The organism is Cyclobacterium sp. SOCE241 (genome assembly GCF_056867545.1).
In genome coordinates this window covers 5,017,409-5,075,079 of sequence record NZ_CP149779.1, presented here as the reverse complement: position 1 = coordinate 5,075,079, position 57,671 = coordinate 5,017,409, and the positions used below count along the sequence as shown (strand labels likewise).

The window sequence follows — 57,671 nt, the reverse complement described above, 5'->3', positions numbered from 1 at the left end:
ATTACCTTCCGGCCATTGATAATGGCGTGGAGCAAGGAAAAGGAATTGCAAACCTTATCAATCAGAAAATAAAAACCAGGATAGAGTAATTCAAAAAAAGACAGAATGGTGATTTTCTACTGCCTAAAGAAACTGTAGCAGAAAATCACTGTTCTTTCCCCCTTAAAAAAGGCTACCATCATCAAGCCTCTCCTCTTAAAAATTGTAAAATCAAGCGATCAACGATTGCCGAAAGTTTTGAGAGAGAAAATTCATGCAAGGAATTTGAGATAAATCCGCAAATGTAGGCCACAACTTTTAACTAGATGAAGAATTTTTTGTCTCGAATATAATCCATCACATGAGGATGCAATAAGTACCTTACCGAACCTCCTTTATGAATCATTTTCCGGATAAAAGTCGCAGAGATATCAAGGAGTGGGGCATCTACAAATTGAATATTTTCGTGGGTCACCTTTTTATTTTTCCCGGGACGAGGATATACATAAAGCTTGTATTGTTTTAATAATTCTTCACTATTTTTCCATTTATGAAAATGGTTAAGATTGTCACTTCCTAGGATTAAGGAAAACTCATAGGAAGGATATTGGGCTGTAAGGTAAGTAAGGGTATCAATGGTGTAACTGGGTCTTGGCATATGAAACTCAACATCCTTTACTTTAAAACTAAAATGGTCTGCTGTGGCCAGTTCCACCATTTTGAGAGTCATCAAATTCATGTAATAAAGATTTACTTGACTTCATTGGGTTCTGTGGGGAAACGATAAACCAGACCTCATCCAACTCCGTTTGATCTTGCATGGTATCGGCAATAATTAAGTGCCCCACATGAATAGGGTTAAATGACCCAAAATAAAGCCCTACTTTCAAATCAATTATTTTTTAATAAAGTCTGCAACCAATTTCTCTGCTTCCTTGAAAGAACGATCTAAATCTTCGTTGACCAAAACCACGTCAAATTCTTTCTCAAAGCCCATTTCAAACTTAGCCTTGTAGATTCTTCTCGACAGGCTTTCTTCTGTCTCTGTACCTCTATCTCTTAGCCTTTGGGCCAAATCCTCCATTGAAGGTACTTTTACAAAAATGGAAAGGGCCTTGTCACCAAAATATTCTTTTAGGTTAATGCCTCCTTTTACATCTACGTCAAATATAACATGCCTTCCTTGATCCCAAATTCTTTTGATTTCTTCCTTAAGGGTACCATAAAAGTTGCCGGCATAAACTTCCTCCCATTCAATAAAAGCATCTTGATTTATTTTTTCCCGAAACTCCTCAGGAGTCAAAAAATAATAATCTTTTCCGTTTTCTTCTTCTCTACCCCTCTTGTCTCTGGTGCATGCAGAAATAGAAAAGCCTAATAAAGGCTCGTGTGCTAGTAGGTGTTTAACAATAGTGGTTTTACCAGATCCGGAAGGAGCTGAAAAAATAATTACTTTTCCTTGAGACATAATCCTTACTTTAAATCTTGGATTTTTTGCCTAATGGTGGCAGCTAATTCGGATGGCACCATGTGCTTGGTACATTTGTTTTGCAAGATCTCTTTGATTACTTTTTCCAAATGATAATGCTCAAAACAAGGCTGACACTTAGCAATTTTTTCATTTAAGATCTCCTTTGAATCAGCCGTGCCTTCTCCATCCAAAATGCTTTCCAAAAGTTCAAAGCATTTATTTTCATCACTACAGTTTTCCTTTCGTTTGTTGGATGTATTTTGATTCTTGTCCATTTTAAGTATTTTCGATGCTATTATTATTCTTCTTCAGTATCATACCCCATGTTTCCAGCATAGGAACGAAGTTTATCCTTTAAAAGGTTCCTTGCACGATGAAGTCTTGACCTGACAGTACCTATAGGGATATCCAAAATCTTTGCCATTTCCTCATAAGTAAAACCTTCTAAGTCACAAAGAATAATCACGGTCCTGAAGTCCACAGCAAGGCTATTCAATGCATTTGAAATCTCATCACCCAACATATCTTTGACCGCATCTACTCTCAAATCTGAGGTCATACTATAATCAACATTTTCAGAGTTATAATAAGTTTCAACCTCTTGATAATCTACCTTGGCGGGTTGTTTGCTTTTCTTTCGGTATTCATTGATAAAACTGTTTTTTAATATCCTGAATAACCAAGCTTTGGCATTGGTTCCTTTCTCAAATGAATTAATAAATCTGTAGGCCTTGAGATAAGTATCCTGCACCAAGTCTTTGGCATCATCCTCATCGAAAGTCAACCTGTACGCAAAATTGTACATTGAATCTATATGAGGCATAAATTCATGATCAAAAATGTTATTTTTATCTTTATCTGAATATTTTTTTCTTTGAGCTTCGGACATAGACCATAAAATTACTAATTGGGTTTATTTATAACTAATTTTCCTCAAGAAAGTCACTATTATTTCATTATTTTGACCCCGGATGATTTCTTATTAAACCTCGCAGAAAGTAATATGCTCTTATTTCGGCTGTTTTCCAAACTACCACTGAAAGTCTTGTTTATTTTTTCGGACCTCTTTTATCTCCTCGCCTATTATGTCATTGGGTATAGAAAAAATAGTCTTGAGTAATATCAAACATGCCTTTCCTGAAAAAAGTGATGCTGAAGTTAAAGGCATAGCCAAGGATTTTTATAGAAACTTTACTGACTCAATGGCAGAAACAATCAAACTGCTGACTATGAGCAAAAAAGAACTACAACGGAGATTTGTTACCAAAAATTCAAACTTGGTCAACGACGCAGTTGACAATGGGGAAATCGTAATTGGGATGTGTGGTCATTTTTTTAATTGGGAGGGGCATCTGGTAACTGTTTCGTCAAAGGTTGGAGACAAGTGCGAAACAGTATATACCAAATTAAGTGCTCCATTTTTTGAAAAGCTGATGAAATCCATTCGCTGTCGTTACGGTGCTATTCTTACGGAAAGAAAATCCTTTCAACGCACCTTTTTAAGAAACCGCAATAATCCCAGACTAATTGTTTTGGCAGCCGATCAACGCCCCAACTTGTCTGACATCAGGTATTGGACTCCATTTATGAATAGGGAAACTGCTTTTTTTGAAGGAGGTGAAAAGCTTGCAAAAAATTCAACACCAGAGTTATTTATGCACATACCACAAAGCCTAAGAGAGGGCATTATGTTTTTGAATACCAAGTATTAAGTGCACCGCCCTACCAAAACCATGAACCTCATTCCATTACTGATCAATTTATCAAACTACTGGAAAATAACATAAGAGTCGAACCATCTCTTTATTTATGGTCTCACAATAGGTGGAAACAAAAAAACCATAATTTAATCATAGCTAGTCCCAAACCTTTGAAACCGATCTTTAACCTTAAATAAAAGGCTTAAAAAAAGATAATAGGGCTATTTAAATCCCCTTTACAATTTTTAAAATCACCGACAATTAAATTGTATCCGGGAATAAGCAAAAAGAATTGATAACTTTGAACCGGCTACAATCACTTAGCTGACAAAAGTAAATTGAATAGTATATGGAATATTTAGCCACCCTTAATCCTCCTCAACTTGAAGCTGTTAAAAAAACAGAGGGTCCGGTAATGATTATTGCAGGGGCAGGTTCAGGAAAAACCAGAGTGCTTACTTATAGGATTGCCCATTTAATTCACGAAAAAAGGTAGATGCTTTTCAAATCCTTTCACTAACCTTTACCAATAAGGCCGCTAGTGAAATGAAGCAGCGCATAGAAAAACTAATTGGTTTAGAAGCAAGGAATACTTGGATGGGTACTTTTCACTCTGTTTTTGCTAAAATCCTGCGAGTAGAGGCACAGAAATTAGGTTACCCAAGCAATTTCACGATCTATGACAGTGATGATAGCAAATCGCTTATCAGGTCCATCGTAAAAGAGATGAAATTGGATGATAAAGTTTATAAGGCCAATACAGTACTTTCTAGAATTTCCGGAGCTAAAAACAGGCTGATCGGCTGGCAAGCTTACCTTAATGATCCCTATATTACTGCAGATGATGAGGCTGCCATGAAGCCTAAGATGGGAGAAATCTATAAAGCCTATCAAAGCAGACTATTTAGGTCTTCTGCCATGGATTTTGATGACTTGCTTTTCAATACCAATATTCTGTTTCGGGACCATCCCGATGTGCTTAACAAGTACCAGCAAAGGTTTAGATATGTGATGGTGGATGAGTTTCAAGACACCAATCTTTCCCAATACCTGATTACTAAAAAGCTTGCAGCTGTTCACCAAAATATATGTGTAGTGGGGGATGACGCGCAAAGTATTTATGCTTTTAGGGGTGCAGATATCCAAAACATTCTGAATTTTGAAAAAGATTATCCTGATCTATTGGTTGTTAAGCTGGAACAAAACTACAGATCTACCAAGAATATTGTAGAAACCGCCAATTCTATCATCGCCAAAAACAAATCACAGCTCAAAAAAATGTATGGACTCAAAATGATTCCGGAGATTTAATTGAATTGATGAAAGCCTCATCAGACAATGAAGAAGGCAGAATGGTAGCAGCGACTATATTTGAAGAGAAAAACAACAAGCAGCTAAGCAATAGTGATTTCGCCATTTTGTACCGGACAAACTCTCAGTCCAGATCAATGGAGGAGGCCTTAAGGAAATCAGGAATCGCTTACCGGATTATCGGAGGCCTCTCGTTTTATCAAAGAAAAGAAATCAAAGACCTGATGGGGTACTTTAGGTTTGTAGTTAATCATGAAGATGAGGAAGCTTTCAAAAGAATTATAAATTACCCAAAGAGAGGAATAGGAAATACCAGTGTGGAAAAACTCATGGTAGGAGCCTATGAGCATGATATTTCATTGTGGAAAGTGCTCAACAATAGCCAGAGTTTTATATCCGGAAGAGGGGCAAATGCAGTAACGGATTTTTGCACCATGATCAATAGCTTCAAGATGGAGGTGGAAAGAAAAGACGCTTTTGAAGCAGCCACCTTTATCGCCAAACAATCCGGACTATTAAGGGATCTGTATGAAGACAAAACTATTGAAGGACTCAATCGGTATGAAAACGTTCAGGAATTGCTCAACGCCATCAAAGAGTATGTGGACAACCCGGAAAATGAAGACAAATCCTTGGGTGCTTTTCTTCAGGAAATCGCCTTGCTGACCGATGAAGACCAAAACAAAAACAACCAGGATACCGTTACTATGATGACCATTCACTCCTCCAAGGGGCTTGAATTTAAGTATGTGTTTGTGGTAGGAATGGAAGAAGATCTTTTCCCTTCTCAGATGATGATGCAAAGCAGAGAAGATCTGGAAGAGGAAAGGCGATTGTTTTATGTGGCAACAACCAGGGCCATGGAGAAATTGTACTTTAGCTATGCCCTGACAAGGTACCGTTACGGAAGGTTGCTAAATTGTGAGCCCAGTAGGTTTCTAGAAGAAATTGACCCGACTTTTATAAAAGTCAATAAAAAATTAAGCAGTAAGCTCTCCAGTAGTTTTAGGGAAAGCGAAGGAAAACAAGGCTTTGTAGGGCTTAAGAAAAAACCGGCAATTAGAAATACTACTACAAAATTACATGACCCGGGGCCAAACTTTAAACCTTCCAACACCAATAATTTGAAAGAAGGGATGAAGGTGGAACATCCCAAGTTTGGTTTTGGTAAAGTTCATGGAATTGAGACGGAAGGCACCAATAGAAAAGCACATATTCATTTCGACCATTTTGGAGATAAAACATTATTACTTAGCTTTGCAAAGCTTCGCATAGTAGAATAACAAAAGATCATAGATACCGGAAGCACCTGAAACTTAACTAATGCGTATTTTTTTAGTATATTGAAAAAGTTCAGGAAACTTAAAAGCAGGTGTCATGGTAAATAGTGAAAAGCCTAAAAACAAAGTTATTTTGAAAGAATACGGAAAAAACATCCAAAAATTAGTGGATTATGTAAAAACTGTTCCAGATCAAGAAAAGCGAACAGAATATGCATATGCCTTGGTGGAGTTGATGAAGCAACTCAATCCATTATTAAAAACCGAAAGTGATCAAAAGCTTTGGGACGACATGTACATAATGTCTGATTTCTCACTCGAGGTGGATTCACCTTTTCCAATGCCGGAAAAGGAACTACTGGGTAAAAAACCGCTACCGATCGGTTATCCAGAAGGGGAAGTTCGATACAAGCATTATGGAAGAAACATTGAAAAGTTAATCGCCAAAGCTATAGAAATAGAAGACGATAAGGAGCAAGAAACAGCTTTGATTTATATCGGACAATTGATGCGAAGCTTTCACTCTACTTGGAACCGTGAAAACTTTGATGATGCCATCATTATTGATGACATTAAATCCCTCTCCAAAGGAAAACTTCACATTGACCTAGAAAAAGTCAAAGAAAACGGACTTTTTGAAACCAGTATGAGAAGGGATTTCAAAAGCAATGTCCCAAGTAATTCCGGCAATAATTCAAACGGTGGAAGAAGAAATTACTCAGGTGGCAAAAGAAGAAATAACGGTTCTAATAGCAAAAAAAGAAGGAATTAATGGCATCATTTCGGGTAAATGGAGGGACGAAACTTAAAGGTGAAATCACTCCCCAAGGCGCTAAAAATGAAGCCTTGCAAATCCTCTGTGCCGTATTACTTACATCTGAGGAAGTTATCATCAACAAGATCCCTAACATCAGGGATGTTAATAAACTAATAGAGCTCCTCTCAGACATGGGAGTGGTCGTGAAAAAACAAGGACCGGAAAGCTATTCCTTTACAGCCAAAAACATCAAGCTTGACTACCTGGAAACAGAAGCCTACCTTGAAAAAGCCTCAAGCCTTAGGGGGTCCGTCATGCTTCTTGGTCCTTTGCTTTCCAGATTTGGTGGCGGTAAAATTTCCAAACCGGGGAGAGACAAAATTGGCAGAAGACGAATGGACACCCATTTTACTGGTTTCCAAAAACTAGGGGCAAAATTCCATTATGATGCCAAAAAAGAACTGTATAAAATCGATGGCAGCCAATTGAAAGGCACCTATATGCTACTTGATGAGGCTTCTGTAACCGGAACTGCCAATATTATCATGGCAGCAACCCTGGCTGAAGGAAAAACCACCATATACAATGCAGCGTGTGAACCGTATATTCAGCAGCTATGCCAAATGATAAACAGCATGGGCGGGAAAATAACAGGAGTGGGCTCAAATCTTTTAGAAATTACAGGGGTAAAAAGCCTTAAAGGTACGGAACACACCCTATTGCCTGATATGATTGAGATCGGATCTTTTATAGGTTTGGCAGCCATGACCCAATCGGAGATTACAATCAAAGATGCCAAAGTAGACAAACTAGGAATCATACCCGACACCTTTAGAAGATTAGGCATAAAGCTAGAAATCAAAGGAGATGATATTTACATACCTGCAAGAAAGCATTATGAAATCGAAACCTTTATTGACGGATCTATTTTAACCGTTTCGGATGCCATATGGCCGGGATTTACCCCGGATTTACTGAGTATTGTCTTGGTTGTGGCCACACAAGCGAAAGGAACGGTACTGGTCCATCAGAAAATGTTTGAAAGCAGGTTGTTTTTTGTAGACAAGTTGATAGATATGGGGGCTCAAATCATCCTTTGTGATCCTCATAGAGCTACGGTCATCGGTTTGGATCGAAAGTACCCGCTTAAGGGTATCAGAATGACTTCTCCTGATATTCGCGCAGGGGTTTCTCTCTTAATAGCAGCCCTCTCTGCTGAGGGCGTATCCATTATTGACAATGTCGAACAAATAGACAGAGGCTATCAGTACATTGACCAACGCCTCAATGCATTGGGAGCAGATATTGTAAGGTTTAACTAAATTACTTTTGGCTCATTAATTTGGTGATCCTTTGGTAATAGAAAACTATTATTACTAGTAAAGCCTATATCAAATTCAAGCATTTGAATTTGATATAGGCTTTACTTTTTATAGAAATCATTTCAATTTTCTATACCAACCTTCCATACATTAAATATTAAAGCAGTAGCGTATATCATTACACGATCACAACTTACTCCTTTACTCCGATTTCATCTAAGAGTGCTTCATACCATTTATCTCCGTACTTCCTGACAAGAGCCCCTTTCAAAAATCGATACAAAGGAACCCCTAGGGAACTACCCAAAGAACAAGCAGGGTCACATATTTCCCAGCGGTCGTAATTCAGTGCCTCATATTCATCATATTTGGTAATCCTAATTGGGTACAAATGACAGCTAATAGGTTTTTTAAAAGTAGTTTCACCTTGGTTATAAGCCTCTTCAATACCACATTTTAAGATCCCTTTCTCATCTGTAATGGCAAATGCACAGGCTCCATTTTCTCCAATTGTTGTGGTGCCTTTTTCATTTTCCTGATCAATCACCCAAGTTCCCTTTTCAGCAATGGCGTTTCTCCCCTCATCTGTAAGAAAAGGAGCAATTGAAGGGTAATCTTTTTCAAGGATTTTAATTTCATCATCTTGCAAAGGGGCACCTGCATCTCCCTCAACACAGCATGCTCCTTTACATTTTTCAAGGTCACAAACAAAAAATTGTTCTTTTATATCATCGCTGATAACCGCATTCTCAACTAATATCATATGCTCCTAATTTTTTACAAAGGTATTGTTTTCCTAAATAGGTTAAAAATAAATATTGACCAATGCTTTTAACATGAAATAGGCAATAAACCTTCTAACCCTTGATAAAATCACTTCAAAACCAGTCACTTAGTTTCTTTTTCCAATTTCATTCATAGTAAGGCTATGCTAAAATTTTCAAACTACCCGATATTCTTGCGATTTTACCCCTCCCTAAGAAAGCTTAGGACAAGCATATCAAAACCTCTTGCTTAACCCGGTTTAAGAAGCTTAAACCTTTTATTGGGTATTTATTAGTCAGGTACACTGACCCAATAAAAACCAGATCAAAATAAAAATCAAGATGGTACTAAAACAGCCTCCGCCTAATTTATAAGCACCATATCCGGCAATTAATCCTTTAAATAAATTTCTCATAATACTCTTAGTCAGCTAAATGATTGTGTCTCTCTTAGAAAGATAAACAATAAATTTGAAGAGGGAAATAGAATACCTAGATATGATCCTTGTAAACAATCAATTAAAAACCAATAACATTGTGAATTATGGGTTTATTTGATTTATTTTTGTGGGGTGCAGGCTGGTTTGTCGCTGTTCTTGATGTTCGCATCAGGAAAAGAGGAAAGTCCGGGCAACATAGAGTACCATACTTCCTAACGGGAAGGTGTTTTGGTAGGAATACCAAAATAACAGACAGTGCCACAGAAAATAAACCGCCCCTGCAGGTCTAACCAAATGGGGTAAGGGTGAAAAGGTAGGGTAAGAGCCTACCGGGTACCGGGCGACCGGTATTGCAGGGTAAACCTTATGGGTTGAAAGACCAAATAGGCTCCGGTCATTGGGCTACTCGTCCAAATCTTTCAAGATAGCCGGAGTGGGTAGGTCGTTGGACCTTTTCTGTGAAGAAAAGGCTAGATAAATGGCAAACACTTTGTGAGAAGTTACAGAACCCGGCTTATAAGCCTGCACTTTTTATTTTACAAAAAAAACGGATAGCTTTAAACATGCCGAAAATCTTAATAATTGATGACGAAAAAGTCATCAGGTCTACACTTAAAGAAATTCTTGAGTACGAAAAGTATGAAATATTTGAAGCCGAGGATGGTGTAAAAGGTCTAGAAATGCTAAAAAACGAGGATTTTGACTTGGTCCTTTGCGACATCAAAATGCCCAAAATGGATGGTATGGAAGTTCTTTCCAAAGCAGCTGAGCTAAGCAAGCAACCTCAGTTTATCATGATATCTGCCCATGGCTCAATAGAAACTGCTGTAGAGGCTACTAAAAAAGGTGCCTTTGACTTCATTCCCAAACCTCCGGACTTAAACCGCCTTTTGCTTACAGTGAGGAATGCCTTGGACAAAAAAGAATTGGTGCAAGAAACTAAGGTGCTTAAGAAAAAGCTTTCCAAGAAGCTAGACATGGTGGGTGAATCCAAAGCGATTTCTATAGTAAAGGAAACCATAGAAAAGGTAGCTCCTACCGATGCCCGAGTTTTGATTACAGGCCCTAATGGGACGGGAAAAGAATTGGTTTCTCATTGGATCCACCAAAAAAGTAACCGAGAAAAAGCACCATTTATTGCCGTCAACTGTGCTGCAATTCCGGCAGAGTTAATTGAAAGTGAACTGTTTGGCCATGAAAAAGGAGCCTTTACTTCTGCAAACAAACAGAGGCAAGGCAAGTTCGAACAAGCCAATGGAGGGACACTTTTCTTGGATGAAATTGGCGACATGAGTCTTTCCGCTCAGGCAAAAGTGCTTAGGGCCTTACAGGAACACAAAATCACTCGAGTGGGCGGAGACAAAGACATTAAAGTAAATGTCAGGGTGTTGGCCGCCACCAATAAAAACCTAAAGAAAGAAATATCTGAAGGCAATTTCAGAGAGGATCTTTACCATAGGATTAGCGTCATACTTATCCAAGTTCCTCCATTAAAGGACAGAAGTGATGACATACCATTGCTAGTAGACAAATTCTTAGGCGATATTGCCGCTGAATATGGAACTACTAAAAAAGAAATAGATAAAGAAGCCATTCAAAAACTACAAGAATTTCCTTGGACAGGAAATATCCGAGAGCTTAGAAACGTAATCGAAAGATTGGTAATTCTCGGCGGCAAAAGTATCTCTGCAGATGACATTAAAAAGTATGCAGATTATTAAACAACCGCTTAATCCTTAACCATTTGCTTCTACACTCCCTGTCTTCGCATATGCAGGACAGGGTTTGCTTGAAGCACATGAAGACAATACCAAAATCGCACAAGCCACCAAAATCGTCAATAAAGTTTTCATAATTTTTTAAAAGATTTAAGTCAAATATGTACAAATACTAAATAAATACAAAATTAATTGATCATTAAATTACAGCCTCTGGTTTCACTGTTGTCCATTCTCCCTAAAACAGTGAAGCTACCATCCTTATTTTTTACCCCCAAATCTTCTGTTTCAATAAAGGAACAGGAGTGGAAATTGGCTAAATCTATAACATTTATGGCACCCGTAGTACCGGAGGTATAAACAAAAGGATCGTAAACATCCCTTATCAAAACCTTCATAAATGGGGAACACCAAAATTTACCTCCTCCAGGAGAATAGGCCTGAGACATAAGCTCAGTCATTCCATATTCGGAATGGATTTGATTTACATTAAAAGCACTTCGAAGAACCTTATGTACTTCTTCTCTAATCATTTCTTTTCTTCTACCTTTCATACCCCCAGTTTCCATAACGATCAAATCACCATAATCAACATGACCATTTATCTTTTCGGCCAAATCCAGTAGAGCAAAAGTCACACCAAGCAATAAGGTTTTTCTTCCATCCTTTTTTAGCGCTTTCATTTTACCCAACAAAGCCTCATGATCGTACAAATAAAAACCGGAATGTATGGATTGGCTTTTTTCAATAAAATGCGCGGCCATGTCTACCAAAGAACTGCCCTCTCTTTCCAAATAAGACGGGAGCAAGGCCAATACATGAAAATTTTCTAATGAACCATAGACTGATTCAAAATTATTGACGCAATGTTCCAAATAAAAATCCTTAGAATAAATGTAATGGCGGCTGTTTTCCTGCCCTGTTGTCCCACTGCTGGAATACCATCCGCTAAATAAAGCTTCAGGTCCTGAAATCACTTGTGTTGTCTTGAACATCCCGATGGGTAGAAAGGGAATAGCCTTGATCTCGGTGATGTCCCGGGGAATCCCCCTAACTTCCAGATATCTTTGGTAAATTTTATTGTGGGTCGATTGAAACAAAAATGAATCCATCGCCAGGGCATCAAAATCATCAATTTTCCCTGTTTTAATTTTTTCACTAAAACTTTTAAAAGAATTCATCGTTATTTTATGGTAAAACCCAAAATTTGATCATTTTTACATTCAAAGAGGCGGAAGTGTAAAATTACGGATTACCTATGAAGTTAAAAAATCACACCATCATTACCCTACTCCTACTTTCAGTTTGGGTTGGATGCATTTCCCCACCGGAAGATTTCCCTACGGTGCCACAAATTGATTTCAATAATCTGGAATTTGTCCAGACATCCGGATCTGATTCCTTAATTGTCACGCTAGATTTTCGCGATGCAGAAGGAGATTTGGGATTAAATGCCACCGACATTTTTCCTCCGTTTAATGAACTCACCTACATTACTGATGATGCCGGTCAATTCATTACCTACAGTGAACGTCCCGACGACGCCCCGGATTTCAACAACAGAGATTGGGTAATTTTTCCTCTAATCAATAATCAAGAAATAAAAGACACCTTATGGGTCTCTGAAAACGAGGACTATTATAATATTTTAGTAAAATTTTTTATAAAAAGAGGAGGTAATTATACCGAATTCAATTGGTCGGACCCCCCTTATTTTACCACTTTCAACGGGCGCTTTCCTCGCATGCTTGAAGAAGAGCAACAAAGAGCCATTGAAGGAGAAATCAGGTATTCCATGTTATCTTTAGGCTGGAATAGTGTTTTCAGAAATGACACTTTAAAATTGGAAATTAAAGTCAAAGACAGGGCATTGAATGAAAGTAATGTTGTCACTACCCCAGATTTTACATTATCTCAAATAGAGCGTTAACAACCATTCCCTTTACAACAATTACATGTAAAAGCTTTTATTTGATATAGAATTATTACTTTCAGTAATCAAGAGCAATTACCCTTATGAGATAAAGATAATTTCACCCTATATAAGATTATTTAATAGATCTCCGGAAATTTTTTAGGATCTGCTTCATTCATAACCGAATAAACCTTTTCCACAACATCATCAACACTTGGTTTAGAGAAATAGTCTCCATCGGATGAATAAGCCGGACGATGTTCTTTTGCGGAAAGGGTAATCGGTTGAGCATCCAGATAATAGTACGCATTCTGTTTTTCCAAAACCTGTTGCATCATATATGCTGAAGCTCCTCCTGGTACATCTTCATCTGCAAAAATAACCCGATTGGTTTTCTTAATCGAGTTTAAAATCACCTCATCCAAATCGAATGGAACCAAGGTCTGAACATCGATCACCTCCACATGTATTCCGATATTAAAAAGTTGTTTGGCTGCATCCATTACAATCCTACACATGGAACCATAGGTTACTACAGTAATATCCTTTCCTTCCTGTAAAACCTCAGCCTTACCTAAAGCCACTTTAAATGTCCCAATATTCGAAGGCATCTTTTCTTTTAGCCGGTATCCATTAAGAGATTCAATCACTATGGCAGGCTGATCTGCCTCCAACAAGGTGTTGTACATTCCGGCTGCTTGGGTCATATTTCTTGGGACGCACAACAATATACCTCTAAGGCTCCCTAAAATCATACTAATAGGAGACCCGGAATGCCATACCCCTTCCAGTCTATGTCCTCTGGTCCGAATAATTAGAGGGGCTTTTTGTCCACCTTTGGTTCTATAATGTAAACAAGCCAAATCATCGGATAAAGTCATCAATGCATAGATTAGATAATCTAAATATTGAACCTCCGTGATTGGCCTTAAGCCTCGCAGGGCAGCACCGATTCCCTGACCTATAATGGTCACTTCCCGAATACCCGTATCAGTTACTCGAAGGGGCCCATGTTTGGCTTGCAAACCAGCAAATGCTTGGTTCACATCTCCAATCTGTCCTACATCTTCCCCAATTACGAAAACCCTCGGATCCCTGCTTAGGATTGCATCAAAACATGCTTTTAAAACTTCACGACCATCCAAAAGCTCAGGTTTTTCGGGGTAGCTTACCTCCACAGGAGCAATAGCCTCTACTCTGAAAGCTGACTCGCTGTATTGGTGGCTTGAATACCTATCTTCATTTAACTCCTGCTGAGTCCTGTACCAACTCTGGAGCCTAAGCTTAACCTCCAAAGGTTCATTCCTAACCAATAAAAGGGCTTTTCTAACGGTACTAATAACATCCATTCTTACTGGATTTAAGGTCCGTTTAAGCTCCCCTGCCATTCTAATTAGCTCACTACTATTTTTTATTTTTTTCGCCAAATCATTTAGCAGGACAACCGCTTCCTCCAATTCGGTACGGATAGTGGCGGTAAAGGCCTTCCATGCCTTGTCTTTACTTTCTTTGACCAGCTTCTTGGCCTCACTATCTATTTGATCCAACTCTTCCTCAGAAGCAATCTTATTTTCTAATATATACTCCTTAAACTTAACGACACAATCATGTTCCGCTTCCCAAGCTAACCTTTCCTTGCTCTTGTACCGTTCATGTGATCCTGAAGTAGAGTGACCTTGGGGTTGGGTCATTCCTTGGACATGCACCAATACAGGAATATGCTTTTCTCTTGCCAGTTTATTAGCCCTTCCGTAGGCATTCACTAACCCTTTATAATCCCAGCCATTTACGACTAAAATCTCATAACCTTTTTCTTGATTATCTCTTTTAAATCCTTCTAAAACTGCTGAAATACTTGATTTCGTTATTTGCAAATCATTGGTTACAGAAATTCCGTATTCATCGTCCCATACAGAAATCACCATAGGTACCTGCAGTACTCCTCCTGCATTAAATGTTTCGAAAAACATTCCTTCAGCAGTAGATGCATTTCCTATCGTACCCCAAGCCACTTCATTCCCCTTATTCGAAAAAGTGGTCATGTCATGAAGGGCCGTATTTTCTCTATAAAGCTTAGATGCATAAGCAAGGCCCAATAATTTAGGCATTTGGGCTGCTGTAGGTGAAATATCGGCTGTGGAATTTTTCATCTTCATCAGATTCTTCCATGACCCATCTTCATTCAATGACCTGGTGGCAAAATGAGCATTCATCAAACGACCTCCACTTGCAGGCTCAGCATTGATGTCAGTGTGTGCGTATAACTGGGCAAAATATTCTTGAATACTCAACTCTTCCATGGCAAATAGCAAGGTTTGGTCTCTGTAATACCCTGACCTGAAATCTCCCATCCTAAAAAACTTAGCCATAGCTACTTGGGCCAACTCTTTCCCATCACCATAAACCCCAAACTTGGCTTTCCCCATAAACACCTCTTTTCTTACCGTCAATGAAGCATGCCTACTAATCATGACCATTCTATAGTCATTCAAGACACTTTGCACATCCAAAATAGATGCGTTTTCTTTTGTAAGAGTTGGTAGATATTCAGTGTTCATCAATTACGCCATTTTCTTCATATGAAAATCCAAGGATTTCAAAAATACACAATTTTTGGTGTTATCCCAATTTATAAGAGGAGCTAAAATGAATTAAAAACAATAATATTTTGAATAGTATTATAAATAACGGGTTAAAAAGAATATTATTTTGATTTAGTAATAAAAATACCTTCATTTAATAGCTCATCGACTAAATTTTAATTACACAATCCTCAATCAGAGGCAATAAAGCCATTTTCAATTATTAAAATAGGAAGAAAACATTATTTAATTTATTCCATCAATCATTTCCCTTCAAGGTAATCCATGATTATATTTGATTAATTCGTTCACTTTAAAGCTACTACTATGCGCATCGCTGTTCCTAAAGAAATAAAAAACAATGAAAACAGAGTGGCACTAACTCCTGCAGGTGCTCAAGAATTCACAAAAAATGGGCATCAAGTATTTATTCAGCAATCAGCAGGGCTTGGCAGCGGATTTCCTGATCTGGCCTACCAAAACGCCGGTGCAATCATTACCCCTACCATTGAAGAAACTTATAGCAAAGGGGAAATGATCATGAAAGTCAAAGAACCCATCGAACCGGAATATTCCCTTATCAAGGAAAATCAGTTGCTCTTTACGTATTTCCATTTTGCTTCAAATAAACCACTCACCGAAGCAATGATTAAAAGCAAAGCCATTTGCTTGGCTTATGAAACAGTAGAAAAGGATGACAAAACGCTTCCCTTACTCGTTCCAATGTCTGAGGTTGCAGGAAGGATGTCGGTCCAAAAAGGTGCCAATTATCTGGAAAAACCACTAGGGGGCAGAGGGATTTTGTTGGGAGGCGTCCCCGGAACTTTACCTGCCAAAGTATTGATATTGGGAGGAGGAATTGTGGGCACTCAAGCCGCTTGGATGGCATCCGGTCTTGGAGCTGATGTGATCATATTAGACGTCTCCTTCCTAGGATGCGACACCTGTCTACGGTCATGCCAAAAAATGTAAAAACAATGATGTCCAATGAATTTAACATTAGACATCTAATCAAAAATGCTGACTTAATTATTGGTGCAGTATTGATACCAGGGGCTAAAGCACCACATTTAATCACTAGAGACATGCTCAAGGAAATGCTTCCGGGAACCGTTCTTGTTGACGTGGCTGTTGACCAAGGCGGTTGTATTGAAACTTGCAAACCCACCACCCATGAAGACCCTACTTATACAATTGATGGAGTATTGCATTACTGTGTAGCCAATATGCCAGGAGCCGTCCCCTACACCTCCACCTTGGCACTCACCAATGCCACCTTACCCTATGCCATGGAATTGGCACAGAAAGGTTGGCAAGAAGCCTGCGACAAATATCCTGAACTCCATCACGGCTTCAATATTATAAAAGGTGATATCGTCTATCAAGCTGTAGCAGATACTTTTCACCTTCCTTACGTTCCGGTGAGTTACTACCTGAATCACCATTAACAATGGCAGGAACAAAAGCTTTAGGAAAAACATGACTTTAATCAGTATTTCTACTTTTTGTCATCATGTAATCTTGACTGAAGTATGAGGAATTTTGCACCACAAATCAACTTACTGTGGCAATGACGAATCCCTCCCTTATACAAAAATACAATGTACCTGCTCCCAGATACACTTCTTATCCAACCGTTCCTCATTGGGAAAATGATGTTCACGCATCAAATTGGGCAAAATTATTTATTGATGCTTATAAAAGCTTCGGGCCCGACGAAGGCATAAGTTTATATATCCATCTTCCTTACTGTGAAAGCCTATGCACTTATTGTGGTTGCAATAAAAGAATTACAAAAAACCACAATGTAGAACTCCCTTATATTACCGCAATAATGAAAGAATGGGACATGTATGTTGACCTACTAGATGAAAAACCAAAACTGGCAGGAATTCATTTAGGTGGTGGTACTCCTACCTTCTTTTCTCCTTCTTCTCTTTGGGTTCTAATCAATCATATCATCCAAAATTCAACACTGATGAGTGAATATGAATTCAGCTTTGAAGGGCATCCTAACAATACCAGCAAAGACCATTTAGTGACTTTAGCAGGATTTGGTTTCAACAGGGTAAGCTATGGGATACAAGACTTTGACAGTAAAGTACAAATGGCCATCCACAGGTATCAACCCTATGAAAAGGTAAAACAAGTAACCGAAGAAAGCAGGAAATCCGGTTACAATTCCATAAATTTTGACCTTATTTATGGCCTCCCTTACCAGACATTAGAAACCTTAGAAGACACCTTCGAAAAAACGAAAGCACTTATGCCGGAGCGAATAGCTTTTTACAGCTATGCCCACTTACCTGCTGCCTTTCCTGCCCAAAAATCCTTTGAAAAGCACCTTCCGAAAGAAGAAAAAAAGAGCGCTATATGAGCAAGGGAAAATTTGGCTCAATGATATGGGCTATGAAGAAATTGGTATGGATCATTTTGCATTAAAAGGAGATCCGCTTCTTCAAGCCAAATCAAACCGAACTTTGCACAGAAATTTCATGGGCTACACCACGTCTCCATCCAAAATACTCTTGGGATTAGGCAGTAGCGCTATTAGCGACGTCCACTATGCCTATGGGCAAAATGAAAAAAATATAGAGGCTTACACCAAAAAATATGGGAAAATGAATTCCCCATCATAAAAGGACACATTCAAAAAGAAAGCGATTTGGATGCTAAAACTTTTATTATGAATTTGATTTGCAACCATACTGCACCTTGGAAGCTAGGTAGCAAAATCCCTGACAATTTATTACCCTTTCTAAATGAAGGTTTAATTTCTTTTGCCAATGGAAACATTAGCATCACCGAAGAAGGAAAACCATTCGTGAGGAACATCTGCATGGCATTGGATCCTTACAGTCATAAAGCAGAAAAATCGAGCCCTGTTTTCAGTAAAGCCATTTGATTGTTTATCTTCGTGTCAAACATTCAATCAATGAAGATAAGCGCTATTTGCACCGATATTGACGGCACACTTTTAGATAAGAACCGACAACTTTCAGAGAGAACCTTAAGGGCTTTCGCAGGATTACCTGCAGATTTCCCCGTTATATTGGCATCCTCGAGAATGGCCGGTGCAATGACACATTTGCTGGACGAGTTTGAAAGAGCCGACAACCCTTTGATTTGCTATAATGGGGGTTATGTCATTCGCTCCCCACATAATGGGGCCGAAATGGTTGATTCTACTTATATCAACCCGGAAATATGTCGCAAGATCATGCAAGTTGCCAAACAAACACAGGCTCACATCAGCCTGTATGCCGAAGATAATTGGTATGCTCCCTCCATGGATAAATGGACTGAAAAGGAAGAGATGGTGACCAAAGTTAAAGCAACTTTAGGTAACCAACATGGAATAATTGAAAATTGGGAAAGAGGCAAAATGGGTGCTCATAAGGTCATGTGCATGGGACATGCAGCTGAAATTCAATGGTTATACGATCAATTGTTCAATAGCCATGGTTCCTCATTACATCTTTACCGTTCTAAAGATACTTATATTGAAATCGCACCGAAGGCTATCTCCAAGGCCTCAGGTCTGCGACGGATTTTGGCTGATTACAATATTCCAATGGAGGAGGTTTTGGCCTTCGGGGATAATTACAATGACATCCCTCTTTTGGATGAAGTAGGCTATGGGGTGGCTGTTGCCAATGCGCGTGAAGAAGTAAAAGCTGTAGCAAAAGAAGTCACAAGCTCAAATATTGAAGATGGTGTAGCCAAAATCATTGAAAAACTTCTACTTTAGAGCAATAAATCCTCTTCATCTGTGGAGTTAATTGCTCGGGAGAGAAAAGAATGAAAAGGCTCCATCTTTTCATAGGCTTCTATTGCTATTGCCACAAAAGCACCTGATCGTATATCGGTATCTGCAATAGGCTGAGAAAGCACAAAACTCTTGTGTCTTAAATATTCAATATATGGGTGGTCTTTTTCAAATCCTTTGGGAGAGGTCTTAAGCTTTTCCCCCTGCATTTCGCCAAAAGTATCTTTTATTTCTCCTGCTAATAGGATTTGCGCTAATTCTTGGCCTGAATAGTCTATTTCCTGCCTGATTTTCTTTAAAATGGGAGCCGGTGGCATCCATACTCCTCCTCCTACTATAGAAGCTCCGGGTTGTATGTGAAGATAATATCCGGGACCCTCTGCTTTTTTACCTCCGATTGAAAAATAAGCAGCCATATTGGTTTTATAGGGTGCTTTATTGGCGCTAAAACGAATATCTCTATTCTGTCTAAACATACAATCTTTCGGCCGCAATTCTGCAAAGCGGGGCTCAACTTTGCTTAAAGCAGCCAAAATTTCAGCAACCAGTTCAAGAAAAGAAGCCCTCTCATGTACATACCATGTTCGGTTTTCGTCCATCCACTCTTTGCTATTATTGGCAGACAACTCAGTAAGAAAAGTCAGAAGATCTTTATTTGACATGATATTTAAGAGTAAATTGACAAATGATTTCCTATGGGTAAATTGCTTATACTTTTATCAAATTCAAAAATCAATAGACAATAATTTTCAAAAATAAAGCAACAAAGAGCTCGGCTCATTAATACATACCACTTTCATCCCTACAAGTAAGATGTAACTTTTGTTTTTGGTTTACATAAGAATAATTAGCTAATTTTAAAATGGCCTATATACCTAGTAATATTGCCTAAAGTTCGGTTCAAGTTGGTCTGGATTTATTATCACCCGCACACTTCAATCATTGATTTATGAAAATTCGCATTCACAACAACACCATCCGTCTCCGACTCTCGATGTCTGAAGTTGAGCAGTTGTCTGAGAAAAATGAAATCAAAGAGGAATTGAAATTTCCTAGCCCTTATCCTTCATTCATCTATAATTTAAAAGCCTCCGCAAAAGAAAAATTCCTAAGCATAACTTTTGAGCAGGGAGAAATCAGCATAAGCCTTCCATTATCGGAGGTTAAAGACTGGGCAAATACAGAACAAATTGGTATAGCCAAAACTCAATCACTAGAGGATGGCATTAACCTTCAGTTGTTGGTCGAAAAAGATTTTCAATGTCTACACAAAAGACCTGGGGAAAACGAAACAGACAATTTCCCTAATCCTCAAGCATAAGGCTTATTCTTTTGAAAAAGTAAATACCACTTTTATCTGGTCACTTAAAGTTTGTTCGTCTGGCTGAATGGTTGGTGCTGTCCTTTGGTTGTCAGCACTTACCATCATGGCTTCATTTCTATAAACTTTAGGCTGATATATATTCCCTCCAGAACCGTAGATTACTTCTTGAACAGTTATTGCTCCTAAATCAAGTGTATTGGCTATGGTCATGGCTTTACTTTTAGCATCCAATAAGGCCATTTGCAACAACTCATCTTGGTATTCTTTCCTTTTGCTATCTGAAAGCTGAAAACTCAATTGGAAGCCCATATCTATATTGGCATGCAAAGCTTCCATGATTTTGACCAAGTCTTCTTCTGTATTTTTTACCAATATTTTTAAATTTTGACTGGCCACATATCCACTGTCCTTAGAAGTCCCTTTTGTATAGACCCTGTTAACATGGATATAATAATTATCTGCTTTTAGCTCGTAATTTTCCACACCGCTTTTCTTAAGTGCCTTGGTCACTTCAGCAGCTTTTGATTCAGCCCTTCAGTAGCCTCCGCCGTTTTCAAAGCCTTCTCTTTTAATGATACATTGATCAAAGCTTCATCAGGCAATATTTTAAGCTCACTGTTACCCTCTACGCTAATTTTCGTGGTTTCCTGTGCATAAGAAAACATTTGAAAGCCTATCATTAAGCACACTATCGCCAATATATTTTTCATAATTTTAGCTACTCTTGATAATAATTTAAACCTCTAACTTTTCACATCCCTACACAAAACACAGGCCAAAAATTCAAAAGACAGCTTCAGACCTTTCGACAACATACAGGAGTTACTGAAAATTAAAAATGTAAGGGATTTTATAATAAAATGATTAGTCCCATAAGCTACAAAATTTAATATAGCTTCAAAAATAGGCCAATCTTCAAAACCCACTTATTAAAATCAACCCCTAAGCTTATCCAATAAGTGATTTAATTGTTCTACCTCACCCTCATCGAGATGAATCGTATCCATATTAAATTGCTTTACTTCTTTGTCAAGTAGCGCTAAAAGATCCAACCCCTTTTCAGTAATCACTACATCCACTTGCCTCCGGTCTTTGGGACATTCGGTACGCTTCACCATTTCTTTCTGCTTGAGCTTTTCCACCAGTCTTGAGGCATTACTCATTTTATTGAGCATTCTCTCTTGAATCGATGAAACAGTGATTGGTTTGGGAGACCTCCCTCTCAAAATTCTAAGGACATTGTACTGTTCTGCAGAGATATCATGAGGCTTAAAAATCCTACTTTGACGGCTCACCAAATAGCTTTGTGTGAACAATAAATTCACTACTGCTTTGGTATATCCGTCTTTAAATAGACTTTGTTTTATTTCCTCTTCAATTTTCATTTGCTTTACTTGTATCTAATGTAGAGACACAGAATTTAATCAAAAGGTTCCTTTTCCGTCTTCCCTGACTTAAATCACTCCATATTAAGTCCTTAAAATATCCATTGTCTTTGCTTTCAAAATATTCAAACTGTTTACATAACCTAAGAACACCGTGAGGGCTGTTATCAATCCAAACACCAAAACCAAGGGTTGCCACGCCAAGCTAAAAGCAATTTCAAAGACAAAATAACTTAACAAAAATGAAGCGAGGATAGACAAAATCAAACCGCCACCTGCAGCCAAACTTCCTAGAAAAAGATACTCAAGGATATTAATTTTTATCAATACTTTTCTTTCAGCACCAATGGTTCTTAACAAAATATTTTCCCTTACCCGCTGGAATTTACTGATGAGCAAGGAACTAATCAGCACTAAAATACCAGTTATAATACTAAAGAAAGCCATGAACTGAATAACAAACCCAATCTTCCCCAATAAGTCCTCCAAGGTTTCCACAATCATACTTAAATTCACAACCGATACATTGGGAAACTGTCTCACTATGGTGTTTTGGATGGCGGCGGAAGCTTTATCGTCTTTTGTTTTTGTGATCAGCACGTGAAATTTCGGAGCATTGTCTAACACTTTATCAGGAAAAACAACCAGGAAATTTGTGGAAACTCTTCTAAAGTTAACTTTTCGTATACTTCCAACATAAGTAGTCAGAGGTCTACCTTGTACATTAAAGACTATCTCATCCCCTATCTTCATGTGATTACGTTCTGCATAACCTTCTTCCATGGATACAAAGATGCTATCTGAGTTAGTTGTATAAGGGATAAGTTCCCCTCCACCAGCTCTTCAGTATTTATAAGACTATCTCTATAAGTAACTCTAAACTCCCGATTGTAAAAAGATCTTGACCTTCTATCTTCATCCTTAAGTGCTTCATTTTCTCTTTTGGTGAGCCCATTGACCTCAGATACGCCCATAGTGATGATGGGAACATGTTGCAAGATAGGTAAACCTTCGGCATCCAATACGGCTTTCATACTGTCTACTTGGTTGGTTTGAATATCAAAGAACAACATATTGGGCTGGTCCTCTTTGTCTGCAAACCTTACCTCATCCAACAGTTGATCTTGGATAAAAAACAAGGTCCCAATCATGGCCGTACCTAATCCAATGGTAGCCAAAAGGGAAACTGTTTGGTTGTTGGGTCGGTATAAATTTGACAGGGCCTGCCTCACGGGATAGTTTAAGGAAATGGGTAAAAAGTCCTTATGGCCTTCATTACGCCCATGGCCAAAAGCCATAAGGCACCAAAGGACAATACCACAAAACCGGTAAACCACAGGGTTTGATCCCATTTACCCAACAAAAAGAAACTAAACAAAAGTATAAACACCACAATACCTATCAACACAAATAATCGTAAAGGATCTTTTCCTATATTGGTTGATTGATCGTCTGGTCTTAAAGTCATCATAGGAGAAACTTTCCGAATCTTTAGCAATGGAATTAAGGCAAAAAGGATGGATATCAATACCCCGGTAACTATTCCCATACCAATGGCTCCCCAAGCCAATTGAACCGTCACTTCCACCGGTAAGAAATCACTAAAAACGATGGGTAACAGAAATTGAAGTAAGGCTCCGGCTGTTGCACCAATAATGGAACCCAGTAAACCCATAAAAAAAATCTGTACCAAATACACGATAATGATATCCAAGGCTTTTACCCCTAAGCACCTTAACACGGCTACAGAAGGAAGCTTTTCTTTTACAAAGACATTGACTGCACTTCCCACTCCCACACAACCCAACAAAACAGCGATAAAGGCAACCAATGTAAGGAAGTTGGAAAGGTTTTCGAAAGACCTTCCTGTTGACTCTTTTTGCGATTGAACGGTATCAAAGTTAACCCGATCTTCACCCCATAACTCTTTGTTCTCATCAATTAATGTTTGCAGGGCATAAGATTCCGGAAACAGGAAATAATGATTGTAATTGACCCTGCTTCCATATTGCACCAAACCTGAGGCCTCAAGCTGATCCATGGGAATATAGACAGCTGGGGCAACGGTTGCAGTAATACCGGTTTGCCCCGGCACTTTTTGTAAGGCTCCGATAATTTCAAGGTTGGCATTGCCCACCTTAATAAAATCCCCGACCACTGCATCAAACTGAGCCATTAATGTTTTTTCTACCAGAGCCTTTTTACCACCGGATCTAAAATCGCTTTCAGCGTTTTCCGGTATAGTTTCTAATGTTCCATAAAAAGGGAAATCCCCTTCCAAGGCCCTTACCTGAGTCAATCTACTGTCACCGGCTTTAGGAAAATAGACCATGGAAGCAAAGTTTATTTCCAAGGCATGCTTGCTGGCTATTTCCTCAATCTCGGGAAACTCTATGGGCTGATTTTTCTTGAGTAGTAAGTCGGCTCCCAACAGTTCCTTGGCTTGCTCATCAATGTCTTTACTTAAATTATCTCCGAAGGAAGTGACCGCTACTAATGCTGCGATACCTGTAACAATCGCTGAAACAAACAGAACTAATTTGACGCCAGTTTTTCTAAATTCTCTTCTGGCCATTTTAATAGACCAAGCCCAATCAACCATGTGTAGCCTCCTGTATTTTACCGCCTTTAATATGTAATGACTGGTGTGTTTTTGCTGCTAATTCCAAGTCGTGGGTAACCAAAATTAATGTGGTCCCTTGCTCCTCGTTTAGCTTAAAGATTAGATTTTCAACCATTTCTCCGGTTTCAGTATCTAAGTTGCCGGTAGGTTCGTCTGCAAATAATATTTTTGGCTCATTTGCAAAAGCCCTGGCAATGGAAACCCTTTGTTGTTCCCCACCGGATAATTGATTAGGGTAATGGGTTAGCCTGTCCCCAAGCCCTACTTTTACCAAAAGCTCTTTTGCCTTATCTTTGGCATCTTTTCGTTTCTTTAACTCCAAAGGAACCATTACATTTTCCAATGCTGTTAAAGTTTGTAAAAGTTGAAAATTTTGGAAAATAAAACCCACCAATTGATTCCTAATGCCGGCCCTTTGATCTTCGTTCATGTTTTCAAGTGCTTTACCATCCATGCGAACGCTTCCGGAACTGGCCACATCCAAACCGGCGCATAAGCCCAACAAGGTGGTTTTACCGCTCCCGGAAGGGCCGACTATTGAAAGGGTTTTACCTTGTTCCACTTCAAAACTTACCTGATCTAATACAGTGAGTTCCCTGTTTCCACTACGGTAGGTTTTGCTCAGATTTTCAACGCTTAGTATGTTCATATCTTTCAAAGAAAAAAACTTATCCCTTTTGAACAAAAACAATAGTGGATTAAGTTTAGTATTTTTGATAATTGATTGTAAAAATATTTCAAATGTTAAAATTGATAAAAACAATATTTCCGGTAATGCTACTTCTTGTAGCCATTTCCTTTTTACTGTCTCCTGTAATCAAAAACAGGAATCAGAGAAAAAGGTTACACCTACAGCAGATAAAAAGCCTGAGAAGCAAAAGAAAAAAATATTTTATTTTATGGCAATAGTTTGACAGCAGGATATGGTTTGGATGAGGATGAATCTTTTCCTTCCTTGATTCAAAATAAAATAGATAGTCTTAACTTAAATTATCGAGTGATAAATGGTGGTTTAAGTGGAGAAACTACTGCCAGTGGCTTGAGTAGGCTTGATTGGTTTCTGGAGGATCAACCCGAAGTTTTCATACTTGAACTCGGAGGAAACGATGGGTTGAGAGGAATCCCTTTAGCAGAAACCAGAAAAAACCTTAATGCAATCATTTCATCTGTTTCAAACAGATTTCCTGACACCAAAATCTTGTTGGCCGGAATGCAGATTCCTCCCAATATGGGGCAAGAATATTCGGAAGAGTTTAGGGAAATGTATGCTGAGATTGCAAGGAAGCAAGAGGTGGAAATGATCCCTTTTTTGCTCGAGGGAGTAGCGGGGAATCCTGATTTAAATTTGCCGGATGGTATTCACCCGACTAGTGAAGGTCAAGAGATTGTCGCCCAAACAGTTTGGAAACATTTACGACCGCTACTATAAAAAATAGCCTATTTTTAACAGTAGGGGTATCGTAGTTTAAAAATGTTTCTTTTTATTATCAGAAAATTATCTTAATTTTTCAAAGTAATTAATAAAAAACAAAGAATGAGTATTCAAATACAGACCGCCGGAGATGCTTACGACGTAATCATCGTAGGATCTGGAGCAGGTGGTGGAATGTCTTCCAAAATCTTGGCAGAGGCCGGATTGAAGGTAGCAGTAGTAGAAGCTGGGGCTGATTTCGACCCGGCTATAGAAGAACACAGGACTCAATTAAGGCCACCATGGGAATCCCCTCGAAGAGGTGCCGGTACTGTGCGTCCATTCGGAGATTTTGATGCTGCCATAGGCGGGTGGGAAATTGACGGAGAGCCATACACCCGTGGTGAAGGAAGTGAATTTGATTGGTTTAGATCTAGAATGCTTGGTGGGAGAACGAACCACTGGGGTAGAATTTCTTTGAGATTTGGTCCTTTGGATTTTAAGAGAAAGGATTTTGATGGCTTGGGTGAAAACTGGCCCATCAGTTATGATGACATTGCTCCTTATTATGACAAGGTGGACAAACTAATTGGTGTATTTGGTTCAAAAGAAGGAATCAACAATGAACCTGATGGAAATTTCCTTCCACCCCCAAACCTCGATTACATGAGTTGTTTATCAAAAAAGGGGCTGACAAAGTCAATGTTCCTGTCATACCTTCCAGGCTTTCCATCCTTACAAGACCTGTAAACAATGATAGAGGAACCTGTTTTTTCTGTAGCCAATGTAACAGAGCTTGTCAGGTTTATGCGGATTTTTCTGCCGGAACATGCTTGGTAAAACCGGCCATGAAAAAAGGACAAGTGGATCTTTTTACCATGGCCATGGTAAGGAAAGTAATCACAAATGATAAAGGTGAAGCTACAGGGGTTACTTATATTAGTAAGCTCGATATGAAAGAATACAAACTTTCTGCAAGGGTTGTTGTATTAGGAGCCTCTGCTTGTGAATCCGCAAGAATAATGTTGAACTCCAAATCAGCACAACATCCTGATGGGCTGGGTAACAGTTCCGGACACGTAGGTCATTACTTGCATGACTCCACTGGAGCAGATAGAATGGGAATCCTACCTGATTTGATGGACAGAGAGAGATACAATGAAGACGGAGTAGGTGGAATGCACGTCTATACTCCTTGGTGGCTTAATGAGAAAAATCTGGATTTTGCCAGAGGATACCACATAGAATATTGGGGTGGCATGGGCATGCCTTCCTATGGTTTTGGTGGTGGCATGGACACCATGAGACAATACGTCAAAGATGAATTTGGTAATCCTGGAGTAAACGGCGGTTATGGTGCTGGATTGAAAAAAGACATTAGAAGATTTTTCGGTAGTACTGTAGGGATGTCAGGTAGAGGAGAGAGTATACCACGGTATGAAAACTACTGTGAAATCGACGATCAGGTAGTGGATAAATATGGTATACCGGTTTTGAAATTCCACTACAAATGGAGTGATCAAGAACTCAACCAAGCCAAGCACATGCACGATACGTTTGAGGAAATTTTGACCAGCATGGGAGCAGTGATTCTAGGTGAAAAACCGGGAAGAGACAAAGAATATGGACTGCATAAACCGGGAAGAATTATACATGAAGTTGGCACCACACGAATGGGTAATGATCCCAAAACATCTGTTTTGAACAAATATTCGCAGGCACATGATTGCAAAAACTTGTTTGTAGTAGATGGTGGAGCTTTTGTTTCCCAAGCGGACAAAAATCCTACCTGGACCATCTTGGCTAATTCTTGGAGAACCTCCGAATACATTATCGATCAACTGAACAAGAAAAATATCTAAAAGCAATGAACAGAAGAGAAAACCTAAAACTTTTATTTACCGGTTCCCTGGCTTCGGGTATGCTGTTTACAGGATGCGGGCCGGAATCACCGGAAACAGTAGAAATTCCTCACAATCCTAAAATAGGAGAGTTCGGTAGTTATGGTAGAACTCCGGAAGAGATTATTCATAACGAAAACCTAAAATCTGCGACCTTTTTCACCGAAGAAGAGCGTAAAAAGCTAGACATCCTTGTGGACATGATTATCCCTGCAGATGAAACTTCAGGGAGTGCAACAGAGGCCGGTGTGCCTGACTTCATTGAATTCATGGTGAAGGATATTCCTAGCTACCAAACACCCCTAAGAGGTGGTATGTTATGGCTTGACCACAAATCAGACGAACTATTTGGCAGCAAATTCCTTGAAATTTCCGAAGATCAACGCACTCAAATTATAGATTTGATTGCTTACCCTGATACTGCAAAACCTGAAAACCTAAGTGGTGTTAAGTTTTTTAACAATCTCAGAAATTTAACTGCAACAGGGTTTTTCACCAGTGAAGAAGGCTTCAAAGATTTGGGATATGTAGGTAACCGCCCTAATGCATGGGATGGAGTACCTGAAGAAGTTTTGGCCAAACATGGCCTTGAAAACGACCCTAAATACAAAGACGTTTATCTTGACATCAGTACAAGGGGAACCATTGCCCAATGGGATGACAATGGTAATTTGATCGGATAAGCTTATCCCGTCAGCCCATCATTCCAAACAGGGGAACGTCTACTTAGGTGTTCCCCTGTTTGCTTTATAACCATAACCAATAAAACCCTATACCATGAAGCCAAAAGCTTTGCTACTCTCTTTGCTATCCCTGTTGTTGCTAAGTCCTTTGATGGCACAGAAATTACCTATTTTTAATGGGAAGGATTTGTCCGGCTGGCATGTGGACGTGCCGGATCAAGATGAAAACCCAAATATCAGCCCTTCGTTTGTAGTGAAAGATGGGCTATTGATAAGCATGGGGACACCTCAAGGTCATTTGATCACCGATGATGAATATGAAAATTACAGGATTACTGCAGAATACCGATTTCCGGAAGCCACGGGTAATTGCGGAATACTTGTCCATGCCTCTACCCCCAGATCTCTGTACAAAATGTTCCCCAAATCTATTGAGGTACAGATGTATCATGAAAATGCAGGCGATTTTTGGTGCATAGTGGAAAATATAGAGGTGGACAATATGGTGGAAAGAAGAGGGCCGAAAGAAGAATGGGGAGTGACTGAAGGTAAAAAAAGAAGAATCCTTAACCTTACTGATGGCTCAGAAAATACTCCCGGCTTGTGGAACAGGATGGTAATTGAGTGCCTAGGAGATAAAGTAATGGTTTGGGTGAATGGTGACTTGGTAAATGAAGGATACAATGCTACCGCCACTAAAGGGCAAGTGGCTGTTCAGGCAGAAGGAGCCAAAGTAGAGTTTAGAAAACTAGACTTAGAACCAATCACGGAACTTTCAAAATAGATCCAAAAAAAAAGCCCTACGATGGGCTTTTTAATTTTGGTTTATCAACCATAAAAATCTGAAAGCCTTGCTAAACCTTTTCGATTCAATAGAATAATTTTTTTCCCTTGTAAATCTATAAGTTTATCTTTCTTAAACTCAGATAGCAACCTAATTACGGTCTCCGTAGCAGTACCTACAAGCCCAGCAATTTCCTCCCTTGTGAGGGTTATGTCAAGTCGCTGTCTATCCCCTCCATCCACACCATAACTGTCGCCCAGTTTTAATAAAGTCAAGGCCAAACGCTCCCTGATGGATTTTTGAGTAGCATCAGTCAATTGGCTTTCCATTAAACCCATGTCATGACAAAGGGCCTGAGTGAGACTTCGGTGAAAATTATTGTCCTCTTTCATTACCTTTAAAAATACCTCTTTGGGCACAAAACAAATACCTGCATCCTCCACAATTGTGGCAGTGGTGGTATAGGCCTCTTCTCCAATCAAAGAAGCATAACCCACAAGGTCTCCTTTCTGAGCCAGTCGTATGATTTGATCTTTACCATTAGATGCGGTTTTAAAAATTTTGACGACCCCACTATTCACACAGAAAACTCCTAAAGGCTTCGTGTTTTCATAATAAAGGATTTGCCCTTTCTTGTGAGAAATAAAATTCTTTCCTTCAGAAATATTGCACAAATGCTCTTCTCCTAGACCTGCAAATAGGGATAACTTTCTGCTCAAGCACAGTTCACAAGGCGTACTTTTAACTTTATTCATCATAATCAGCCCATATTTTTTGAAAGATACTTGACAAATTTAGCAAATAACATGACTAAGGTCACATTAATTGTCATAAATCAGTTGTTTAAATCTATTGATTCTGTTCAAATTCCGGGAAATGGCTAATTTGGGAGTATTTACCCGTTTGTAAGTCCTTTTTGAGACAAAAATGCATCCTGCCATTGCTGATACAGATATAAGGGGCATTGAATTTATTGTTGTAAACACAAACTTGCTCGACAGTTCTTTGACTCAATTTTACGTCCGGTGCTTTGCATTCAATTAGAAAAAAAGAGGCTCCCGACCTGTCAAGTACTAAAATATCAAACCGCTTTTGAAGGGCATTGTATTTAAGGCCTTTCTCCAATGAAATCAAACTTCCTGGATACTTCATGTGCTCAACCAAGTAATGAGTAATGTGTTGCCTTACCCATTCCTCTGGAGTTAATAATAATTTTTTTCCTTATCGGGTCAAATACAAAATATTTACCCTGATCGCCCTTTTCGATATTCATCGTGTAGGAAGGTAAATTCAGAGTCACCTCAGACAATTGCGCAACCAAATCTTTCATGACATAAATTTCCCACAAAAAACTAGAAGGCAAAACACAATTACAATAATAAAATCAGAAACTAAGGTAAGGGGAAACTCTATCCACCCAAGGCTGGTTAAAAATCTTGATCTTCAGTAGATCTTCAGCCGACCCAAATGCTCCATGCTGGTTCCTATACGCCAAAATCACTTTGGTGGCTCCATAATCTATATACGGATGTTTGATCAATTGTTTGAAATCGGCTTGATTGATATTAATTTTGCTGGTTATTTCCGGCTTAAAGGTAAAAGTAGCATAAATCTTTTCAGCCAACGCTGCATCTACTCCATACACTTCTAAAAGTTGCTCCGGTTTATGAAAGCCCCCTAAATTATCTCGATATTCACTAATCCGTGCAGACAATACAGGACCTACACCCTGCACCATTTGTAATTCTATCGCTGATACATCAGCAAAGCTTAATTGATTGAATACCGGTTTAGAAGGTTTTATAAGTTTCGAGGAAGAAATTTTAGCACTTTCTTTTTCTTTACTCCTTTTAGATTGCTTGGACTTTTCGTCCTGCGAAACTTTAGTAAAAGAAGGTTCAGAAGAAAAGAAGGCTTTGTTCTTGGCAATGTATTCCAGGTAAAGGGCTTGTGAAACAGAACGGTTATACCTTTCAATAAAATAGGGAACAGCATACAACAGTGCGAGCAATGGGATCACAAATACGAAGCCACGCATTTCTCTTCGACTGAATCCCAAATAAGATTTGAGTCTATAAAACCATTGTTCTAGCATACTTTTCCTCCTTTCCCAACATAAATTAACAATTATGGAATGTTATTCCAAAAAATAGCATTGTTGTATTGGGAAAGAAAAAAGGCCTATTTTATTTAGAAGCATTATAAATTGAATTCCCTTTGATGAATTAATTCATTTCGTCCCAATTCTATAATAAATTTGTAGCTGAAAGTTGTTGCTATGCAGTCAAAGTTTAAAGCATTAAGTCTCTCATTTAAGAATGCACCTGTAGCAATCCGGGAGTTAGTATCTTTGGATGAAGGAGCGGTACGCTCTTTATTGGGTAAATTGAGAGATTTTTTTAGTTTGACAGACACCTTAATCTTGTCTACCTGCAATCGAACGGAGATCTATTACAGCCACGAGCTAGACCTATCTACTGAGATCATCAAACTCGTAGGTCTTGAAAAAGGCTTGGTGGACACCATTTCATATCTGGAGTATTTTGACATCTACCATGATGACAAAGCTGCTATTTCCCACCTATTCAGGGTGGCCATGGGCTTGGAAGCTCAGGTAATCGGAGATATGCAAATCTCAAATCAAGTAAAGCGTTCTTACCAAACGGCGGTAGATATGGACATGGCAGGGCCTTTCCTGCATAGGCTGATGCACACTATTTTCTTTACCAATAAAAAGGTTGTTCAAGAAACGGCTTTTAGGGATGGGGCTGCTTCTGTTTCTTATGCGGCAGTAGAATTAATCGAAGAACTTACTTCCAATACCCATCAACCCAGAGTGCTATTGGTTGGTTTAGGAGAAATTGGTGAGGATGTTGCCAAAAACTTGGTTTACTTAGGAGATGCGCAAATTAAAATTGCCAATCGTACTTTTTCTAAGGCCCAAGAATTGGCTGCTGAGTACAATTTTGAAGCCATCCCTTTCGAGAAATGCTATGAAGCTATGGAAGATGCTGATGTGATTATTTCATCAGTAGCCATGCCGGAACCCTTAATCAGCAAAGAGTTAATCAGTAAATTTAATATAAAAAGTTATAAATTACTTGTGGACCTTTCTGTCCCAAGGAGCATAGAAACAGCTGTAGAAGATCTTCCCGAGTCCTATTATACAATGTGGACAATATTCGAAGCAAAGCAACTGAAACGTTAAGTAAAAGAAAGGCAGCCATTCCTCAGGTGGAAAACATCATCGTAGACAACATCAAAGAGTTTTACGACTGGAAAAAAGAAATGATGGTTTCACCTACCATCAATAAGCTTAAAAATAGCTTGGAGCAAATCCGAAAAGAAGAGCTTGAAAGATACCTCAAAAAGGCTGACGCTGATGGTCAACAATTTGAGATTATTGACAAAATCACCAAAAGCATGATGCAGAAAATCCTAAAAGTACCTGTGGTACAACTTAGAGCTGCCTGCAAACGCGATCAAGCGGAAGAAATGATTGATATCATCAATGATCTTTTTGACTTGGAAAAAGAGGAAGCCAAAAAAGCCAATCACTAAATTAATCCCTTTTCATAGAATCATTTCTTTTTAACAGGCAATTTAAATGCCTCATTTCTTTTATTGTGAAAGCTGTAATTTCTTTTTACTTTCACCCCTAAATTGAGTTAAAATGCGCAAATTACACCTATTGAAATTTTTTATTCCTCTATTATTCACCTTTTTATCTACAGGCTTTGCTTATCCTCAAACTTGGGAGGTATTTGACAACAACTTTCATCTAGAAAAAAAGCTTGCAGAGGGAGAAATATTCTTGCTTGGCAACAGCCTTAGAATCAATGTCGCTGACAATGATTTGGCTTTTTTAGATGCCAATTATGAACCCTTTACAAATATTGAAGGTGCCTCCCTTTACCAATTTCTAGAACCTTGGATTATCATTAAGAACAATGAGAAATTTGGTGCCTTACATGAATATGGTGAACAGGTTCTTCCCGCCACATACGATGAAATCCAATCTTATTATACCCTTTTACTTGGAAGAAAGGGGAGGAATATTTTGTTTATGATAGGGGCAAAAGAGCTACCAGTTCCATTGGTAATTTCAGTTCAGCAAGGATCGCTAGAAATGGACAAGTAATCGCAAAAAATAGTGATGGAAGCTATAGCTTACCACTTTCAGAAGATCCTGATCACAAATTTATTTCCCTTACAGACCCCTCTACTGATGTAATTGTAGCCAAGGAAGCCTCAGGGTTTGGGTTAATCAATACTGAAGGGAAATACATTCTTAAGCCGGTAATTGATGAATTAACCCACTTAGAAGAAAATTATTTCTACGCCAAAAACAGCAATGAGTACCTACTGATCAACGCCTTGTCGACGAGTGCTGATATTAGGTACAATAGCTTTCACCGAATCAGTATAGAAAACGAAGTGATGGTGGAGTACATTCATGGCAAGTTAAGGCGTATAATGAAAAATGATGGCATTTTATTAGATATTGTCGGCATGGATTCAGTGAGGAAATCGGGAGATTTCTTCAATGTACATTTCAGGGATGGGACTACCGGTCTTTTAAATAAAGAAGGGCAGTGGGAAGTAAAGCCAAATAAAACTGCCAATGGAATATTCCCCGGAAATGAAGGTGCCTATGGCGCCCAAATAGGAGATGGATTTGGCTTTATCAATGCCAGTGGAGACACACTTATAGCACCCAACTTTGACCAAGTTTCAGTTTTCTCTGAGGGCATGGCAAGTGTAAAGTTGGGGACTAAATGGGGTTATATTAACCACCATCAAGCTTTGGTCATCCCCTATGAATACAGCTCAGCAGGAGCCTTCAAAGAAGGGGTAGCTATAGTCCAAGCAGAGGGGAAATATGATTTAATCAATAAAAGTGGAGCTTCTATGATTGATGGCCCCTTGCAAAGAATTAGCCGAACCTCGGATGGCTATTATCTATTGGAGAACAATGGTCTCTTTGGACTAGCTAAACCTGACGGAACAATCATTAGCCATCCTGTTTATGAAGAAATTAGAAGAGAAGCCAAAGACAAAATCCTAGTAAGAAAAGGAGATAAGTATGGCGTTATAAAAGAAAATGGGGATTTTGAATTACCTCTTTTTTATACCTCCATTCTATTTGACGAGAAAAACGAAAAAGTATTGGCAAAAAGTAAGACAGAAAAAGTCCCTGAAGTTTTAAGTAAAAAGGAATTGAAGAAAAGAAAAAAGCAAAAAAAGGGGCTTAACGCCCTTTTTTTATTTATTTTTATCGTTTCCCCGAGACCTGTCCGAAGACTTGTTTTCATCGGATTTAGCAATTGAATCCCTCATACTGGTATCAGATTTTACATTTTCCATTTTATAATAATCCATCACACCAAGATTCCCTGTTCTGAAGGCATCGGCAATAGCTTTTGGAACTTCAGATTCAGCTTCAGTAACTTTGGCTCTCATTTCCACGTTTTTGGCCTTCATCTCCTGCTCCAAGGCCACAGCCATTGCTCTTCTTTCTTCTGCCCTTGCTTCCGCTACTTTGAGGTCTGCTGTAGCCTGGTCAATTTGTAGTTTGGCACCAATATTTGACCCTACATCAATATCTGCAATATCGATAGATAAAATCTCAAAAGCAGTTCCTGCATCCAACCCTCTCTCCAATACTAGCTTAGAAATCTTGTCTGGATTTTCCAACACACTTTTATGATTCTGAGCAGAACCGATAGAGGTAACGATTCCTTCACCTACCCTTGCCAAGATGGTCTCTTCACCTGCACCACCAACAAGCTGGGCAATGTTTGCCCGTACCGTTACTCTCGCTTTGGCGATAAGCTGGATTCCATCTGCAGCAACAGCTGCTACATTCGGCGTGTTAATTACTTTTGGATTAACAGAAATCTGTACTGCTTCAAAAACATCTCTTCCTGCCAAGTCTATGGCGGTAGCTTGTTTAAAGGAAAGGCTGATATTGGCCTTATCTGCAGAAATCAAAGCCCTTATCACATTGGGCACATTACCTCCTGCAAGGAAGTGCGTTTCCAGATCATTGGTGGTAAGGTTTAAGCCTGCTTTGGTGGCTGTAATCAAAGAATTGACAATGACTCCCGGTGGCACTTTTCGAATCCGCATACCTACCAATTCCAATAGACCAACTTTCACGTTTGAAAAGATGGCTGTAATCCAAAGATTTACAGGAACGAAGTAGAGGAAAACGAAAAATATTATCAGTCCGCCAAAAGCTGCAACCAATATTAATACTGAATTTGAAATATCCATAATTTAAGGTTTTATGATGATTTTATTGTTTTCAATTTTAGTAATCGTGATGTTTGTCTTGGAAGAAATAAAGCCTCCTTGCGATTTGGCCTCATAAATTTTATCTCCTATTATTATCTTCCCATAAGGTTTACAGTCTGAAATCGTTTCTCCTTTTTGCCCCACTTCAAGACCTATTAAACGGTCATCATAGGTCCTCCCCTCAACCGTGCTCTTTAGTGCAAACCTATCCCAAACGCCGGATTTAAACCCATATATGATAAACCCAATATTTATTGCTCCAGAGGCCAAAAGAACTCCGTATGCAATGGTCGCCGAAAAATTACTGAATGCGTGAAAGATACCAAGTGCAGTAAAAACCAGGCCTAATATCCCAATGATTGTCGTTCCTGGAACAAAAATAACCTCGAGCATTATCAAAAGTGCACCGAAAACGATTAAACTTAATAGTATCAACCAATCCATGAATTACATTTTAAAAAGCCAATCCATACTCGTTTCGATAAGCTTTCTGTAAAATTACAAGATTTCATAACAATAGAAAGCTTAATGAAATGAATCATTTGTCATTCTATTACTTATACCTAAAAAGTTCATGAGTAATGATAATGATAAATTGTTAATGACCAAATATTAATTTCTTTTAATCTTCCATTTATCTATCGTGGCTACCCATTTTAAAATCAACAATAAAAAAACGGGTTTTGACAAAAAGCACAATGTGTGACTATTGTCAAAACCCGGGAAGTTTCAGCCTACCTAATTTGAAATCAGCTAAAACATCATTTCAATTCAATAACTTAATAAGCTTTGGCAAATAAAACCCTGCCTTTAGATGGTTTTCCGGTGAGTATACACACACCATCTTCTTCTTCCTGATCCAGAGGAATGCACCGAATGGTAGCTTTTGTTTTTTCTTTAATTTTATCCTCAGTTTCGGCTGTCCCATCCCAATGCGCAGCCACAAAACCTCCTTTATTGTTTAATGTTTCAACAAATTCTTCCCAACTGTCCACAGCTGTAGTTTTTTCCTCGGTAAAAGATTTGGCTTTCTGATAAATGCTGGATTGAATTTCATCAAGTGTTTCTTTGATTTTACCAATCAAATCCTCTTCCTCAAAATTCACCAGTGTTTTAGAAAAATCATCCCTACGGGCCATTTCAACAGTATTATTTTTGAGATCCCTTGGCCCAATACCTAGTCTTAAAGGCACTCCTTTAAGTTCGTATTCTGCAAACTTCCATCCGGGCTTGTAGGTATCCCTGTCGTCAAACTTCACAGAAATCCCTATTTCATCCAATTGATCTACTATTTCCAGTGCTTTTACCCTAATCTGCGCAAGTTCTTCCTCACTCTTAAAAATTGGAACAATGACTACTTGGATGGGTGCCAATTTTGGAGGCAATACCAAACCTTTATCATCAGAGTGCGCCATAATTAAGGCTCCCATCAATCGAGTACTTACCCCCCAACTGGTACCCCATACATGGTCTAAGCCACCTTCTTTGGTAGCGAACTTCACATCAAAAGCCTTGGCAAAATTTTGCCCCAAAAATGGGAAGTACCGGCCTGAAGTGCTTTTCCATCCTGCATCATGGCTTCAATACAGTAGGTAAACTCAGCCCCGGCAAATTTTTCGCTTTCGGTTTTCACCCCTTTTATAACAGGCATGGCCATAAAACGCTCTGCAAAATCAGCATAAACATTCATCATCTGCAATGTTTCTTCTTCAGCTTCTTTCCTAGTAGCGTGGGCAGTATGGCCTTCTTGCCATAAAAACTCTGCAGTCCTCAAGAAAAGTCGAGTTCGCATCTCCCAACGGACCACATTGGCCCATTGATTAATAAGTAAAGGTAAATCCCTATAAGATTGAATCCAGTTTTTATAGGTACTCCAAATTACCGTTTCAGAAGTAGGCCTAACGATTAATTCTTCTTCAAGTTTGGCCTCCGGGTCAACAATGACTCCTTTTCCTGAATCATCTGTTTTCAAGCGATAATGAGTCACTACTGCGCACTCTTTGGCAAAGCCTTCCACATGACTCGCTTCTTTGGATAGAAAGGATTTCGGTATAAATAATGGGAAGTAAGCATTGGTATGTCCTGTTTTTTTAAACATTCGATCTAACTCTGCCTGCATTTTTTCCCATATACTAAAACCATATGGTTTAATCACCATACAGCCCCTCACGGCACTATTTTCAGCCAAGTCCGCTCTTTTAACCAATTCATTGTACCACAGGGAATAATCCTCACTACGTTTCGGTAAACCTTTACTCATTATTATTTCTTTGTTGTAATAAAAAAACTCTTTATCTTAGAATCGTGATTTGTGACAAATATAAATTAAAAAATGATAACCCTCTTGCTAAATCCTCGTATATAGTAGGTGAGGAATAAACTAAATATCAATATGATTAATTTCAATCCAATTCGGACAATGGGTGCATTTGCGATTTTAGGCCTTGCGGCCTGTAGCACCAGCTACCAAGCCAGCAACATGGGCGGGGAAGTCGACAATTTGTACTTTATGGCTTCAGATGCAAGAATTGCAACTGAATACGCCGTAAGTAATAATAATCCGGAAAACTTTAAGGAAATTGAACAAATCCGCGATATTGACGGAGAGGTAGAAAACTTTTCCGCCAAGAACGTCAACCCGGAATATATAGCTAAATACCAAAGTTCAGCAGTACCAGCTGCAGAAGAATCAACCGTTTATTTTGATGACTCGGAAGGTCAAACAGAATTTGGGACGGATGATCCAAATATAAACGCCTACGACAATTACTCAAATTTTAATGGAAGTGGTTCTGTAACCAATAATTATTTCATGAACCCAATGATGGGATTTGGAATGTCTTCCATGATGATGAGAAGCATGTACAATCCTTATTACGGTTTTGGAGGCTTGGGTTATTATGACCCTTTCTTTAGCCCTGGATTTGGATTTACCTCAGGCTTTGGGTTAATGCCAAGATTTGGTTTGTCTTTAGGTTTTGGCTTTGGAAACCCTTATTACGGCGGTGGTTTTGGCTATTATGATCCTTACATGGCTTATGGTTTAAGATCCGGATTTGGCTATTATGGACGTGGCTTCGGTTATTATCCTACAGTAGTAGTTCTACCTGGTGGATCTGAAGCCAACAGGAGAAACATTGTACAAGGAGCAAGACCTTACAGATCATCTTCATTAGCCAATGCTGCAACATCTACCAGAAGTAGAAGTATTGCAAGCCCTACTGCTTCCAGAGCATCAGCAAGAAGAGATGCCATGTCAAATAGTGCAAGTGCAGTTTCTAGAAATCGATCTACTGCTACAAGCAACTCGTTTAGCAGGTCTCAAAATGACTATTACAACTCTGCTTCCGCAGCTCCTTCAAGAAGAAACATTAATAGTCCGGCCATGAACAGGTCCGGAAACACTTCAACAAGAAGCAGCTATGGTACTAGCAGAAACACCAATAGTACTTATAGAACAACAGCACCTTCTAGCAGCAGATCAAGAACCTACAGTGGTTCATCTAGCAATAGCAGGTCTCAATACGGAACATCTAGATCTACAAGAAGTTCTTCACCTTCTTACAACAGAAGCACAAGAACCAATACATCAACATACCAAAGATCTACTACCCCTAGCAGATCAAGCACTTATTCTTCACCTTCACGTTCTTCATCTTCCTATAGTGCTCCAAGGAGCTCAGGAGGATCATCTAGAAGTGTAGGTAGTAGCAGTAGTAGAAGAGGGAATTAATTCCCTCTTTTTTTACATTTATTCCTCCCCATTGTCATTCAATTACTTTTTATACTTTGAATTCCACCTTATGATTCAAGGTAACCTTCATATATACCCAATCACCTAAATACCCGCACTTGAAATAACGTTTTACCTAACCTAATTGTGGCAATTTCCGTTTGGATAGTATCGCTACATTAATCAATACCTACTTGGAGATTTGGAAGCCTTAATTCATGCTGCCTTATCGAATTAGGTTTAAAACAAAAAACAAGGATTTAATATAATTGACATGAAAGGATTTAAATTAATTTTATCTTTATCTGCTTTGATTGCATTACATTTTAGTGAAGCAAAAGCCCAAAGCGGATATGCTGAAGACGCTTTACGATTTAGCCAGTTCGGATCCACCGGAACAGCAAGAATTAATGCGCTTGGAGGAACAGGTAATTCCCTTGGAGGTGATATAAGCAATATACATAATAATCCTGCAGGATTGGGATTTTATCAAAATTCAGAATTTAGTTTTACTGCTGCTTATAGTGATTGGAATGCAGGTACAACATTATTAAATCAGACAGAGAATTTTAATGCAACCAATTTTTCTATACCAAACCTAGGGGTGGTCATCAGCAAAGCAAAAACTCCCCTTGAAGTAGGTGATTGGCGAGGAGGTTCATTTGGTATCAGTATCAATAGACAAGCTACCTATAATAATGATTTCGGCTATTTCTCCAACCAATTAGATCAAGGATCTATTCTTGACTTCTACGTTGAGGACTACAACAATTATGGTGTTCCCGGAGGAACTGATGGTTTGTTTTTTGATGCATTCCTTATTAACCCAGTTGATGACGGATATGATTATGTCCCCAATGCTACTCTGGCCTTAGAGAAAATGGAAAAGGTGGAAAATGAAGGATCCATGTCCGAAATTAATTTTTCCTACGGTGGCAATTACAAAAACAAGTTGTTTCTCGGCGCTTCACTTGGAATCAACTCCGTCTCATTCAGATCTACCAAAACATATAATGAGGAATTCTTTGACGATAACAACCAGACCACCCTTTTCAGCTCATTGCAAGAAAACTTATATTTAAGTGGTACAGGAGTCAATGTTGGTCTTGGGGTTATTTACAAGCCTGTAGATCAGCTAAACGTAGGGCTGAACTTCAAATCCCCAACTTGGTACCAAATCAATGAAGAGTATGATGCCGATATTTTTGCGGATTTTTTCCCTGCATACCAAGACCCTGAATTTGGAAGCATCTCAGAATCCGACGCACAAACAGACCTTTACGTAAGTAGCTATAACCTAAGAAGCCCTATGCGATTGGGTGGTGGCCTCACTTACTTCTTTGGTAAAAACGGCTTTATTACTGCAGATGTTAATTACTTAGACTACAGCTCAGCCAATATCCGTTCCAATGCATTTAACCCGGAAACGGACAACCAGGATATTAATAATTTGTATGGACAAACAATCAACTATAGCTTGGGTGGAGAGTTTAGATTTGATATGTTCAGGCTAAGAGCTGGTTATGCTTATTATGGCGACCCCATAGCTAACCCGGGAAATACAGACCGAAGCACCAACCAAATCTCAGGTGGTGTGGGTGTGAAATTGTCCGGTTTTAGTATAGATTTTGGTTTGGTAAATAGCAAGTTCAACGGTTATTATTCGTCTTATCCGGGATCTGACCTTGCAGTCATTGATAACAACAGAACTACAGGTATGCTTACCCTAGGATTTAGTTTCTAATAACGGCAACCAATTAGCTATCAATAACTCAGGGGAACTGTCTTCTCCCCTGAGTTTTATTTTTGCCTTTTCGTAAAAAGCATTTCTTTGGGAATGCATGTCCTTGAGCTTAAGAATAATTTCAGGGGTATCAAGACTAGAAAACAAAGGCCTTATGGCCACTTGGGTATTGGTTAACCGCTCCAGAATATTATTTAAAGGGACATCCAAATAAACTGAAACTCCCTTTTTATTGATCAAAACCATGTTTTCATTATAGCAAGGAGCACCTCCCCTGTTGCCAAAACAAATGTCTCCTTTTTATCAAGGATTTCCTCCAAGACTGAAGTCTCTAGTTTCCTGAAGTACCCTTCACCTGCTGAGGAAAAAATTTCAGAAATTGCTTTCTCTGCCTTGGCTTCTATTAAATCATCTAAATCGTAAAAGGGCCAATTTAACTTGGCTGCGAGGGACCTCCCTAAAGTAGACTTCCCACTCCCGGGCATTCCTACAAGTACAATCTTCTTTGCATCCATTATTTGAAAAATATAGTTTTAGCTATTTCAGGGGTGGGTGAATTTCGGTAATGAAACTTCTTAAGCACCGTTCCTTCTTCCATAAAAACCAACCCGGGATTAGACCTAATAATGGTTTTTACTACAGTAGCATCTGCCATATAGGAACTTACCCGAAGACCCTTTTCTCGCAAAAATTCATTCATTCTTTCTTCTGATGAAGCCGCTACCCAATGAACCTTTACGTCTGTCCCCTGAAAAGCGTTAATTAGTGCACTAATTCTATCCAGTTCACTGACTGAAAGTGTTATTTTATCGATATTACTAGACAAGATCAACAGTTGCTTTCCTTGAAGCATTTCTTCTGTATGATCACCGGCTTCATTCCATATAGCAAAATCTGAAATTTTAGGCAAGACTTCAGGATTTTTCAAAGTCATTTCTACAAAAGTATAACTTTCATCACTTGGGTATTCATCCAATACAAATTGTTCACCATCCTTCTCCATTAAGTAAGAATACTCCAAAGGTGCGGAGGGTTGCATGGCTTTGGTGATATTTACTCCTTCTTTGAAGGCCCTAAAATCGATAAAAGGGAGATTTCTTATGGAATAAATAGCCAAAATCAAAGACAGTACAAAAGAACCTATGGTAAGCCATTTACCGAAAACATTGTATTTCATTGGCAAATGCTTTCTAAATACGAGCATAAACACAATCATCACCAGCAACACAATGTCCTTGTAAAAGGATTCCCAAGGCGTCAGTTTAATTGCATCACCAAAGCAACCACAATCTGTTACTTTATTAAAATACGCAGAATAGAAGGTGAGAAAAGTAAAGAAGAGAATCATAGCCAGTAAAAGAAAAATGGCACGCTTTAATCTCCACCCAACTAAAAGCATTACACCCAAAGCCACTTCTACTACTACTAAAAACACAGATATCGGTAAAGAAATTGCTTTTAGGTGTTCAAAAATTGGAGCTATATCCGTAGCAAACACGTCGAAGTATTCCTCCATTTTGATGGAAGTACCTACGGGATCATTTACTTTGATAAGCCCTGAAAAAATAAAAAGCCCTCCTACAAGTATCCTGGAGATTAAGACTAATGTTTTAATTATCATTGTGATTCAATTTAATCATACAGAAAACAGCATAATTGAGCATGTCTTGATAATTGGCAACTACCCCCTCTGAAACAATTGTCTGCCCCTGATTATCCTCAATCTGTTTTACCCTGTACAGTTTCATTAATATGATATCTGTAATAGAAGAAACCCGCATAACTCTCCAAGCTTCTCCGTAGTCATGGTTTTTATTGGCCAAAAGATCTTTAGTTTCTTCCACCCATTTGTCATAAATAGGCTCTAATTCTTCAAAAGACAATTCCATTCTTGGATCAGCATGCAAATCATTTTGCATTAGTGCAATGAGGCAATAATTGATGATTCCAATAAATTCGTCCTTTATTGGGTCCATCACCTTTTGTGTACCTTTTTCCTGAATAGATCTTATGCGTTGTGCTTTTATGAAAATCTGGTCAGTCAGGGAAGGAAGTCTAAGTATCCTCCATGCAGTACCATAATCTTGGGTTTTCTTCTTAAAAAGTTCTTTACAAAGGCCAATAACTTCATTATATTCGCTTGCGGTTTGCGTTTCCAAAGCACCGATGTTTTATGTTAGAAAATTCACATTCAATATATAAATTCGAAGATACTTTATTTCCCCCAAAAATAACACTTCAAATCAAAGGAAAGCTTTTACTTTGGACAAGCCGTGGATTATGGGGATAATCAACAGTACTCCTGATTCTTTTTACGATAAAAGCAGAACTACGGGTGAATCTCGCGAGGTTTTAGTGAAAGCTACAAAGATGGTTAACGAAGGGGCAGACATACTTGACATTGGTGGCTATAGTTCCAGACCTGGAGCTGCTATGGTTACAGAAAAAGAGGAACTTAATAGAGTAATTCACGTTATTAAGAATATAAAAGATAGGTTTCCTGACATTTTAATTTCTATTGACACCTTTAGATCCAAAGTGGCAAAAGAAGCTGTCAATGCAGGTGCTGACATGGTAAATGACATCTCTGGTGGCGGATTAGATCCCAAGATGTTTGAAACAGTAGGTAGTTTAGGTGTTCCTTACATTTGCATGCATATGTTAGGAGACCCACAAACAATGCAAAATTTTTCCGAATATGTTGACATAGAAAAGGAAATTGGATATTTTTTTTCGGAAAAAATTGAAAAGTGCTATAAAGCTGGCATAAAAGATGTAATACTTGATATAGGACTGGGTTTTTCCAAGACATTGGAACAAAACTACAGACTTTTAAAGCATTTTTCTTATTTTAATACATTGAAACTACCCCTTTTAATTGGAGCATCGAGAAAGTCGATGATATATAAATTGTTAAATAATAGCCCTGAAGAGGCGTTAAACGGGACTACAGCCATACATATGGCTGCCCTTATTAACGGCGCCAAAATCATTAGGGTACACGATGTAAAAGAAGCAAACGAAACATTAAAAATATATAAACAAATCTATACTTGAATTTACTCTTTAAAATAGGTTTTCTAGACATTTCTCTGGTCAATCTTATAGACATCACACTGGTAAGTATTCTGATTTATCAGGTTTATAAATTGATGAGGGGAAGTGTGGCCATTAAGATTTTTTTAGGCTTTCTTTCCATTTATTTGATTTATTTGGTTGTTAGTGCAGCTCAAATGGAGCTTCTTACAATTATTTTGGGACAATTTATGGGGGTTGGTGTTTTGGCTGCAATCATTCTGTTCCAGCAGGAAATCAGGAAGTTTCTCCTCATTGTGGGTAAATCTTCCATATTTTCTAATGAAAATCTATGGCAGGAATTATTGTTTTGGCGAAAAAGAGAAAGTCAAGCCTTCAATGTAACTCCTATTATAGAAGCTTCTAAAACCTTATCGGGTAGTAGTACAGGAGCCCTGATAGTACTTTCCAAAAATTCAGAATTGAAATTTTACGCAGAAAGCGGTGACTTGATAGATGCCGTAGTTTCTAAGCGGCTATTGGTCTCTATCTTCAACAAGTACAGCCCATTACACGATGGCGGGGTAATTATTTTTAATGGTAGAGTAAAAGCAGCAAGGTGTATCCTCCCTGTTACAGAAAGAGAAGTGCCTGCGCAATTTGGTCTCCGCCACCGGGCAGCCATAGGCATGTCCGAAGCCACAGATTCATTGATCCTAATTGTCTCTGAAGAAACCGGACAGGTTTCCTTGGCAAAAAACGGAAAAATCTTGCACAATCTTTCTTTCCAGGAAGTCAGAGAAATGATCAATAATTACCTGACCGGAGAAGAAATTGATGACAAGTTTGAACCATTAACACAATCGGAAAAAATGGCTGAATTAAAGCGTATCTCCGAACTTTAAAACTTCTATTCTATAACCCCAAGGGATTTTCCTACTTCACTAAATGCTTTAATGGCCCTGTCTAGGTCTGCTCTCTCGTGTGCAGCTGATAATTGGACCCTAATTCTTGCTTGCCCCTTCGGTACTACAGGGTAGTAAAAACCTATGACATAAATCCCCTTTTCCAGCAATTGACTAGCCATTTTCTGGGCTAATGGGGCATCATATAGCATTATAGGCACTATTGGATGGGTTCCTTCTTTGATGGCAAAACCTGCCTTCTGAATACCTTCTCTAAAATACATGGTGTTTTCTTCCAACTTATCCCTTAAAGCAGTAGTTTCCGACAAAAGGTCAAAAATAACTATGGAAGCACCGGTAATTGCAGGTGCCAAGGTATTGGAAAATAAATAAGGTCTTGATTTTTGACGAAGGGTAGCAATGATTTCCTTTCTGCCTGAGGTAAAGCCTCCGGAAGCCCCCTAAAGCCTTGCCCAAAGTTCCTGTAATGATATCTACTTTGCCCATTACTTCTTTGAGTTCATGAACACCCCTACCCGATTGTCCAATGAAGCCAGTTGAATGACACTCATCAGACATTACCAAAGCCTTATATTTTTCTGCAAGGTTTACAATTTTATCCAGCTGAGCGATTGTCCCATCCATGGAAAAAGCCCCATCAGTAACAATTATTTTATTCTTGGCCCCTTTCTGATCTGCCACTTTGAGTTGCTCTTCCAAATCTTCCATATCATTGTGCTTGTACCTAAAGCGCATGGCCTTGCACAATCTTACCCCATCAATAATTGAGGCATGATTTAATGCATCTGAAATGATTGCATCTTCAGCGCCCAAAATAGGCTCAAATACTCCCCCATTGGCATCAAAAGCCGCCGCGTAAAGAATGGTGTCTTCTGTACCTAAAAATTTTGAAATTTTATCCTCCAAAGTTTTGTGGATATCCTGCGTTCCACAAATAAATCGAACGGAAGACATCCCGAAACCATGACTATCTATGGCTGCCTTGGCAGCTTCGATCACCTTGGGATGACTTGAAAGCCCCAAGTAATTATTGGCACAAAAATTCAATACTTCACTTCCATCTTCGAGGGAAATCTTAGCCCCTTGTGGAGACTTTATGATTCTTTCACTTTTGTATAAACCTTCATTTTTGAGGTTATTTAGGTCTTTTTGAAGTTTTTCTCTTAAGGTGTCAAACATAAGCCAAAAATCAGTTAGATAAGGTTGTTAAGTTATGGGTTTAATTTATTCTTAAACTTACGATTTTCAGGGAATAATGACACATTTTTGTAATAAAATTCTGAAATTGACATTTGAGACACCGCAAATCAAAATAAACCCTATGAATAAAATACTGGTAACCGGGGCTGCAGGCCAATTAGGAACTGAATTGACACAAAAACTTTGTGAGATCCACGGACCTGAGGCTGTCATAGCATCTGATATTAATCAAAATTCCTCAGAAAAATTTTCATTTTGCCAATTCATGATGCTCGATGTTATGGACAAAGACAGTCTAAGAAAGGCCATTGCCAATGAAAATATAAGTCAGGTATATCACCTTGCCGCTATTTTGTCCGCCACAGCAGAACAAAAACCACTATTGGCCTGGAAATTGAATATTGACAGTTTATTGATTTTACTGGAATTGGCCAAGGAACTTAAATTAGAGAAAGTATTTTGGCCATCGTCTATTGCTGTTTTTGGCAAAGAAAGCCCAAAAGAAAACACCCCTCAAGATGCTGTCCAGACAGCCGGCACCGTTTACGGGATTTCAAAGATGGCAGGTGAAAGATGGTGTGAATATTATTACAGCCACCACAAAGTGGATGTGCGAAGCCTTAGGTTTCCCGGACTCATTGGTTACAAAGCAAGACCTGGAGGTGGAACTACCGATTATGCTGTAGACATATTTCACAAAGCTTTGACAGGACAAGTTTTCCGGTCATACTTAGAAAAAGATACCCGTTTACCGATGATGTACATGCCTGATGCCATAAAAGCCACGCTAGATTTAATGCAAGCCCCTAGAGATAATATCACCGTTAGGTCTAGTTACAACCTGACGGCAATGAGCTTTACACCGGAAGAAATTTTTCTGGAATTAAAAAACATTTTCCGGATTTTAAAATAGATTATACACCTGATTATCGACAAGAAATCGCTTCCAATTGGCCGAAATCCATCGATGATCAACAAGCCAGGAATGACTGGAACTGGCATCAGGAATATGACCTGCATACAATGACCACAGACATAATTAAAAACCTACCTTCGTGGATAGACAAAATTTAACCCTATGAAAAACCAAATTATATTTATATTCGCCCTTCTTTCCTTTGCATGTGACAGCCCTTCGGAAGAGAAGAAATATGAAGGAGAAGTAACCGAATCAAGCACCAAAGAAATTGTTCTTGAAAGCACAGGGTCCACGTGGGTAAACTACTCAGGGGTGTTACCCTGTGCCGATTGTGCCGGTATTCAAACAGAATTAAAACTTGAAAACAGCCCGGAAAAAATAGAACGGTCCTTTGAACTATCAGAAACCTACCTTGAAACCAAAGATGGTGACAGAAACTACAAAACCACCGGAATATACGAGGTAATTTACGGCCTTGAAGACAATCCCGGCGCCATGGCAATTAGGCTTCTTGATGAGAATAACGCACCTTTCAAAAGCTTTCAGCAAGAAAAAAGTGGTCAATTGACACTCCTGAATCAAGAAGAAAAACCGATTCAATCCAAACTCAATTATTCTTTAGAAATGGTCGATTCAAAAGGCAAATAAGATCTGATTTATAAAAAAACGTTTTACCCTTTAATAAAATTTTTCCATTATGTTCTACCGGTTTATAGTTTCCATTTCAGTGGCATTGATTTTAACCTCCTGTGCACAATCTGTGCTCACAAGCCTATCCTTTCCCTTTAGTGAACCAGAGATCAATATAGACGCCGCTCTAGGAAGAGACGAATGGGCTAAAGCTGTAACCTTAAATGGTCTGATTGCCCCATGGGAAAATGACAATCCCGATCAGACTAAGTTTAAGGCCTTTATTTCTGAGAACTATTTTAACTTTATTTTTCAAGTAGAGGACAATACATTGATCACCCAACCCTTCGAGAAGGAATTGTCTGTTGCCGGTGGTGATCGGGTAGAATTGTTTTTTGCAAGTGACAGGAGCCTTAACAATTATTACTGCGTGGAGATGGATCCCAATGGTAACATCTTGGATTATTCGGCGGAGAATTATCGTAAATTCAATGAACAATGGGATTTCAGTAGCATTGAAGTATCTACCAAAACAACAGAATCAGGTTATGTGGTGGAAGGAAAAATAGCTTTACTTGAGTTAGAAAATTTAGGAATTGGAAATTCTTTTTACTTAGGTGTTTTTCGAGCAGATTTTAAAAATAGCAAAAGCAAAGAGGTCAGCTGGTATTCTTGGGTAAAACCCCAAAAATCAAGCCCAGACTTTCATATCCCCTCTGCTTTTGGCAAAGTAAGCTTTGCCAAATAAACCGGCAATAATCCTCCACCAAAATGTTCTAAAAAGACCTATAACTCTCAAATGCAAGATCGGTACAAACTTTCCATCTGAACTGATTTTATGAGTAAAATCAGTTCAGAAATTGATATAAAATACCTTTTCCCCCTTGATTTACAATTAAAATCTATAGGCAGCCTTCCCTTTGTTATTCAGCCTATCATACCGTTGCAACGGTTATTTTTTTAAATTATATTGAAAGCCAATGGGAGTAGCATCCCAAAATAAGGGCGATTAGCATAAAAAATTTGTTAATGGCCCTTTTAGATTTGGTTGATTGCCAGCTCTAAATTCATTTTTATGTAAATAAATCCTGCCTATACAGATATTATTCCCTAAGGTCTTAAAGAAAAAACGAAGATGAATTACCACAATTTATCCACTTCAGACATTTACCAAAAACTGAATACCGGCGAAAATGGCTTGGATTCAGCAGAGGTAAAAAAGAGGCAATTAAAATACGGAAAAAACGAGCTGACTCAAAAAAGAAGGTTTCGATTATTAGCCTGATACTTCATCAGTTTAAAGATATAATGATCTTCATTTTATTTTTAGCTGCAGCTATCTCCTATTTCGTGGGAGACATTAAGGATACCGTTGTAATATTAATTATCGTTTTACTGAATGCCCTAATTGGCTTTGTGCAAGAATATCGAGCAGAAAAAGCCATGGAAGCCTTGAACAAGATGTCTTCCTTACATGCCACTATACGACGAGCAGGACACATTATTCAAGTAGCCGCAACTGAAATAATTCCCGGAGACATCGTAATACTTGAAGCGGGTATGCTTGTTCCGGCAGACCTAAGGCTGACAACAACACATACACTGAAAATTGAAGAGGCCTCCCTCACAGGGGAATCTCATCCGATCAACAAATCTTCTGACACACTATCTACTGAAAACACTTCTTTGGGAGATAGGGTAAATATGGCCTATAAAAGTACCATAATCACCAATGGTAGAGGGGAAGGAGTTGTGGTGGCCACGGGCATGAATACTGAAATAGGGCGAATTGCTCAACTCTTGCAAGAAGACAAGGTTAAGACTCCACTGCAAAAGCGTTTGGCCGATTTTGCCAAAAAGTTATCCTTCGCTGTTATCGGCATATGCATTGCCCTTTTTATTGCCGGGTGGTTACGTGGGGAAGAACCTGTACAAATGTTACTTACTGCCATTTCTGTAGCTGTTGCCGCCATCCCCGAAGCTTTACCAGCCGTTATCACCATTGCTTTGGCTTTGGGAGCCAAGCGCATGGTTCGCAAAAATGCGTTGATTAGAAAGTTACCTGCGGCAGAAACCTTGGGTTCTGTTAGTTACATCTGTACGGACAAAACCGGAACCATTACACAAAATAAAATGACTGTGTCTGATTGCTGGATCTCCCCGGAAGTCGATAAAATAGAAAACCTAGATCCAATGCAAATTATGCTTCTGGGAATGGAACTTAATCACGATGTGGTTACCACAGCTCAAAAAACTTAAGGGAGATCCTACAGAAATAGCCTTGGTGGCCTTCACCAGAAACAATCAGGAGTATAAGGCATCATGGCAGAACGAATTTAAACGCGCTTATGAATTTCCATTTGATTCTGAAAGGAAAAAAATGACCACCGTCTACCCTATGAATGGGAAGTGGATCGTGGTAACGAAAGGAGCTGTCGAGAAAATTTTAGAGATAAGTGAAGCTGAAAATATTGATAAAATCAATACCATTACCAAGGAATTTGCTGAGCAAGGCAAACGGGTATTAGCTTATGCTGTTAAGGTAATGGAGGAATTACCCGAGGAGAAATCAGTAGATAAATTTGAAAGCCATTTGCAATTTATAGGTTTGGTGGCCATGATTGACCCTCCAAGAGCAGAAGCCATTGAAGCCATTGCCAATTGCCATACCGCAGGGATAAGGCTTGTAATGCTCACAGGGGATCATCCTGTCACTGCAAAAGCCATAGCTACAGCTACAGGGATTTTACAAGATCCATCAGACAAAATCATCACCGGCACAGCACTTTCAGCACTTTCTGAGCAAGAATTTGAGGCCAATCTTGAATCTATCAAGGTTTTTGCCCGAGTATCCCCTGAGCAAAAACTAAAAATTGTAAAAAGCCTGCAAGGCAGAGGTCATTTTGTAGCCGTTACTGGGGATGGGGTTAATGATGCTCCCGCACTAAAACGTGCTGACATAGGGATTGCCATGGGGATTACAGGCACAGATGTCTCAAAAGAGGCAGCAGATATGATTCTATTAGATGATAATTTTGCCACCATTGTCCACGCTGTCCGTGAAGGTCGTCGCATTTTTGATAACATTCGAAAGTTTATAAAATACATACTTACCGGGAATAGTGGAGAAATTTGGACAATATTTTTAGCCCCTCTTTTAGGTCTACCCATTCCTCTCATTCCTATTCAGATTCTTTGGATTAATTTAATTTCCGATGGACTTCCGGCATTGGCATTTGCTTCAGAGCCTGCGGAGGAAGACATCCTAAAAAGACCTCCCAGAAAAACAGATGAAAGCATCTTTTCAGGAGGAATTGTAATTCATGTACTATGGGTAGGGCTACTTATGGGAGCAGTCTGTCTTGGTACTCAGGCCTGGGCCATTCATACTGAAAACCCAAAATGGGCAACCATGGTTTTTACTGTCCTAAGCATTTCACAAATGGGGCATGCCTTGGCAATCCGTAGTGATATTAAGTCTCTTTTCACCATGGGCATTTTTGGTAATAGGCATTTAATTATTGCAGTCCTGATTACAATTGGGCTACAGTTGATTGTGGTCTATTTGCCATTTTTTCAAAATATCTTCAACACCCAAGCACTAACTTTCTCGGAACTAGTCATTTGCCTGACCCTTTCAAGCCTAGTTTTTTTGTTTGTCGAACTGGAAAAATGGACCAAAAGAAGAAGGTACAATGCTACTAATTTAAAAGGGTATCCAGTTTAATATTGACCTGCCAGGCCTTTTTTTATATTTCTTGAAAGATAGTTGTTATTTGACAAAGAGATGAAAAAACAAATTGATAAATTCGACACAGAAGCAAAGCCATCTCCTTCACTAAATATTTGAAAAAATAGGTAAGTACAACAATCAATAGGCAACTAACTAGCATGGACAATAAAGCACTACTTAATAAATTTTACACCTCTTTTATAAAAGGGGACAGTCAAGCAATGGGAGAATGTTACCATACTGATGTTGTTTTCAAAGACCCTGTCTTCGGTACTTTAAAGGGAGCCCGAGCGTGTAAGATGTGGGAAATGTTACTTACCTCAAAAAAGGGTGAGCTTAAAGTCAGTTATAAGATTGCACGAGTTTCAGATAAAAAAGGAAAGGTAAACTGGGTTGCCGAATATCATTTTGGTAAAAATAACCGAAAGGTAATTAATAATGTTAGTGGTGAATTTAAATTCGAAGATGGTAAAATCATCGAGCATATTGATACTTTTAACCTGTGGAAATGGAGCAAACAGGCCATGGGTACTTTAGGTTACTTGATTGGATGGACTCCATTGATGAAAAAGAAAATTCAAAAATCCACCAATAAAAAACTAAATAATTTTATCGCCGGCCAAGGGAACAAAGCCAATTAAGATTTATACCCCAGCATAGTCCAAAACAAGCCAAAAGTGCCACAAACATATCCCTATGAAAAACCTACTCTTATTTGGTCTCCTATTTTCCTTAGTAGGCTGTAACAACACCCCTTCATCCACTATTGGCTCCTCCCGTCCCAATATTATTTTGATCATGGTGGACGATTTGGGTAAAGAGTGGATCAGTCATTACGGAGCAGAAGAAATTTCCACACCCAATATTGATGCTCTAGCAACTAGTGGCATGACCTTCAACAATGTATACTCCATGCCTCAATGTACTCCAACTAGGGTAACCTTACTTACGGGTCAATACCCTTTCAGGCATGGGTGGGTAAATCATTGGGATGTCCCACGTTGGGGAGGTGGGGCGCATTTCGATGAGAATATGAACCCAAGTATAGGCATGGAAATGAAAAAAGCCGGTTACACCACTTGTATAGCCGGCAAGTGGCAAATCGATGATTTCAGGATTGAACCTGATGCATTGACCAAAAATGGTTTTGACGAATATTGTATGTGGACGGGCTATGAAACGGGAATTGAAGCCAGTATCAATAGGTATCAAGACCCCTATCTATTCACCAAAAATGGTAGTAAAACCTATAAAGGTGAATTTGGGCCGGATGTATTTAAAAATTTCATTATAGATTTTATCGATAATAATAAAGACAAACCAATGTTTATCTATTATCCTATGGTCCTTACCCACACCCCATTTGTCAATACACCTTTGGAAACGGCTACTGACAATTTAGGAAAGCATAAAGCCATGGTGAATTACACAGACAAAATTACAGGAGAGATAATTCAGGCACTGGAAAATGCCGGAATCAGGGAAAACACCCTAGTAATTTGGACTACAGACAATGGTACGTCCGGAGCAATTACGGGAAAAATAAACGGCCGGATGGTAAAAGGAGGAAAAGCAAAGACAATTGAATCCGGCATCAACGCACCATTTATTGCCAGTTGGCCAAGTAAAATTAAGCCTCGGCAAGTATCTGATGCGCTCATTGACTTTACTGATTTTTACCCTACTTTTCTTGATTTAGCTGGAGTTGACTTCAAAAAAACAATCAAGCCTTTACCATTGATGGGCAGTCTTTTAAAGGTGTTTTGTTAGAGGGAGATAATGCCTCAAACCGGGCATGGATCTTGGGAATGGGCGGAGGAAATCATGCCGCACTAACCCAAAATGGGGTTGAGAACCAATATATTTTCCGAGACAGAGTATTACGAAACAAAAAATACAAGCTCTATATCAATTCAGAAAGGGAAGCCGAATCATTTTTTGATTTGCAGCTGGATCCGGAAGAAAAGGTCAATCTTTTAGATAGCTTAAATTCTGAGGAGAGAAAAAACAACTTCCAGCAACTGTACGAGGTATTACAATCATTTCCTCTTAAGGACAATGACCCTATCTATCAAGCTAACCCTGCCCAATCATGGGATGTTGACGTAAGCGAGGAAAGTCAAAACTGGAAAAAATAGAATAAATTTGTTACACAAGATCATGAAATAAGCCGCATAAGCACAGGTATGGGACACAAGTAAAAAAACAGCCAACCTGAAAACAGATTGGCTGTCCAACTAATAAACCCAATAAACCGAACTTTAACCCGAAATCTGCAGTAGGGAATCTATTACTTTTTAAAATCGCTTCAAACGGACTAATTTTCTTGCGATTGCAACACGCATCGCGCATATTATTACTTAATCCGGATTTAACTTATCTCTACATGGTCCACATTTTTGAAATAGACTTGCTTTTCGGCATCCAAGTCCACCAAAACAGCACTATCATTTTTGATGTATCCACTCAAAATTTGTTTGGACAACTCATTCAATACCAAGCGTTGCATGGTTCTCTTTAATGGTCTGGCACCAAATTGAGGATCAAACCCAACTTCCCCTAAATAATCCAACACATCTTGGGTTGCATCTATTTCGATACCCGATTCCGCTAAGCGTTGTTGGATTTCTCTCCATTGGATATCCACAATTTTTCGAAGAATCTTTCTGTTAAGTGGCTCGAACATGATGGTTTCATCAATTCTATTCAAGAACTCAGGACGCACAGATTTTTTCAATAAATTGAAAACCTCTTCTTTTGTACTTTCCAGCACTGCTTCCTTATTGCTCTCGTTGAGGCTCTCAAACCGTTCCTGAATTAAATGAGATCCAATATTTGTGGTCATGATAATAATTGTGTTCTTGAAATTCGCTATCCTTCCTTTATTGTCGGTAAGTCTACCATCATCTAAAACTTGAAGGAGAATATTGAACACATCCGGGTGAGCCTTTTCAATTTCATCAAGCAATACCACGGAGTAAGGCTTCCTTCTTACTGCTTCTGTTAGTTGACCACCTTCATCATAGCCTACATACCCTGGAGGTGCTCCAACCAATCTGCTTACTGCATGCCTTTCTTGATATTCAGACATGTCGATCCTTACCATTGCATTCTCATCACTAAACAGGTATTCTGCCAGTGCTTTGGCTAATTCTGTTTTACCAACTCCTGTAGTGCCTAAGAATATAAATGAACCTATAGGTCGCTTCGGATCCTGCAAACCTGCCCTGCTTCTCCTTACTGCATCCGAAAGCGCAGTAATAGCTTCCTTCTGACCAGCCACGCGCTTGCCTAATTCCTCTTCCAAATGAAGCAATTTCTCTCTTTCACTTTGGATCATTTTGGACAAAGGGATACCGGTCCACTTACTGACCACAGCCGCAATGTCTTCACTATCTACCTCCTCTTTAAGCAAGGTGGAATTTTCTTGCATGACCTTCAGCTGTTCTTTAAAAGATTCCAGCTTTTGCTCACTATCCACAATTTTCCCATAACGGATCTCAGCAACCTTTCCAAAGTCACCACTTCGTTCCGCCTGTTCAGCTTCTATTTTAAATTTGTCAATGTTCTCTTTTTCCCTTTGAATGCCCTGAATTACGGCTTTTTCACCTTCCCATTTCGCCTTCAGTTCTTGCCTCTTTTCAGATAGGTCTGCAAGTTCTTTACTTAGAACACTCTCCTTGTCCTTATTTTTTTCACGCCTAATGGCCTCCCTTTCTATTTCCAGCTGCATTATACGTCTGTTCAGCTCATCCAATTCTTGAGGAAGAGAGTCAATCTCCATCCTTAATTTGGCCGCTGCTTCATCCATTAAATCGATGGCCTTATCGGGCAAATAACGATCCGATATATAGCGTTGTGAAAGCTCTACTGCGGCAATAACTGCATCATCTTTGATCCTTACACCATGGTGCAATTCATACTTGTCCTTTATACCTCTTAAAATGGAAATGGCATCTGCAGCATCCGGCTCATCTACCACCACTTGCTGGAAACGACGCTCAAGTGCTTTATCCTTTTCAATGTACTTTTGGTATTCTTTCAAAGTTGTTGCACCAATGGCATGTAGCTCTCCTCTAGCCAAGGCCGGTTTCAATAAATTAGCCGCATCCATTGCACCTTCTCCGCCACCTCCGGCCCCTATCAAGGTATGGATCTCATCAATAAATAAGATAATTTCACCGTCAGAGTCCGTTACTTCCTTAATGACTGCTTTTAGACGCTCTTCAAATTCTCCTTTGTATTTAGCCCCTGCCACTAAAAGCCCCATATCTAATGAAATAAGGGTTTTGCTTTTAAGGTTTTCAGGAACATCTCCACTTACAATTCTTTGCGCCAAACCTTCTACAATGGCAGTTTTTCCTACCCCCGGTTCTCCCAATAAAATAGGATTATTTTTGGTCCTTCTTGCCAAAATTTGTAAGACCCTCCTGATTTCTTCATCCCTACCGATGACAGGATCAATTTTTCCTTTTTTGGCCAGGTCATTTAAATTCTTAGAATATTTTTCTAAAGACCTGTATTTAGATTCTGCATTTTGATCTGTCACTTTATTTCCTTTTCTAAGTTCCTTTATTACTTCTATTAATTTCTTTTCATTCAAGCCTTGTCCTTTTAATAGCTGGGCTACTTTCTCGGAACCGGCCAAAACACCTAATAACAAATGCTCTACTGCTACAAATTCATCCCCAAAAGTCTTCAGGTACTTTTTAGCTTGTGTTAGCACCTCATTGGTTGCGTTGGATAAATAGGGTTGCTGGCCACTTACCTTTGGATATTGGTTAATGATTTCATCTAACTTCTGTAAGATCAACCCTGAATTGATCCCTAATTTCTGAAATATAAAATCCGTAACATTGGCATCTACTTGGACAATTCCTTTCAGCAAGTGAGCAGGCTCTATTAGCTGCTGTTGCTCAGCGGTACAAAGCTCCAAGGCTTTCTGAATCACCTCTTGTGATTTAATTGTAAATTGCTTGAAATCCATTTTTGCTCCGGTTTATTTAATTATTAATTGCTTTTCTTACTTTGTACAAATATGAAACCAAACAAGAATTAAGCAAACACCCTGAAATTATGTCCGATTTCGAACATAGAACACTTAAAAAGCAGACCTTTTGGCAGTTAATAATCCTATAAATGCTGCAAACGCATCTATATTCAACCTCCCTCCATTAAAATTTCATTGTATTACCTACCTTTGTGAACCAAACAGCTTTTACTTGCATGAAAAATATATTCTATTTTCTTATTATTATTTCCCTCTTTACCGCTTGCCAAGGAGAGGTAAATCAAAAACCTAATTTTGTCATTATTCTCGTAGATGATTTGGGCTGGGCAGACGTAAGAGCCAATTACCCCGAGAGTTTTTACGAAACCCCCAACTTGGATCAAATGGCAAGTGAAGGCTTGCGTTTTACCCAAGCCTATGCGGCTCATCCGGTATGTAGCCCAACCCGTGCGGCTTTAATGACCGGCCAGCACCCAAATAGATTAGGCATTACTGATTGGATACCGGGGTATGATAAATTTGAAGAGAGGCGGCCTATCATTACACCTTCGATAAATAATGAACTCGCCTTAGAAGAAACAACCCTTGCCGAGAAATTTAAGGATAATGGATATCAAACCTTTTTTATTGGTAAGTGGCACCTAGGAGAAGAGGAAAAGTATTGGCCCGAAAATCAAGGTTTTGATGTGAACATTGGAGGGTGGCGTGTAGGCGCACCTCAGTTAAAAAAAGGAATAAGTAATGGTTATTACTCTCCCTATGGTAACCCCAAACTTGCTGATGGACCGGAAGGAGAATACCTTACCGATAGGTTAACCAATGAAAGTTTACAATTGATTAAAGAAAATAACAAAGAACCGTTTTTATTGTATCTTTCTTTTTATAGTGTGCATACACCTATCCAACCTGCCCCGAAACGGTACGATTATTTCCTAGATAAAAAGGAGAACATGATTGTGTCTGGAGAACAGGCCAAATACAAACCTGAAGGAGAGGGTCAAACCAAGTTAATTCAAGACAACGCCGCCTATGCATCTATGGTAGCAGCTATGGACGAAAATGTGGGGAGAATACTTCAGGAACTTAAGGCACAAGGTTTGGATGACAACACTTGGGTAATACTGACTAGTGACAATGGAGGCCTATCTACCTTATACGGCGAAGGAGCTCCTACTTCAAATGGCCCTTTGAGGGCCGGCAAGGGCTGGTGCTATGAAGGAGGGATAAGGGTCCCTATGCTAATAAAAGGTCCTGGCATCAAAAATCCGGGGACTGCCCCAGACCTTCCTGTCATAAGCATGGATATTTTCCCTACCTTGCTTAGTATTGCAGGGGCAGAAT

The 57,671-nt window shown here is 39.0% G+C and carries 50 protein-coding genes, 1 other RNA gene and 12 pseudogenes (2 of these 63 running past the window's edge); 37 read left to right on the top strand and 26 right to left on the bottom strand.

What is annotated here, in order from left to right; genetic code table 11:
* Positions 1 to 89, top strand: the 3' end of a protein-coding gene (locus tag WG932_RS25770; protein ID WP_483085874.1) for a vanadium-dependent haloperoxidase. It extends 1,264 nt beyond the left edge of the window; 89 of the gene's 1,353 nt are visible here — the last part of the coding sequence; the start codon falls outside the window, past its left edge; it ends in the stop codon at positions 87 to 89.
* A gap of 212 nt (positions 90 to 301) precedes the next feature.
* Here WG932_RS25770 and nadD read toward each other — a convergent pair.
* From nadD to WG932_RS25750, 4 genes and pseudogenes are all read right to left on the bottom strand, one after another.
* Positions 302 to 869: pseudogene (gene nadD / locus WG932_RS25765) on the bottom strand (nicotinate (nicotinamide) nucleotide adenylyltransferase).
* 5 nt (positions 870 to 874) lie between these two features.
* The gene (gene gmk / locus WG932_RS25760; RefSeq protein WP_014020597.1) at positions 875 to 1,447 is read right to left on the bottom strand and encodes a guanylate kinase; all 573 of its coding nucleotides are present in this window, start codon (positions 1,445 to 1,447) and stop codon (positions 875 to 877) included.
* 5 nt (positions 1,448 to 1,452) lie between these two features.
* The gene (locus WG932_RS25755; RefSeq protein WP_014020596.1) at positions 1,453 to 1,725 is read right to left on the bottom strand and encodes an anti-sigma factor; all 273 of its coding nucleotides are present in this window, start codon (positions 1,723 to 1,725) and stop codon (positions 1,453 to 1,455) included.
* Between the two features lie 23 nt (positions 1,726 to 1,748).
* The gene (locus WG932_RS25750) at positions 1,749 to 2,339 is read right to left on the bottom strand and encodes a sigma-70 family RNA polymerase sigma factor (RefSeq protein WP_014020595.1); all 591 of its coding nucleotides are present in this window, start codon (positions 2,337 to 2,339) and stop codon (positions 1,749 to 1,751) included.
* 196 nt (positions 2,340 to 2,535) lie between these two features.
* Between WG932_RS25750 and WG932_RS25745 the strand changes: the two are divergent.
* The 4 genes and pseudogenes from WG932_RS25745 to murA all read left to right on the top strand — a co-directional run bounded on the left by WG932_RS25745 (position 2,536) and on the right by murA (position 7,820).
* A pseudogene (locus WG932_RS25745) lies at positions 2,536 to 3,347 on the top strand (lysophospholipid acyltransferase family protein).
* A gap of 152 nt (positions 3,348 to 3,499) precedes the next feature.
* A pseudogene (locus WG932_RS25740) lies at positions 3,500 to 5,744 on the top strand (ATP-dependent helicase).
* A gap of 94 nt (positions 5,745 to 5,838) precedes the next feature.
* On the top strand, positions 5,839 to 6,513 hold the full coding sequence (locus WG932_RS25735; protein WP_014020592.1) for a DUF4290 domain-containing protein: 675 nt from the start codon (positions 5,839 to 5,841) through the stop codon (positions 6,511 to 6,513).
* Entirely contained in the window at positions 6,513 to 7,820 is a 1,308-nt protein-coding gene (gene murA, locus WG932_RS25730) for a UDP-N-acetylglucosamine 1-carboxyvinyltransferase (protein ID WP_483085873.1), read from the top strand. Before WG932_RS25735 ends, murA begins: the two co-directional genes overlap by 1 nt.
* 193 nt (positions 7,821 to 8,013) lie before the next feature.
* Here the strand turns inward: murA and WG932_RS25725 are convergent, their stop codons facing one another.
* Positions 8,014 to 8,583 (bottom strand): DUF3109 family protein, encoded by a 570-nt coding sequence (locus WG932_RS25725; RefSeq protein WP_483085872.1) that lies wholly within the window; start codon positions 8,581 to 8,583, stop codon positions 8,014 to 8,016.
* A gap of 572 nt (positions 8,584 to 9,155) precedes the next feature.
* Between WG932_RS25725 and rnpB the strand changes: the two genes are divergently transcribed.
* Positions 9,156 to 9,557, top strand: an RNA gene (rnpB, locus tag WG932_RS25720) — RNase P RNA component class A.
* A 30-nt stretch (positions 9,558 to 9,587) separates the two neighbouring features.
* On the top strand, positions 9,588 to 10,745 hold the full coding sequence (locus WG932_RS25715; RefSeq protein ID WP_014020589.1) for a sigma-54-dependent transcriptional regulator: 1,158 nt from the start codon (positions 9,588 to 9,590) through the stop codon (positions 10,743 to 10,745).
* A gap of 185 nt (positions 10,746 to 10,930) precedes the next feature.
* On the opposite strand, the gene WG932_RS25710 is transcribed toward WG932_RS25715, so the two are convergent.
* A complete protein-coding gene (locus WG932_RS25710; protein ID WP_483085871.1) occupies positions 10,931 to 11,923 on the bottom strand; it encodes a long-chain-fatty-acid--protein ligase in 993 nt (330 codons plus the stop codon).
* 77 nt (positions 11,924 to 12,000) lie between these two features.
* On the opposite strand from WG932_RS25710, the gene WG932_RS25705 reads away from it, so the two are divergent.
* The gene (locus WG932_RS25705; protein ID WP_014020586.1) at positions 12,001 to 12,672 is read left to right on the top strand and encodes a hypothetical protein; all 672 of its coding nucleotides are present in this window, start codon (positions 12,001 to 12,003) and stop codon (positions 12,670 to 12,672) included.
* 122 nt (positions 12,673 to 12,794) lie between these two features.
* Here WG932_RS25705 and WG932_RS25700 read toward each other — a convergent pair whose 3' ends face one another.
* Entirely contained in the window at positions 12,795 to 15,215 is a 2,421-nt protein-coding gene (locus WG932_RS25700; protein WP_483085870.1) for an alpha-ketoacid dehydrogenase subunit alpha/beta, read from the bottom strand.
* 351 nt (positions 15,216 to 15,566) lie between these two features.
* Here WG932_RS25700 and ald point away from each other — a divergent pair.
* The 5 genes and pseudogenes from ald (at position 15,567) to WG932_RS25675 (ending at position 18,990) form a co-directional block, all read left to right on the top strand.
* Positions 15,567 to 16,687, top strand: a pseudogene (gene ald / locus WG932_RS25695) (alanine dehydrogenase).
* A gap of 122 nt (positions 16,688 to 16,809) precedes the next feature.
* Complete coding sequence (locus tag WG932_RS25690; RefSeq protein ID WP_483085869.1) at positions 16,810 to 17,616, top strand: radical SAM protein; 807 nt, start codon at positions 16,810 to 16,812, stop codon at positions 17,614 to 17,616.
* Complete coding sequence (locus tag WG932_RS25685) at positions 17,573 to 17,878, top strand: hypothetical protein (protein ID WP_483085868.1); 306 nt, start codon at positions 17,573 to 17,575, stop codon at positions 17,876 to 17,878. The genes WG932_RS25690 and WG932_RS25685 overlap by 44 nt, the downstream gene beginning before the upstream one ends.
* 26 nt (positions 17,879 to 17,904) lie before the next feature.
* On the top strand, positions 17,905 to 18,144 hold the full coding sequence (locus WG932_RS25680) for a hypothetical protein (RefSeq protein ID WP_483085867.1): 240 nt from the start codon (positions 17,905 to 17,907) through the stop codon (positions 18,142 to 18,144).
* Between the two features lie 30 nt (positions 18,145 to 18,174).
* Positions 18,175 to 18,990 carry a Cof-type HAD-IIB family hydrolase gene (locus WG932_RS25675; protein ID WP_483085866.1) on the top strand — a complete coding sequence of 272 codons (816 nt, stop codon included), beginning with the start codon at positions 18,175 to 18,177 and terminating at the stop codon, positions 18,988 to 18,990.
* Here the strand turns inward: WG932_RS25675 and WG932_RS25670 are convergent.
* On the bottom strand, positions 18,987 to 19,670 hold the full coding sequence (locus WG932_RS25670; RefSeq protein WP_483085865.1) for a DUF2461 domain-containing protein: 684 nt from the start codon (positions 19,668 to 19,670) through the stop codon (positions 18,987 to 18,989). The genes WG932_RS25675 and WG932_RS25670 overlap by 4 nt on opposite strands.
* 287 nt (positions 19,671 to 19,957) lie before the next feature.
* Between WG932_RS25670 and WG932_RS25665 the strand changes: the two genes are divergently transcribed.
* Positions 19,958 to 20,329, top strand: a complete 372-nt coding sequence (locus tag WG932_RS25665; protein ID WP_483085864.1) for a DUF7009 family protein — start codon at positions 19,958 to 19,960, stop codon at positions 20,327 to 20,329.
* A gap of 3 nt (positions 20,330 to 20,332) precedes the next feature.
* Here the strand turns inward: WG932_RS25665 and WG932_RS25660 are convergent, their stop codons facing one another.
* The 7 genes from WG932_RS25660 to WG932_RS25630 form a co-directional block, all read right to left on the bottom strand.
* Positions 20,333 to 20,842 carry an SIMPL domain-containing protein gene (locus WG932_RS25660; RefSeq protein WP_483085863.1) on the bottom strand — a complete coding sequence of 170 codons (510 nt, stop codon included), beginning with the start codon at positions 20,840 to 20,842 and terminating at the stop codon, positions 20,333 to 20,335.
* Positions 20,839 to 21,042, bottom strand: a complete 204-nt coding sequence (locus WG932_RS25655) for a hypothetical protein (RefSeq protein ID WP_483085862.1) — start codon at positions 21,040 to 21,042, stop codon at positions 20,839 to 20,841. The genes WG932_RS25660 and WG932_RS25655 overlap by 4 nt, the downstream gene beginning before the upstream one ends.
* Before the next feature lie 225 nt (positions 21,043 to 21,267).
* Positions 21,268 to 21,717, bottom strand: a complete 450-nt coding sequence (locus WG932_RS25650) for a MarR family winged helix-turn-helix transcriptional regulator (RefSeq protein ID WP_014020578.1) — start codon at positions 21,715 to 21,717, stop codon at positions 21,268 to 21,270.
* An 84-nt stretch (positions 21,718 to 21,801) separates the two neighbouring features.
* Complete coding sequence (locus tag WG932_RS25645) at positions 21,802 to 22,470, bottom strand: ABC transporter permease (RefSeq protein WP_483085861.1); 669 nt, start codon at positions 22,468 to 22,470, stop codon at positions 21,802 to 21,804.
* Positions 22,467 to 22,949 (bottom strand): hypothetical protein, encoded by a 483-nt coding sequence (locus WG932_RS25640; protein WP_483085860.1) that lies wholly within the window; start codon positions 22,947 to 22,949, stop codon positions 22,467 to 22,469. Before WG932_RS25640 ends, WG932_RS25645 begins: the two co-directional genes overlap by 4 nt.
* An 8-nt stretch (positions 22,950 to 22,957) precedes the next feature.
* On the bottom strand, positions 22,958 to 24,319 hold the full coding sequence (locus WG932_RS25635) for an ABC transporter permease (RefSeq protein WP_483085859.1): 1,362 nt from the start codon (positions 24,317 to 24,319) through the stop codon (positions 22,958 to 22,960).
* Positions 24,312 to 24,989, bottom strand: coding sequence for an ABC transporter ATP-binding protein (locus WG932_RS25630; RefSeq protein ID WP_149393388.1), 678 nt, complete (start codon positions 24,987 to 24,989; stop codon positions 24,312 to 24,314). The genes WG932_RS25635 and WG932_RS25630 overlap by 8 nt, the downstream gene beginning before the upstream one ends.
* Positions 24,990 to 25,017: 28 nt before the next feature.
* Between WG932_RS25630 and WG932_RS25625 the strand changes: the two genes are divergently transcribed.
* The 5 genes and pseudogenes from WG932_RS25625 to WG932_RS25605 all read left to right on the top strand — a co-directional run bounded on the left by WG932_RS25625 (position 25,018) and on the right by WG932_RS25605 (position 29,119).
* Positions 25,018 to 25,254 (top strand): hypothetical protein, encoded by a 237-nt coding sequence (locus tag WG932_RS25625; protein WP_483085858.1) that lies wholly within the window; start codon positions 25,018 to 25,020, stop codon positions 25,252 to 25,254.
* On the top strand, positions 25,251 to 25,769 hold the full coding sequence (locus tag WG932_RS25620; RefSeq protein WP_483085857.1) for an arylesterase: 519 nt from the start codon (positions 25,251 to 25,253) through the stop codon (positions 25,767 to 25,769). The genes WG932_RS25625 and WG932_RS25620 overlap by 4 nt, the downstream gene beginning before the upstream one ends.
* 105 nt (positions 25,770 to 25,874) lie before the next feature.
* Positions 25,875 to 27,613 (top strand): annotated as a pseudogene (locus WG932_RS25615) (GMC oxidoreductase).
* 5 nt (positions 27,614 to 27,618) lie between these two features.
* Positions 27,619 to 28,335 (top strand): gluconate 2-dehydrogenase subunit 3 family protein, encoded by a 717-nt coding sequence (locus WG932_RS25610; RefSeq protein WP_014020573.1) that lies wholly within the window; start codon positions 27,619 to 27,621, stop codon positions 28,333 to 28,335.
* 94 nt (positions 28,336 to 28,429) lie between these two features.
* Positions 28,430 to 29,119, top strand: a complete 690-nt coding sequence (locus WG932_RS25605) for a 3-keto-disaccharide hydrolase (RefSeq protein ID WP_483085856.1) — start codon at positions 28,430 to 28,432, stop codon at positions 29,117 to 29,119.
* Between the two features lie 44 nt (positions 29,120 to 29,163).
* On the opposite strand, the gene WG932_RS25600 is transcribed toward WG932_RS25605, so the two are convergent.
* The 3 genes from WG932_RS25600 to WG932_RS25590 all read right to left on the bottom strand — a co-directional run bounded on the left by WG932_RS25600 (position 29,164) and on the right by WG932_RS25590 (position 31,214).
* Positions 29,164 to 29,877 (bottom strand): Crp/Fnr family transcriptional regulator, encoded by a 714-nt coding sequence (locus tag WG932_RS25600; RefSeq protein WP_041935131.1) that lies wholly within the window; start codon positions 29,875 to 29,877, stop codon positions 29,164 to 29,166.
* 91 nt (positions 29,878 to 29,968) lie between these two features.
* Positions 29,969 to 30,271 (bottom strand): type I restriction enzyme HsdR N-terminal domain-containing protein, encoded by a 303-nt coding sequence (locus WG932_RS25595; protein WP_483085855.1) that lies wholly within the window; start codon positions 30,269 to 30,271, stop codon positions 29,969 to 29,971.
* A gap of 232 nt (positions 30,272 to 30,503) precedes the next feature.
* Positions 30,504 to 31,214: a ComEA family DNA-binding protein gene (locus WG932_RS25590; protein ID WP_483085854.1), complete on the bottom strand. Its 711-nt coding sequence runs from the start codon at positions 31,212 to 31,214 to the stop codon at positions 30,504 to 30,506.
* A 183-nt stretch (positions 31,215 to 31,397) separates the two neighbouring features.
* Here WG932_RS25590 and hemA point away from each other — a divergent pair.
* The 4 genes and pseudogenes from hemA to WG932_RS25570 all read left to right on the top strand — a co-directional run bounded on the left by hemA (position 31,398) and on the right by WG932_RS25570 (position 34,450).
* Positions 31,398 to 32,680, top strand: a pseudogene (gene hemA / locus WG932_RS25585) (glutamyl-tRNA reductase).
* Between the two features lie 112 nt (positions 32,681 to 32,792).
* A complete protein-coding gene (locus tag WG932_RS25580) occupies positions 32,793 to 33,260 on the top strand; it encodes a hypothetical protein (protein ID WP_483085853.1) in 468 nt (155 codons plus the stop codon).
* Positions 33,215 to 33,433 (top strand): annotated as a pseudogene (locus WG932_RS25575) (WG repeat-containing protein); the annotation flags it as partial. The gene WG932_RS25580 and the pseudogene WG932_RS25575, both read left to right, overlap by 46 nt.
* Before the next feature lie 63 nt (positions 33,434 to 33,496).
* Positions 33,497 to 34,450 carry a WG repeat-containing protein gene (locus WG932_RS25570; RefSeq protein WP_483085852.1) on the top strand — a complete coding sequence of 318 codons (954 nt, stop codon included), beginning with the start codon at positions 33,497 to 33,499 and terminating at the stop codon, positions 34,448 to 34,450.
* Here WG932_RS25570 and floA read toward each other — a convergent pair.
* The 3 genes and pseudogenes from floA to proS form a co-directional block, all read right to left on the bottom strand.
* Complete coding sequence (floA, locus tag WG932_RS25565) at positions 34,385 to 35,398, bottom strand: flotillin-like protein FloA (protein ID WP_014020566.1); 1,014 nt, start codon at positions 35,396 to 35,398, stop codon at positions 34,385 to 34,387. The genes WG932_RS25570 and floA overlap by 66 nt on opposite strands.
* Before the next feature lie 3 nt (positions 35,399 to 35,401).
* A complete protein-coding gene (locus WG932_RS25560) occupies positions 35,402 to 35,863 on the bottom strand; it encodes an NfeD family protein (protein WP_014020565.1) in 462 nt (153 codons plus the stop codon).
* A 335-nt stretch (positions 35,864 to 36,198) separates the two neighbouring features.
* Positions 36,199 to 37,679, bottom strand: a pseudogene (gene proS, locus WG932_RS25555) (proline--tRNA ligase).
* A gap of 132 nt (positions 37,680 to 37,811) precedes the next feature.
* Here proS and WG932_RS25550 point away from each other — a divergent pair.
* Together WG932_RS25550 and WG932_RS25545 are read left to right on the top strand one after the other, a co-directional pair.
* Complete coding sequence (locus tag WG932_RS25550; RefSeq protein WP_014020563.1) at positions 37,812 to 39,152, top strand: hypothetical protein; 1,341 nt, start codon at positions 37,812 to 37,814, stop codon at positions 39,150 to 39,152.
* Positions 39,153 to 39,426: 274 nt separating this feature from the next.
* Positions 39,427 to 40,896: an OmpP1/FadL family transporter gene (locus WG932_RS25545; RefSeq protein WP_014020562.1), complete on the top strand. Its 1,470-nt coding sequence runs from the start codon at positions 39,427 to 39,429 to the stop codon at positions 40,894 to 40,896.
* Here the strand turns inward: WG932_RS25545 and WG932_RS25540 are convergent.
* From WG932_RS25540 to WG932_RS25530, 3 genes and pseudogenes are all read right to left on the bottom strand, one after another.
* Positions 40,879 to 41,381: pseudogene (locus tag WG932_RS25540) on the bottom strand (shikimate kinase). The gene WG932_RS25545 and the pseudogene WG932_RS25540 sit on opposite strands and share 18 nt — an antisense overlap.
* A 29-nt stretch (positions 41,382 to 41,410) precedes the next feature.
* A complete protein-coding gene (locus WG932_RS25535) occupies positions 41,411 to 42,517 on the bottom strand; it encodes a BT_3928 family protein (RefSeq protein WP_014020560.1) in 1,107 nt (368 codons plus the stop codon).
* Entirely contained in the window at positions 42,507 to 43,055 is a 549-nt protein-coding gene (locus WG932_RS25530) for a DUF1599 domain-containing protein (protein ID WP_483085851.1), read from the bottom strand. Before WG932_RS25530 ends, WG932_RS25535 begins: the two co-directional genes overlap by 11 nt.
* Positions 43,056 to 43,176: 121 nt before the next feature.
* Between WG932_RS25530 and folP the strand changes: the two genes are divergently transcribed.
* Positions 43,177 to 43,953: a dihydropteroate synthase gene (gene folP, locus WG932_RS25525; protein WP_483085850.1), complete on the top strand. Its 777-nt coding sequence runs from the start codon at positions 43,177 to 43,179 to the stop codon at positions 43,951 to 43,953.
* Positions 43,950 to 44,816: a diadenylate cyclase CdaA gene (gene cdaA / locus WG932_RS25520; protein WP_014020557.1), complete on the top strand. Its 867-nt coding sequence runs from the start codon at positions 43,950 to 43,952 to the stop codon at positions 44,814 to 44,816. Before folP ends, cdaA begins: the two co-directional genes overlap by 4 nt.
* A 5-nt stretch (positions 44,817 to 44,821) precedes the next feature.
* Here cdaA and kbl read toward each other — a convergent pair.
* Positions 44,822 to 46,016 (bottom strand): annotated as a pseudogene (gene kbl, locus WG932_RS25515) (glycine C-acetyltransferase).
* Positions 46,017 to 46,158: 142 nt separating this feature from the next.
* Here kbl and WG932_RS25510 point away from each other — a divergent pair.
* From WG932_RS25510 to WG932_RS25470, 9 genes and pseudogenes are all read left to right on the top strand, one after another.
* A pseudogene (locus WG932_RS25510) lies at positions 46,159 to 47,111 on the top strand (NAD-dependent epimerase/dehydratase family protein).
* Positions 47,112 to 47,115: 4 nt separating this feature from the next.
* Positions 47,116 to 47,604, top strand: a complete 489-nt coding sequence (locus WG932_RS25505) for a copper resistance protein NlpE (RefSeq protein ID WP_014020554.1) — start codon at positions 47,116 to 47,118, stop codon at positions 47,602 to 47,604.
* Positions 47,605 to 47,653: 49 nt separating this feature from the next.
* The gene (locus tag WG932_RS25500) at positions 47,654 to 48,334 is read left to right on the top strand and encodes a carbohydrate-binding family 9-like protein (RefSeq protein ID WP_483085849.1); all 681 of its coding nucleotides are present in this window, start codon (positions 47,654 to 47,656) and stop codon (positions 48,332 to 48,334) included.
* A gap of 387 nt (positions 48,335 to 48,721) precedes the next feature.
* A pseudogene (locus WG932_RS25495) lies at positions 48,722 to 48,870 on the top strand (cation-transporting P-type ATPase); the annotation flags it as partial.
* 24 nt (positions 48,871 to 48,894) lie between these two features.
* Positions 48,895 to 49,845, top strand: coding sequence for an HAD-IC family P-type ATPase (locus WG932_RS25490; protein WP_483088721.1), 951 nt, complete (start codon positions 48,895 to 48,897; stop codon positions 49,843 to 49,845).
* The gene (locus WG932_RS25485; RefSeq protein WP_483085848.1) at positions 49,817 to 51,313 is read left to right on the top strand and encodes a cation-translocating P-type ATPase; all 1,497 of its coding nucleotides are present in this window, start codon (positions 49,817 to 49,819) and stop codon (positions 51,311 to 51,313) included. The genes WG932_RS25490 and WG932_RS25485 overlap by 29 nt, the downstream gene beginning before the upstream one ends.
* A 164-nt stretch (positions 51,314 to 51,477) precedes the next feature.
* Positions 51,478 to 51,960, top strand: a complete 483-nt coding sequence (locus tag WG932_RS25480; protein WP_339676243.1) for a nuclear transport factor 2 family protein — start codon at positions 51,478 to 51,480, stop codon at positions 51,958 to 51,960.
* Positions 51,961 to 52,015: 55 nt separating this feature from the next.
* Positions 52,016 to 53,089 carry a sulfatase family protein gene (locus WG932_RS25475; protein WP_483085847.1) on the top strand — a complete coding sequence of 358 codons (1,074 nt, stop codon included), beginning with the start codon at positions 52,016 to 52,018 and terminating at the stop codon, positions 53,087 to 53,089.
* Positions 53,083 to 53,457, top strand: a complete 375-nt coding sequence (locus WG932_RS25470; protein ID WP_483085846.1) for a hypothetical protein — start codon at positions 53,083 to 53,085, stop codon at positions 53,455 to 53,457. Before WG932_RS25475 ends, WG932_RS25470 begins: the two co-directional genes overlap by 7 nt.
* Before the next feature lie 233 nt (positions 53,458 to 53,690).
* Here WG932_RS25470 and clpB read toward each other — a convergent pair whose 3' ends face one another.
* Positions 53,691 to 56,306: an ATP-dependent chaperone ClpB gene (gene clpB, locus WG932_RS25465; protein ID WP_014020549.1), complete on the bottom strand. Its 2,616-nt coding sequence runs from the start codon at positions 56,304 to 56,306 to the stop codon at positions 53,691 to 53,693.
* 239 nt (positions 56,307 to 56,545) lie between these two features.
* Between clpB and WG932_RS25460 the strand changes: the two genes are divergently transcribed.
* Positions 56,546 to 57,671, top strand: partial view of a sulfatase gene (locus tag WG932_RS25460; RefSeq protein ID WP_483085845.1) — the 5' portion only. Its footprint extends 311 nt past the window's final position; only the first 1,126 of its 1,437 coding nucleotides appear in the window; it begins with the start codon at positions 56,546 to 56,548; the stop codon falls past the right edge of the window.

Coding starts and splice junctions, on each gene's coding strand:
- gmk (WP_014020597.1), bottom strand. CDS start 1,447: ATGTCTCAAGGAAAAGTAATTATTTTTTCAGCTCCTTCCGGATCTGGT.
- WG932_RS25755 (WP_014020596.1), bottom strand. CDS start 1,725: ATGGACAAGAATCAAAATACATCCAACAAACGAAAGGAAAACTGTAGT.
- WG932_RS25750 (WP_014020595.1), bottom strand. CDS start 2,339: ATGTCCGAAGCTCAAAGAAAAAAATATTCAGATAAAGATAAAAATAAC.
- WG932_RS25735 (WP_014020592.1), top strand. CDS start 5,839: ATGGTAAATAGTGAAAAGCCTAAAAACAAAGTTATTTTGAAAGAATAC.
- murA (WP_483085873.1), top strand. CDS start 6,513: ATGGCATCATTTCGGGTAAATGGAGGGACGAAACTTAAAGGTGAAATC.
- WG932_RS25725 (WP_483085872.1), bottom strand. CDS start 8,583: ATGATATTAGTTGAGAATGCGGTTATCAGCGATGATATAAAAGAACAA.
- WG932_RS25715 (WP_014020589.1), top strand. CDS start 9,588: ATGCCGAAAATCTTAATAATTGATGACGAAAAAGTCATCAGGTCTACA.
- WG932_RS25710 (WP_483085871.1), bottom strand. CDS start 11,923: ATGAATTCTTTTAAAAGTTTTAGTGAAAAAATTAAAACAGGGAAAATT.
- WG932_RS25705 (WP_014020586.1), top strand. CDS start 12,001: ATGAAGTTAAAAAATCACACCATCATTACCCTACTCCTACTTTCAGTT.
- WG932_RS25700 (WP_483085870.1), bottom strand. CDS start 15,215: ATGAACACTGAATATCTACCAACTCTTACAAAAGAAAACGCATCTATT.
- WG932_RS25690 (WP_483085869.1), top strand. CDS start 16,810: ATGACGAATCCCTCCCTTATACAAAAATACAATGTACCTGCTCCCAGA.
- WG932_RS25675 (WP_483085866.1), top strand. CDS start 18,175: ATGAAGATAAGCGCTATTTGCACCGATATTGACGGCACACTTTTAGAT.
- WG932_RS25670 (WP_483085865.1), bottom strand. CDS start 19,670: ATGTCAAATAAAGATCTTCTGACTTTTCTTACTGAGTTGTCTGCCAAT.
- WG932_RS25665 (WP_483085864.1), top strand. CDS start 19,958: ATGAAAATTCGCATTCACAACAACACCATCCGTCTCCGACTCTCGATG.
- WG932_RS25655 (WP_483085862.1), bottom strand. CDS start 21,042: ATGAAAAATATATTGGCGATAGTGTGCTTAATGATAGGCTTTCAAATG.
- WG932_RS25650 (WP_014020578.1), bottom strand. CDS start 21,717: ATGAAAATTGAAGAGGAAATAAAACAAAGTCTATTTAAAGACGGATAT.
- WG932_RS25645 (WP_483085861.1), bottom strand. CDS start 22,470: ATGAAGATAGGGGATGAGATAGTCTTTAATGTACAAGGTAGACCTCTG.
- WG932_RS25635 (WP_483085859.1), bottom strand. CDS start 24,319: ATGGTTGATTGGGCTTGGTCTATTAAAATGGCCAGAAGAGAATTTAGA.
- WG932_RS25630 (WP_149393388.1), bottom strand. CDS start 24,989: ATGAACATACTAAGCGTTGAAAATCTGAGCAAAACCTACCGTAGTGGA.
- WG932_RS25610 (WP_014020573.1), top strand. CDS start 27,619: ATGAACAGAAGAGAAAACCTAAAACTTTTATTTACCGGTTCCCTGGCT.
- WG932_RS25605 (WP_483085856.1), top strand. CDS start 28,430: ATGAAGCCAAAAGCTTTGCTACTCTCTTTGCTATCCCTGTTGTTGCTA.
- WG932_RS25600 (WP_041935131.1), bottom strand. CDS start 29,877: ATGATGAATAAAGTTAAAAGTACGCCTTGTGAACTGTGCTTGAGCAGA.
- WG932_RS25595 (WP_483085855.1), bottom strand. CDS start 30,271: ATGAAGTATCCAGGAAGTTTGATTTCATTGGAGAAAGGCCTTAAATAC.
- WG932_RS25590 (WP_483085854.1), bottom strand. CDS start 31,214: ATGCTAGAACAATGGTTTTATAGACTCAAATCTTATTTGGGATTCAGT.
- WG932_RS25580 (WP_483085853.1), top strand. CDS start 32,793: ATGCGCAAATTACACCTATTGAAATTTTTTATTCCTCTATTATTCACC.
- floA (WP_014020566.1), bottom strand. CDS start 35,398: ATGGATATTTCAAATTCAGTATTAATATTGGTTGCAGCTTTTGGCGGA.
- WG932_RS25560 (WP_014020565.1), bottom strand. CDS start 35,863: ATGGATTGGTTGATACTATTAAGTTTAATCGTTTTCGGTGCACTTTTG.
- WG932_RS25550 (WP_014020563.1), top strand. CDS start 37,812: ATGATTAATTTCAATCCAATTCGGACAATGGGTGCATTTGCGATTTTA.
- WG932_RS25545 (WP_014020562.1), top strand. CDS start 39,427: ATGAAAGGATTTAAATTAATTTTATCTTTATCTGCTTTGATTGCATTA.
- WG932_RS25535 (WP_014020560.1), bottom strand. CDS start 42,517: ATGATAATTAAAACATTAGTCTTAATCTCCAGGATACTTGTAGGAGGG.
- folP (WP_483085850.1), top strand. CDS start 43,177: ATGGGGATAATCAACAGTACTCCTGATTCTTTTTACGATAAAAGCAGA.
- WG932_RS25505 (WP_014020554.1), top strand. CDS start 47,116: ATGAAAAACCAAATTATATTTATATTCGCCCTTCTTTCCTTTGCATGT.
- WG932_RS25500 (WP_483085849.1), top strand. CDS start 47,654: ATGTTCTACCGGTTTATAGTTTCCATTTCAGTGGCATTGATTTTAACC.
- WG932_RS25490 (WP_483088721.1), top strand. CDS start 48,895: ATGATCTTCATTTTATTTTTAGCTGCAGCTATCTCCTATTTCGTGGGA.
- WG932_RS25485 (WP_483085848.1), top strand. CDS start 49,817: ATGTGGTTACCACAGCTCAAAAAACTTAAGGGAGATCCTACAGAAATA.
- WG932_RS25480 (WP_339676243.1), top strand. CDS start 51,478: ATGGACAATAAAGCACTACTTAATAAATTTTACACCTCTTTTATAAAA.
- WG932_RS25475 (WP_483085847.1), top strand. CDS start 52,016: ATGAAAAACCTACTCTTATTTGGTCTCCTATTTTCCTTAGTAGGCTGT.
- clpB (WP_014020549.1), bottom strand. CDS start 56,306: ATGGATTTCAAGCAATTTACAATTAAATCACAAGAGGTGATTCAGAAA.